This is a genomic window from Oceanobacillus longus, assembly GCF_042650085.1.
In the GTDB taxonomy this organism is placed as follows: domain Bacteria; phylum Bacillota; class Bacilli; order Bacillales; family Amphibacillaceae; genus Oceanobacillus; species Oceanobacillus longus.
In genome coordinates, this window is record NZ_JBHSAO010000011.1 from 213,318 (window position 1) to 270,988 (window position 57,671).

Sequence of the window (57,671 nt, forward strand, 5' to 3'; positions counted from 1 at the left end):
GTTTGTTAGAGCCTTAGCCGTTAAACATGTATGATTGCAACTCAGTCTTTGATCAGAAAGGGGCCAAGTCGTTATTTAATCTGGAGTTCAATATAAATCAACCTTATGAAAGTGGTGTAATAAATGAATCAAAAAAAATTCAAGAAATTTTTTTGGGTATTACTGGCCACCATGTTAGTACTTCTAAGTGTTAATACCGTACATGCTGAAAATCAATCACGAGAAAAAGTGCTAGAGAATTTGGTTGGAAATAAAAATATGAAAGCACGCATTTTATGGTACGACTTGAGTGCCAACATAGAGAATTTGAATTCAAAGGAAAAGGTAGCAGACATTGTCGGCAAGACAGCAAAGGCTAATTTCAACACCATTGTATTGGATGTAAAAAATTCAACTGGATTTGTAGCATATCCAAGTGAATATTCACCACATTTAAGTACGTCTACAATTCCTGGATATGACAAATTTCCTGAAGGTTATGATTTAATTGAAACGGTACTACAAGAAGCAAAAAAATATGATATGGAAGTACACTTGAACATTAACACCTTCTCAGCAGGAAGTGTTCCATATCACCAAGGGCCTTCCATCGATCATCCAGAATGGCAAACCGTTGTATACGATGTGAATCGGATCCTTGCAGATGAAGATGGAAACATCAATCGTATTGATGGATTTGATAGGGAACGTCGTACAAATCAATTAATTATTTATACACCAGAAGCAAATGAAGTATCTCCAGCAAATCGCTGGGGTCTTGATGTGAAAGTGGAGGATGGTATAGTAGTCGATATCATTGACCAGGTAATTGTAGGTGATCAAGAGGTAGTAGTGCCAGAAGATGGATATGTGGTATCTGCGCATGGTACTGCGCGTCAGTGGGTATTGGAAAATTTTGATATTGGCGAATCGCTTGATATTACACAAACAGAAACAGACTTAAAACCTGTTGAAGAAACAAATGCTACAGCAGCTTTCATGAATCCAATAAATCCCGAGGTAAAAGACTATAATTGGAACGTGATCACGGAACTTCTAACCAATTACGATATCGATGGAATCACGCTGGACAGGGCAAGATACAACAATATTTATACAGACTTTAGTGATTTGAGCAGAGAGAAGTTTGAAGCAGAAATTGGCCAACAAGTGGAAAATTGGCCGGAAGATATTTTTACAGTGGAATACAATGGGAATCAAAAGGTAAATGTTCCTGGACCGCACTATCAGGAATGGATTAAGTGGCGCGCAGAAAACATTCATGATTTCTTTGAGGAAACGAAGGATTTAGTGAAATCTAAGGATCAGGATGTATTATTTAATACGTATGTTGGTTCCTGGCATCCGCTCTATTACAGCGAGGGAGTTAACTGGGGAAGTAAAAAGTACACCCCTGAATATGACTGGGCTGCCCCTGATTATAATGAAACGGGTTATGCAGGACATTTGGATTTCTTGATGACGGGTCTATACTATGGTGACGTTACGATTGAAGAATCGGATGCAAAAGGGTTACCATATTGGTATAGTGTGGAAGGTGCAGCAGACCTAAGCATGGAAGTGACACAATACGATACGTTTACTTATGGAAGTCTCTTCCTGTTACAATATGAAAATCGACCAGAAGCATTCAAGAAGGCAATAGAAATGACAGAAGATAAGATGCACGGAATTATGCTGTTTGATTTAGTATATATTGAGATGTACGATTGGTGGCCATTGTTGGAAGAAGTATTTGATGAACAAACAAAAGCTCCGCATACGGTACCAGGTCTGTTGAAAAAATTAGAAGATTAAACGCGTAATCGGAGGCAAGATTTTTTGCCTCTTACATAGAATTTAGCAATACCAATTAATACGGATAAGGATGGTAGATACATGAAGATGCCTATGACAGAAATAATAAATAGTTACTATCCATCACTAACCAACTCAGAGCAAAAGGTAGCAACATTTGTACAGGAAAATTTGGATCAGGTTATATATTATTCGGTTACCGATTTGGCTGATGAAGCAGGCGTGGGAGAAACTACCGTACTTAGATTTTGCAGAAAGATAGGATTAAAAGGGTACCAGGAATTTAAATTAACGATTGCTCAAAATTTATCTGAAGGTGAAAAGGACAAAGATAACTCAGATGCAGCCAATTTTGTACAATCAATCAGCGGAAATACAATCAAGGCAATCGAAAATACAGCCTCCATGATTATTGAAAAAGATTTAGAAGCTGCTATCGACCTATTGAATAATGCACGAACGATTAACTTCTTTGGTGTAGGAACCTCGGGAATAACAGCATTGGATGCAAAAAGCAGGTTGTTACGAATTGGTAAATCGTCAGAAGCAATAACCGATTCACACTTACAAGCAATGTCCGCAGCAACACTCACAGAAGACGATGTTGTTGTCGGACTTAGTATATCGGGAAGTACGAGAGATTCATTGGAATCAATCGAAATAGCAAAAAAAGCGGGGGCCAAAATTATTGCTATAACGTATTACTCCCGTTCACCGATCACCCAATTTGCTGACATTGTTTTACTTGGTGGCGCTAAAGAATCCCCCCTTGAAGGTGGTTCATTGACAGCTAAAATTTCTCAGCTATTTGTTGTTGATCTTTTATGTACTGGTTTAGCACTGCAAACAAAAGATAAAGCACTAGAGATGAAACAGAAGACTGCAAAAGCGGTTGTGAATAAAATATATTAGTGATAACAAGGTGTTAGAGAATCAATAATAAAAAACTGGATATTCATCTGAATATCCAGTTCGTTTTTGAAAGGAATGATTACACTGGTTAATCCGACTCCAATCTTAATCAAAAATATAAAGATTTACTCCGAAAAGGAAATCATTTCACATGGCTCACTCCTATTGGAAAATGGAAAAATATCCACGATTACTTCAAGTGAACCGAGCCAAATCCCTGCAAATTGCCAAGTAATTGAGGCCTCCAACCTCATAGCGATTCCAGGATTTATCGACGGCCATATCCATGGTACGCATGGGGCAGACGTGATGGATGCCACCGAAGAAGCATTGGATACAATGGCGACTGCATTGCCACAGGAAGGTACGACGAGTTTTCTTGCAACAACCATAACAAACGCACCTGAAAACATTGAAAAAGCATTAATCAATGTTGCAAATTATAAAAATAAGCCCGGACAAGCTGAAATGTTTGGCATACACTTGGAAGGTCCTTTTATTGAAAAGACCAAGGCCGGAGCACAGCCGATGGAATATATAATCGAACCAAATAAGCAGCAATTTGACCAGTGGCAACACCTTTCTGGAAACAAAATTAAGACAATAACAATGGCGCCGGAACATGATAGCGATGGCTCCTTTATTACATATTTAAGAGAGTTGGGTGTCAATGTCTCTGCGGGACATACGGGAATAGATTTTGCAGGCATGAAGACGGCGGTTTCTTATGGCGTCCAACAGGTGACACATTTATGCAATGCCATGTCAGGGATTCATCACCGTGATATTGGTGTGGTTGGTGCTGCATTCCAGTTGAAAGAGCTGCGGGGGGAAGTTATTGCAGACGGCATTCATATATCAGCGGAGATGCTGCAGCTTATTTATAACAATATGGGCAGTGAGCGGCTCATACTGATTACTGATGCTATGCGTGCAAAAGGGTTAGCCGATGGTGATTACGAACTTGGCGGGCAGCCGGTTAAGGTAGAGAACGGCCAAGCTGTACTAAAAGATGGTACATTAGCAGGAAGTATCTTGAAAATGAATGAAGGAGCACAGCAAATGCTCAAGCTCGATGGCGTTTCGATCGAGAATATCATCGAAATGGCCTCGGTAAACCCAGCCAAACAGATTGGTGTCTACGATAGAAAAGGAAGTATTGAAGTAGGGAAAGATGCAGATATTTTACTAGTTGATGATCATTTAAATATAAAATACACCATCGCCCGTGGTATTATTGCATTTGAAGGAAAATAAAACAATTAATCAAACGTTTGATTAATGGAATGGCAGGTGACGGAGGTGCCTGTCACTCCCCGAATTATGTCGATAAATATTAGGAGGTAAAGGGATTTGGAAATAATGAAGGTAAAAGATTATGATGAAATGAGTTCTCAAGCGTGCTCTTTTATTATAAATAAGATTAAACAGGTGCAAAGTCCTGTGCTCGGATTGGCTACAGGCTCCACTCCAGAAGGTTTGTACAAACGTTTGATTGAAAAATATAACGCGCAGGAAGTAACCTTTAAGGACGTATTGACATTTAATTTAGATGAATATGTAGGATTGGAAAATGACGACCCGAATAGTTACCATCATTTTATGAATGAAAAGTTATTCAAACATATTGATATCGCAATTGAACGTGTTCATGTGCCAAATGGTGTAGCTGAGAATTTAGAAAAAGAATGTCAGGATTATGAGAAGAAAATTAAAGATGCGGAACAAGTTGATATTCAGGTTCTTGGACTTGGACTTAACGGACATATTGGTTTTAATGAACCTGGAACACCTTTCTCTAGCAGAACACATATCGTTGATTTGGACCAATCAACACGCCAGGCAAATGCTCGGTTTTTCGATTCTCTCGATGACGTCCCTGATAAAGCAATAACGATGGGGATTGAAACGATTATGGAAAGCAAAGAAATTCTGTTACTTGTTTCTGGTGCAAATAAGCGGGAAGCATTGGATCGACTTCTAAATGGTGAGATTTCAGAAGATTTCCCGGCATCCATCTTACAAAAACACAGCAATGTAACGATTATTGCTGACGAGGAAGCTTTGCAGGATTAAAGAATAGAGACAAGCAGTAGCCAAAATGTATCTTATTGCAGGAGGTAAATCCATGCATCATATAAAAGAAAAAATAAGCCAGCTGGAATCCTACGAGGCTGTTCGGTCCATGAAAGACGATCATGATACATTCTGGAAACGAACACTTAATGAAGCAAGAGATAAGCCACTTCATGAGAAGTTGACGGACCTTAATTATCCGATAAAAGAAATTCAAGCATACGAACTCACTTATCATGGTTTTGATCATACACCTTTACATGCACATTATATATTGCCAAAGAACCACGATGGAAAATTGCCATGTCTGATTATTTTTCATGGATATAGAGGGCATAAGCAGTCTGTGTCCAATTATATGAAATGGGTAATTCAGGGCTATGCAGTAATCGCGGTAGACTGCAGAGGGCAAGGGAGAAGCGGGGATTATTCAAGTTATTCTTCTGATGGTATGGGGACATGGGTGACAAAAGGAATTCTTGATAAAAATGAATATTATTATAGAAAGGTCTACGTAGATGGGGTTCGAGCAATAGACTTCGCCGCTTCCAGACCAGAGATTGACGAACAGCGAATTGGCCTTATGGGTGCCAGCATGGGTGGTGGTATTACCCTGGCTGTCGCAGCATTGGACAACCGTCCTAAATTAGCTATTGCGGATATGCCGAACATGTGTGACATCCCATTGGCAATGGAACAAAAGTTTGAAGGGTCGCTAACAGCAGTAGACGCTTACCTGCATAAATATCCCGAACACATTGAAAGTGTTTATGACAATCTTACTTATTTTGATAATCTAAACCTTTCGGAGCGGATAAGCTGTAAGACTAGAATGTCTGTTGGATTAAAAGACCTCATATGCCCGCCAATGCCAATCTATGGAGTGTACAATCAACTTCAGGCACCAAAATCAATGGAAATCTATCCATTCGCAGGCCACGACACGGATATCATCGAACACATAGACAAAACCATTCAATTCATCAACGAAAACCTTTAATGATAATTGGTACCGACAATTGGTGCCTGTCACTTCCCGAATTTTGTCGAATAATAGAAAGGGGGATGAGTGCTTACTCATCCCCCTTTCGTTAGTTATACCTTCTTCACAGCAATAGCTGGAGAGTAACTCGTTATTCTGCAATCTTCCAAATCCTCTTCAGCCAACAGTCCTAGCTCAATCGCTGCATTGATTTTACCATCATCCGGCTTTTCAACAACTTTAATTAAGTCATCCATCTGCAGTTTTTCCAATCGTGCCACCGTATCCTTCTCACTAAACTTCTCGGATTTTCGGATCTGCCTTAGTAATTTATATCTGCCTTCCGTGATTTCTCCCTTTTGATTAGCACCCGCATATTGATCCATGTAAGCATGGAAATTAGATTTCAACTGATTCATTTCAGCTTCTATTTCTTTCTTCATCTTATTAAGGTCATAATATCTCGCTAACATTTCCTCTGATATCACCAGATTTTCAACACTCATACATATCCCTCCAGATAAAGCTTGTTTTATAGAGTTTATTTTAGAGGGGGAGGGATTATTACAATATTGTTGATGGAGGTTGTTTAGATTGAAAGAGGTTTTCATTATATTGGCTTGGTGTAAGGGTGTTATTGCACAATTTTGATATGGGATTGCGCAAGAATTGAGGGTTATCGCACGACTTTGGTATTGGATTGCGCAAGAACTGAGGGTTATCGCGCAACTTTGATATGGAATTGCGCAAGAATTGAGGGTTATCGCGCAACTTTGGTATGGTATTGCGCAAGATTGTAGGGTTATCGCGCAACTTTGATATGGGATTGCGCAAGATTGGAAGGTTATCGCGCAACTTTGGTATGGGATCGCGCAAGAACTGAGGGTTATCGCGCAACTTTGGTATGGAATTGCGCAAGATTGTAGGGTTATCGCGCAACTTTGGTATGGGATCGCACAAAAAAGAATAGTTATCACACAGCTCCACCATTGCCCCGCCCCACATCAACCCCGCCCAAGTCACTTCATTTGCTAAATGCCCCACCATCAAATAAGATATACTATTGGTTGTATTACTTAGGAGATGACATCATGAATATGAATAATCTATTTCAAAATAAATGGTCCGTGATTGGCATTGCGATTTTCTGTTCCTTATTATGGGGAGCGCATTTCCAGTTCTGAAAATAAGTTATGAAGAGCTGCAAATGGCACCGGATGATACGATTGCGAAAGTCGTATTTGCGGGATTGCGTTTCCTTCTCGCCGGTTTGATTGTGCTGGTTGGATTATTGCTTACGAGTCCGCGGCATTTGCTGGTGACGCGTCGGCAGATCCTCGTCTTGGTAATTCTGGGCATTGTGCAAACGTCACTACAATACTTTTTCTTTTACAATGGATTAGCAAAAGTATCTGGAATGCAAGGTGCGATTCTGTCGTCCAGCGGAACTTTTTTCACCGTTCTTATCGCACATTATTTTTATAAAAATGACAAGATGAATTGGAATAAAACGATTGGACTGATTGCTGGATTTACAGGTATTATCGTAGCGAACTGGGGGCAGTCGTTTGAGTTAAGCTTTCAACTGACTGGTGAAGGTTATATGATTTTGGCTGCTTTGACAGGAGCGATGGGGACGATTATGGCGAAGGAACTTGCCACGGGAATCCATCCATTTGCGTTAACAGGCTGGCAGCTAACGATTGGTGCAGCAATCTTGCTTGTCATCGGTCTTCCTCAGTTGGAGGAGAATGCGATTATCTTCAATCCGCTTGGTACGGGCCTGTTCATCTATTCCGCAATCCTTTCCGCGGTCGCTTTTGCGCTCTGGTATTCGCTGCTCAAATACAACAAAGCTGGCGAAATCAGCATGTATAAATTTGTCGTACCGGTTGCCGGAACAGTTTTATCTGCACTGTTTATCCCTGGGGAAGAGATGAATTTATTTATCATCGGATCAATCGCGCTCGTAGCAGTCGGGATTGTAGCGATTAATTGGAAGCATGGGGACGGTACTTCTGCTTCCGTTTCAAAATAATGGAAGCAAGAGAACCGTCCCCGTGCTTCCGAAAAGTGAACCCGACTGGGATTGTGGTTTCCTGGTCGGGTTTGTTATGAGGTATTATAATTTTAGTAGACTTTTTCTTAGGAGGTAGGATATGGGGTTTATTTTTTATTTTATTCCCATTGTATTTTTAATCCGATGTATGTCTACTTTATTTGCCCACGTGTCTTCACGTATAAGCTCTTGATTCGTAGAGACAAGACTGATTTCCTCTTTTAATGCACCAAATTCTTTCGCGTTGCCAATCTTCATTCCATCGATCTCTGCTTTCAGATGTTCTTGTCCAGACCGAAGTGCTGTTAATAGTTGACCATGTTCTTTGAGTTGAGTTCCGTGTTCCTTAAACTGAGCACTGTGTTCATCATGCTTTTTACTATGCTCTTTAAGAATACGACCATGCTCATCCAAGGTACCCATAATCTTCTCAAGCATTCCAATAATCTGATCTTCCTTTTCCATGTCATTCACCTTCCTCTCCTGATATTTATAATATAGCATACATTCGTCCAAACATAAATTGACATATTTCCAGCAAAAAAGCCTAAAAATGTATGAAAACGGAATAAAGCTGCTTTCGATAAATTGAAATTTAATTTTCCAAACGCCCTGGGGAAATTTCGGCTTCGTGTAATTTAAGAAAATTGAATTTTAGCAAATTGATAATTCGAACCTATTGCATATAATATATATATAGAAAGAAAGGAGTGCGTGTAAAATGAGTAAACGTCCAAAACCTCTTATTCTTCAAAAATACGAAGCCCTCACACCGAGAATCCCACAAAACTTCCCACGTTTGAGCGAAATTCAATATGAGCTAGCAAAATCGCATAAAGGATATATCGGGGAAATAAAAGTTGATTATTACTTGTCCATGCTCGCCCAGAGATATACCATCCTTCCAGATGTTTGCTTAAAAGTAAACGGCCAAACGTTCCAGATAGACAATCTTCTAATCACAGACCACGCGATTTACCTCATCGAAGTGAAAAACTACAATGGAAAAATCATCTTCAACACCATCCTAAATCAATTCACTCGCGACGACGGTGAAAACGAAACAGGTTTTCATCACCCCATCACACAGGTCGAATTTCAACAGATTAAATTACAAAACTGGCTACAGGAAAGAAGCCTCCTCAACCGTCCAATCTACTATCTTATCGCAATCAGTAATCCGGAAACGATCATTGAAGTTATAGGTAATCAGGAAGCCATTGCTAAAGTGGTAGCGCGCGGAGAGCATATACCCAAAAAAATCATGGATATAGAGCAGAGTCTGACAGATCGCTCAACCTTGCCCCATCAAAAACTCGGATATGAAATCAAGAGAGAATGCATCAATTTTGATAAAGATATTATGGCCAAGCATGGGGTGAAGATGAGTGATTTGTTACCCGGGGTGCAGTGTCCGGAATGTGGAAGATTGGGGATGGAGCGAATATACGCAAACTGGCTATGTCCACGCTGTAATAAACATTCCAAACATGCACATAAAAGAGCAATATATGATTACCTATTATGTTCAGGAAATGCAATATCGAACAAAGAATGCATGCGCTTTTTGAAAATTAATTCAAGAAGCCTAGCTACACGATTACTGCAATCCAGTAACCTTGCCTATCAAAAGGAGCATAAAATATGGATTAAGCTGAAATAAAGAGGGGAGGAAGATGCGCGATTCTTGGGAGAAGTTGAGCAATAAAGCTGGGAAGTTGCGCGATTCTTGGGAGAAGTTGAGCAATAAAGCCTGGAAGATGCGCGATTCTTGGTTGAAGTTGAGCAATAAAGCTGGGAAGTTGCGCGAACCTTGGTTGAAGTTGAGCAATAAAGCCGGAAGTTGCGCGATTCTTGGTTGAAGTTGAGCAATAAAGCTGGGAAGTTGCGCGAACCTTGGTTGAAGTTGAGCAATAAAGCTGGGAAGTTGCGCGAACCTTGGTTGAAGTTGAGCAATAAAGCCGGAAATTCGCGCGATTCTCAGCTGAAGTTGAGCAATAACTTCCAGAAGTCGCGCAGTCCTCCGTCGAAGTTGAGCGACAAAGCTTGGGAGGTGTGCAATCTCCCCAAAGTAGCTGCAACAAGAAATTCATATTCACAAAAGGATGTGGTAAAATAATGGCAATAATTACTGTTCTTGAAGATGTTTCAGATTATAAAGCTATACAACCAGATCAGGATGGGCTATGGAAAAAACTAATTGGGGAATTATTCGAAGAGTTTATGCTGTTTTTCGCTCCGGATCTGTATGAAGAAATTGACTTTACGATAGAGCCGAACTTTCTGCAGCAGGAGCTTTTTAAAGAAGTAATAATTGAAAAGAAAGGGAGGGTTAATGCGGATCAAATTGTGAAGGTCTTTATGAAAAGTGGTAAGGAAAGGTGGATTTTGGTTCATGTGGAAGTCCAGGGAATAGCGGAGAAGGAATTTTCAGAGCGGATGTTCAAATACTTTTATAAAATTTACGATAAATTTAACCGGGAAATTTATGCTATTGCCTTAATAACAGATGCCGAACAGTCGAGTAAATCTAATCGGTTTAGTTATTCCGAACTTGAATATGCATATAATATGTACGAATTCCATGGGAAAGACATCGAACAATTGGAGCAATCATCGAACCCATTTGCTGCAGCAGTTTTAGCTGGCATTTATGCGAGTAAAACGAAAAATGAGTCACATAAACGTTACCTTTTTAAACGAAAACTAATGATTGAAATTCTACAAAAATTTAGTTCGCAACGTGAAGATACCCGCACATATCTTACTAGTTTATTCTACTTCATTGATTATCTACTCCGCGTTCCAGCCGAGTTAAAAAAGAAATTAAGTGAAGATATCAGACCATTAATAGGAAAGGAGACGTCGCACACGATGAGAGCTGAAAAAGAGAAACTACCACCCACAATAGCTGAGTTATTTGCTGATGCGAAAGATGAGGGCCGGGAAGAAACGAAAAAGATGCTTGCGCAAGAGTTAATGCGTGAAGGTTTCTCAGATGAGCACATTGCCAAATTAACGAAATTAGGAATAGAAGAAGTAGTGAAGCTGAGAAAATCACTACAGTGAGTAGTTCATTAATAGAAAAACAGCCTCCTACTAAGTAGTTTATTCCACACCATCGATTATCTACCCCAAGTTCCAGCCGAGTTAAAAAAGAAATTAAGTGAAGATATCAGACCATTAATAGGAAAGGAGGCGTCGCACACGATGAGAGCTGAAAAAGAGAAACTACCACCCACAATAGCTGAGTTATTTGCTGATGCGAAAGATGAGGGCCGGGAAGAAACGAAAAAGATGCTTGCGCAAGAGTTAATGCGTGAAGGTTTCTCAGATGAGCACATTGCGAAATTAACGAAATTAGGAATAGAAGAAGTAGTGAAGCTGAGAAAATCACTACAGTGAGTAGTTCATTAATAGAAAAACAGCCTCCTACTAAGTAGTTTATTCCACACTATTGATTATTTACTCCAAGTTCCAGACGAGCTAAAAAAGAAATTAAGTGAAGATATCAGACCATTAATACGAAAGGAGGCGTCGCACACGATGAGAGCTGAAAAAGAGAAACTACCACCCACAATAGCTGAGTTATTTGCTGATGCGAAAGATGAGGGAGTAGTAAAAGGAAGAGAAGAAACAAAAAAGATGCTTGCGCAAGAGTTAATACGCGAAGGTTTCTCGGATGAGCACATTGCAAAGCTGACAAAATTAGATCAAAAAGAAATTATTAAAATAAGGAAATCATTGCGTTAATGTAGAAAAGGAACTCCGACTTGTCGGAGTTCCTTTATTAAAGTAATCTTTTGCAGGAATTAAAAGATGCGCGGTCCCTGCCCGAAGTTGAGCAATAAAGGAGAAAGTAGAAAGCACGGGAACGGTTCTCCTGCTTCCGTTTCAAAAAAGAGGAAGAAAGAGAACCGTCCCCGTGCTTCTTTTCATGGATATAGCGAGAGTCCAAGATCTGGTGCCTGTCACTTCCCGGAATTTGTCATTTTATGTCGAGGGTTAGTAGGTTATAAGGCTATAAGAATATGTTAAAATGAAGGTGCAACTGAATATTGTGAGGGTGGTTGGTTGTCGCTCTTCTTTCCTTTTTAGGAAAGGAGGTGATAATCATGGAAACATTTCTTGAAGTCATTCGTGAAATTGTGAAGGGTATTGTTCGTGAAAGTGCGGCATATATTTTTCGGAAAAGCGTATTAGACCAAAAGAAAACCACCCCGCGCCGTCGCAAGCAAAAGGGTGGTTCTCAATACAAATAAAGTTGTTTGACAACCATCACCCTGACGGTAGAGGTTGCAGGAGAAGTGTTAGTTGCACTTCTCCTTTTATCTATATCCATTATACATGAAGTTATTCCAAGTTTCTAGTAGCGATAAGAATTTTTGAAAGTCTATTTTAATGTAGATAAGTTCGGCTTTTGCGTGGTCCTCCGCTGAAATTGAGCAATAAAGCCAGAAAGTCGCGCGCTTCCCGTCGGAAGTTGAGCGATAAAGCCCGGAAGTTGCGCAATCCCTCACCGAAGTCGCGCGATCCCCGCCCAAAGTTGAGCAATAAAGCCAGAAAGTCGCGCGATCCCTGCCCGAAGTTGCCGCAATAAACCCAGGAAGTCGTGCAATCCCTAATGTCTTTCCGATATAGCTAGAGTCAATCGATCAATAATAATCGCAATAAAAACAATACTGATTCCCGCTTCAAAGCCCTTCGCAACATCAATTTGGTTTAAAGCTGTCAATACTTCCAAGCCGAGGCCTTCCACACCGACCATGGATGCGACGACAACCATTGCAAGTGCCATCATCGTTGTTTGGTTGACGCCGAGCATGATGGTTGGCAATGCTTGTGGTAACTGTAGCTTTTTTAATAATTGCCATTTGGTCGAACCAAATGATAAACCGGCTTCTACCATTTCTTTTGGAACCCCGCGAATTCCCAGATTCGTCAGTCGGATAATCGGTGGCAATGCATAAATAATGGTGGATATGACACCTGGAACGAGACCTAGCCCGAAGAAAAAGATACCGGGAATAAGGTAAACAAACGTTGGCATGGTTTGCATGGCGTCAAGCACCGGTTTGATTAAGATTTCAAATCGTTTATTCAGTGCCATGACGATGCCGAGTGGTATCCCAATAATGACCGATATGAGCACACTCGCCATGACCATCGTTAATGTAAACATCGTCATATCCCATAAACCAAAAGTACAAATCAAAAGTAAAAATAGCGTATACAGAATACCTGAGGACACCGATTTATATTGCCAAGCCAATAAAAAGACGGTTAAAATAAAGTACCACCAAGGGACCCACGTTAGAAAGTCATTTAAATGAAGAAGCATCCATAAAAGCCCAGATGAAATCCCGTCAAAGAAGCCGCTCCAATGTACCGTCAGCCAATCAACAATATCGCTTATATAATTACCAAAAGGGTAGGTTAGATTTTCTGGGTATTCAAACATATGTAAAGGTTGCTAGGTACAACCTCTCACCTCACTTTCTATTCTGCTATTTATAGAGCTGAACTTACTTTCTCAGCGACATCACTTGGAACCCATTTACTCCACAAATCCTGATGTTCACTCAGCCACCATTCGGCAGCTTCCTTTGCGCTTGCATTATTTTCTTGCATATATAGCAGCGCTTCACCTGTTAATTCATTCGTTGTTTGATAGTTTTCGAGAAATTCAGTTATTTCTGGCGCCCGTTGGGGAAGATCTTTATGGGAAACAATATAGATTTGATTTTCCGGAAAGGCTGTTCCATAATTTTCATTCCAAGTCTCTAGCTCATACTCGGGCTCGATTAAAAGCGTCATATCATACTTACTCAAAATCCATGTTGGTGACCAGTAATACCCAACCCATGGCTCAAAATTCTTAAATGCCTTTTCAATGGATGCACTTGTTGCGCCTGCAGATCCCGGTGAAAAATAATTATAATATTCATCAAGACCATATGTTTGAACCTTTTGGCTCATAATTTCCTGTGCAACGGATCCACTATGTCCACCAACAATTCTTCCTTTCGATGGATCTGCCGGATCTTGAAACAGTTCCGGATATTTTTTTAAGTCTTCAGCGGTTTTTAAATCCGGTGCCATCGGTTCAATCCCATTTTCAGGGTCTCCTTCAATCACAAATGTTGGCACAAAAAAACCTTGCATGTCTGTCGTGAAATTAGTCCCAAGTTCGACCACTTCGCCAGCTTCTAGCGCTTCCAAATAGGGTTCTTTGAGGTTGTTAAACCAAAGCTCCATATAAACATCAATCTCACCTGTTCGAAGACCTGTAAATGTCGCAGCGGAAGAACCGTTCGTAACTTCAAAATTATAATGATAGCCGTTTTCAACAATGAATCCTGCTATTTCGTTATGTACAAGCAGACTATCCCACCCAGCATCCGCAAAGGTGATGGTTCCTTTACTCGGTTCACTCGTTTCCTTTGACGCTACACTGCTGTATATACCTAATCCAATTAAAAGGCATAACATAAATGACCAAATATACTTCCACTTACTTCTCATCTTCTCTCTCCTTTCTGTTAGTAATTATATATGTTTAATCGGTTTTATCAACCTGAAATATTCATAGAAAAGGAATGATAGACTACAATCGCCCCTCTCATAAGTTATTGATAAAAGGTAGTACACGAGTAAGCACATTGTCAAACTGATAAAATTAGATCTAGAAGAAATTATCAAGATAGGAAAACTTTGCTTTAATGTAGTAGAAGAAGGGACTCCGATTTGTTTAACGGGTTCCGTTTCCCATCGCAAAACTTGAAAACACACCCATAATTGTAAGATAAAAGAGACTGGGACAAAAGTGTTTTAACCAAAGTAAAATCTGAACATAGTTGGTGCATATATACCGCTACGGAAATACACTACGCTTTCCGCGGGCGCTGCTGAGCCTACTCCGAGCTATCGCTCTACGGAGTCTCACCTAGGCTTTTCATCCCGCAGGAGTCTCCGTGTATTTCCTTCGCTATTATGGCGAAATGTTCGGCTTTGAGTTAAACACTTTAGTTATGTCCCAGGCTCTTGTTTCCAATTAATCGCCCAATTCATATTGCACTAGACTATTTATTGAGTTGATTTTAAAATGTTTCTTTCACTAGACAACCAGTTTTGTTTAACAAGAAATTCATATTAACAAACCTTTTTATAAAAAAACAAGGGTTGCATTATCGTTTAACTTTTTGCTGACCCCTGTTCTGGTATAGCCCATCATTTCATATAAGTAACAATTTCGTTCTCCTTCATTATTTGTTGCTTTTTCTAACATAACTCCCATACTTCACCCATCCTATCAATCAAGGTTTTGATTCTTGAAATTCATCGCAATTACTTTATCCGAATAAAAAGATGTTAATTGTTCGCTCATAACACTTGTAGAGAAAATAAAATCCTTTTTAATCCAATACTTTATGACACCAATTGTAGCGTGGACTTGAAAGCTAAGAAAGACATCATACTTTGTTTCCTGAGCGTCAGTTTCTCGTTCAATATAAATTTCTTTACTAAATAAATTCCATAAAAACAGCTCGAACCGTTTATATATATCTGGATTCACCTCTATAAGATCTAGAGCTTTAAACAACTTTTTATGCTTTTCGATATGTTCAAATAGGAGATTATTAGAAGGAATAACCCCATTTAAAAACACCTTGCCCTTATTTCTGTATGGTTTTTTAATAGACTGATGTATGCCTTCGATAGCATCTTGGTATAACTCTTCCAAAAGATCGATTTTATCTTGGTAATGGATATAGAAAGTACCTCTATTAAAATCAGCTCGATCAGTAATTTCGCTAATTGTGATAGAATGCACATCATTATTTTCTAAAATAAGATCTATAAAAGCATTTTTTAGTAACTTCTTTGTTAATTGTTTCTTTCTCATTTGTCGATTTGGATTATTCAACATACATCATCCTTTTATCCCGTTTATCAAGCCTTATAATAAACAAACCTAGTCACTTTGTTGAGTATTTAACATATTCATTATACCTGCTTATTGAGTGTTAAGTCGAATAACTCTATCATATAAATGAAAGCGCTTTTAAAATTTAACTTCTTTAAAATGCGGAGTGACATATAGGAGGAATAATAATGGGACTATTAGATGGAAAAGTAGCGATTATTACTGGCGGGGCGAAAGGTATGGGGGAATTTCATACAAGAAAGCTTGTTGATGAAGGTGCAAAAGTTGTAATCGGAGATCTTGATGCCGAAAATGGAGAAAAAGTAGCAAGAGACATCGGGGAAGATAAAGCTATTTTTGTAGAGTTAGATGTTACAAATCCTAATAGTTGGGACACGGTAGTACAAAAGACTAAAGATACATTTGGTACTATTGATATTTTAGTGAATAATGCAGGACTTGCAGGTGCGATAACTGGACTTTTAGATATAGAAGAAGGCTTGTATAAAAAAATAATTGATATTAATCAGAACGGAATATTTTACGGCATGAGAGCCGTCTTGCCTACAATGGTTGAAAAAAATAATGGGTCCATTATCAATATTTCTTCGCTTGCTGGATTGAGACATGACATTACTGTGAATCCAGCTTATACGGCTTCAAAATTTGCAATTAGAGGCCTGACAAAACAGGCAGCATATGAGTTTGCGGATAAAAACATTCGCGTCAATGCTGTTCTTCCAGGAGCAATACTCACGCCTATGGCTGAAGCTACATTAACTAAAGAGCAAATTGATGATGTGTCTCAAAACCTGCTTCCAATGAAACGCTTTGCAGATCCAAAAGAAGTTTCCGAAGTCGTAGTGTTTTTAGCATCTGATAAAGCTAGTTATGTAAGTGGAGGAGACTATGTAGTTGATGGAGCAAGGGCGACTATAAATAAATAATTAACATTATGAATTCGAAAAAATGTAAATAAGATTTGCTTGGATTTAAGATGTCTTAAAGGAAGAGTATATCATTCTAAACGAATTAGAACTACTTTTATAGGAGGAAATAGAATGGCTAGATTAGATGGTAAAGTAGCAATTATTACAGGTGCTGCAGGTGGAATGGGGTTAACTATGGCCCAAACGTTTGCTGAAGAAGGAGCAAAGGTAGTAGCGGCAGACATACAATTTGAACTTCTACAAGAAGGAGTAAATGAAATTAATACTAAGGGCGGGGATGCACTTGCTTTAAAACTAGATGTGTCTTCTCCTGATGAATGGAAAAGTGCAATTGATGAGACTGTTAAAAAATACGGTAAGATCGATGTGTTAGTAAATAATGCTGCTATTCAGATAGGAAAAAGTGTTAAGGAAGCAACACTAGAAGAATGGAATAAAGTTTTGGCAATAAACGCAACTAGTGTATTTCTAGGTATGCAAACTGTTATTCCTAAAATGCAGGAAAACGGTAAGGGATCAATCATTAACATGTCATCAATCGGTGCTATTGTTGGTGGAGGTCCTGATGGGTATGATGTAGCCTACAGTGCTTCTAAAGGTGCTGTTCGATCGATGACAAAGCATGCTGCAAAAGTACTGGCAAAAGATAATATTCGTGTGAACTCTGTACATCCAGGTGTAATTAATACCCCGATGGTAGAAAGCTCGTTGAAAGATAATCCTGAATTGAGAGAAACAATAGAAGCCAATTTCCCGCTTCCACCGCATCTAGGTGATCCTAAAGACCTTGCATATATGGTGTTGTTTTTAGCATCTGATGAGTCTAAGTTTGCTACAGGAAGTGAATTTGTAGTAGATGGAGGCGCTACCTCAACAAAGTAATTAATTTAATTTGATTTTTTTAAGGCTGTTTTAGGTTTTCTTGTTCACTTAAGATTAACATTCCAATAAATAAATACATGCGGATGAGGGAAAAGAAATTCTCCTTTCCCGCATGTATTTGGTTTTTAAGACAGGAGATTGCTCTACAAAAAACCAGCCTGCTGGTATAATTTAAGTACTTAGTTTTTAATACATTGCACAAAATCGTCTGAATAGGCCCCTGTTAGATGTAAGCTAAATCTTCTATGCATTTAGTCATTGAATCTAAATTCATCAAAATTATATTTAGGAGGAAAAAATAATGAGATTTGGAATTATAGGCGCCGGACCAATAGGGACAATTATTTCTAAAAAATTAGTTAAAAATGGACACGATGTTAATATTGCAGATGCTCGAGAAATTGAACGTTTAGAAGGAAAAGAGATTGCTGGAACACCTGTGAGTGTAGAAGATGTAATAACAGATATTGATGTTCTAATCATATCTATCCCTCTTCATGTAATCCCAAGCATTCGCAATATTGTAGATAAAGCTCGAGAGGAAATTATCGTTGTAGACACTTCAAATTATTATCCTTTTAGAGACAATAAAATTGAAGAAATTGAAAACGGCATGGTTGAAAGCGTTTGGGTTTCAAATCAATTAAGCAGACCTATCATTAAAGCCTTCAGCAATCTATTAGCTTATACTTTAGAAAATAAAGGGGCCCCCGAAGGCAATAGTGGTCGTATTGCCATGGCGATTGCCGGTAATGACCTATCACAAAAGCAAATAATCATGGAACTAGTAAATGAGCTAGGCTTCGATGCAGTGGATAGTGGCTCTTTAACTGATTCGTGGAGACAACAGCCGGGTACTCCCGCATACTGCACAGAACTAACAAAAGAAGACTTATCGGAAGCATTGAAAAAGGCAGATAAAGAAAAAGCCCCATTCCTACGTGATAAAGTAATGAAGAAGTTTTCAGCTGGATTGTCACATATAGATATTGTGAATCTAAACAGAGAAACATATAATTCATAAATTTGGAAAACTATTGATAATGCTCTGGTATATAACTTAAATAGAATAGAAGATCAAGTTCACGTTTATGTTTAAGTTTGCGTTATTGCTTTGATTGTATATTTAACTAATTAACAAAAAAGAATCGCTGTCTAAAGCGATTCTTTTTATATCGAAAGTCGCGCGACCCACCGCCGAAGTTGCGCACTAAAGCCAGAAAGTCTCGCAATCCCGCTAGGAAGCACGGGACGGTTCTTTTGCTTCCTCTTTTTGATTCGGAAGCAGGAGAACCGTCCCCGTGCTTCCCCACCCCCACACTCAAAAAAAGAAACCCCAGCCTGCGCCAGAGTTCCTTCCCTTAATAATAGCTAACCTATCACAATACCCTTAATAAAACCTCTTAAAACTATCAAAATGCTTCTTCCAATAAGAATTATCTAAGCTTGTAATCTGTACGCCGCCACTAGATCCGGCTTGGATCATTTTATTGTCTCCGATATAGATTCCCATGTGAGAGATTCCTGCTTTATACGTACCTTCGAAGAATACGAGGTCTCCGACTTGTGGGGAGCCTACATAATAGGAACGATCAAAGTATCCTTGTGCGGATGTGCGGCTGATGTCCATGCCTGCTTGTTTGTATGCGTAATAGATAAATCCGCTGCAATCAAATCCGTTTGTTGTTGTGCCGCCCCATACATATGGTGTACCGATCTGGGCTTTTGCCACGCTGATTAATTTATTTACATTATAATCAACATCTGCTGCAGGTGCTTTGCTTGCGCTGCTGCTAGATACAGGTTTAGATGATGAAGCTTTACCACCGATATTCAATTTCTGTCCAATCAAGATTAAATCGGATTTCAAGCTGTTCCATGATTTCAAGTTAGAAACCGTTACGCCATTTTGTGATGCAATGCGAGATAATGTATCACCGGATTTTACCGTATAAACAGATGTAGAATCAACTTTACTTGAGGGCTTCGTAGTTGTCGTTGTAGGAGTGCTAGCAGTCGACCCGCCGCCATTCTTACTCACAACAAACTTATTCCCTGGATAAATCAAAGTCGTATTCAAGTTGTTCCATTTCATCAAGTTCGATAGAGAAATACTATGTTTTGAGGCGATGCCACTTAAGGTGTCCCCGCTTTTAACTGTATAGGAAGTAGATGTATTAGTAGATGTAGTAGTAGAATTAGATTTTGTTCCTGACGTTGACCCTGTGCTGCGGTCTGTTTCAATGACCTGATTCGGGAAAATGATGTCAGATGTTAGACTGTTTACCGATTTCAAAGCCGATACGCTTGTACCATGTTTCTGTGCGATAGACCAAAGTGAATCTCCGCTCTGAACTTTATATGATGCTGCTTCTGCTTCGTCTACCGCGAAGAATGCTGATGCGATAGCTGCTGAGGCAGTAACCGACATAAAAATTTTCTTATTAGCCAATTTCATATCCCCCTGTTGTCCAACTCCTGTAACCTAAGAAATTCGCGTCCCTAACAATAAGTGCGCATTCTCAAGCAGTTACCTTCCTTGGCAATGTATCTCTGTTTATCCAATATCTAACAGAAACTAACACTAGTATAGCTCCTCTATCAAAAAAATTATAGATTGATAGGACATTTGTAATCTTTTTGTAATATACCTATGAAAATCTTCTACAGCAACCCCTATAAAAATATAGAATACTTGTAAATATTTCAAAAAAATATACTCTCTCAAACTTTAATATGATATAATTCCATATTGTAATGTCAAAAAGTAGTGAAATGATATATATAATTCTACAATCTTAGACAAACAAAAATTTATTGGGGGTACCGAAATGGAAGAAACGATTTCCCTGAAAGAGATTTTCGGGGTTTTGAAAAAGCGCTTATTAATGATATTAGCATTTGTGTTTGGCGCTGCACTTGTCGCTGCAATTATAAGTTATTTTGTCTTAACACCTACCTATCAATCTAGCTCACAGTTTATTGTGAATCAAGAACTGCAGGATCCAACTCAATATAATACAAACAACATACAAACAAACGTTCAAATGATTAATACGTATAACATTATTATAAAAAGTCCTGCCATCTTAGATGATGTTGTTAATGAATTAAATCTACCATACTCATCCGCAGCCCTGGGAGAAAAGATTCAAGTTTCAAGTGCAGATAATTCTCAGGTCGTTACCGTAACAGCAACAGACGAAAATCCTGCAACAGCTGTAGATATTGCAAATGCTACGGTAGGAATCTTCCAAAACGAAATTCCTGAAATTATGAATGTAGACAACGTTAGTATTCTAAATGAAGCACAACTAAGCCCGAATCCATCCCCAGTTGCACCGAATCCTATCCTGAACATTGCGATTGCGATTGTTTTAGGTGCCATGGTTGGTGTGGGAATCGCATTCTTACTTGAATACCTGGATAATAGGATAACGACAGAAGATGATGTAGAGAATAAATTAGGATTGCCGATACTCGGTGTTATTTCATGGGTAGATGAAGAGGATATCAGAGGGAATCAATTCACTTTCCAATCAAGTCGTAAGCGAAGGAGTGGCTTTGATGGCGCGCAAGAAAAATCAATCTAGACCAGGCAATAAGATGAGAAATCTCATCACAAAGCTGAACCCGAAATCACCTGTTTCTGAACAATACCGTACGATTCGGACAAATATACAATATGCATCTGTCGATAATGAAATAAAATCTTTGCTTGTTACCTCTTCGGGACCAAGTGAAGGAAAATCAACGACGATTGCAAACTTAGCAGTTGTTTATGCGCAAACAGGTAAGAAAGTACTTCTCATTGATGCGGATCTTCGCAAACCAACGGTACATTACACATTCCGCCTTGATAACTTAAGAGGACTAAGTAATATACTCGTTGGACAAAATACGTTGGATGAAGCCGTTAATCGAACAGATGTTGACAATTTAGATGTCATCTCATGTGGGCCAATCCCACCGAATCCATCCGAGTTACTGGCATCAAGAAAGATGGCTGATTTCTTAAAGGAAGTAACCGCAGCTTATGATCTAGTTATTTTCGATACGCCACCAGTGTTAGCCGTGACGGATGCACAGATTCTAGCTAACATTGTAGATGGATCGCTACTTGTGGTTCGCAGCAAGCATACCGATTTGGAAGCAGCCAATAAGGCGAAGGAAATATTGGAGCCGGCTCAAGCAAAATTGTTGGGAACTGTTTTAAACGGGCGTGAGAAGAAAGCTTCGAATTATTATTACTATTATGGTACGAATTAGATAGAAGAGACTCTCTGTGAAAAAACGCAGAGAGTTTTTCCTTTTTAGGAATAATTAAAATGGTATAAACGTAAAATTTTATAAATATCCTACAAAATATGGAATATATTGTAGGAATCTATTATGTCAAGTATAATAGAATTTAACTATATAACTGTACTTTCAGAAATTAATTAATAGAGAGGTGTGATTGGCAATGATTGATATACATTCCCATATATTACCTGGGGTAGACGATGGTGCAAAAACAGAAGAAGACAGTCTTGCAATGGCAAAAGAAGCAGTATCGCAAGGGATAACTACCATTATTGCAACCCCTCACAATAAAAATGGCAAATACGATAATGAGCGCGCATCGATTAAGAATAACGTTCAAATATTAAGCGAATTATTGGTGAAAGAAGATATACCGCTTACTGTAATTTCCGGCCAAGAAACCCGAATCAATGGTGAAATGATAGAAGATATAAATAATGGGAAATTATTGCCATTAAATGATACGAAATATCTTTTTGTTGAATTTCCCTCCGCCAACGTACCAAGGTACTCCAGTCAGATGCTGTTTGATATACAGGTGGCAGGCTACACTCCTATCATTGTTCATCCCGAAAGAAATCAGGAATTAATCGAGCATCCTTCTAGGCTCTATGAATTTGTTAAAAAAGGTGCGCTCACACAAGTCACTGCAGCAAGCATTGTTGGTAAATTTGGAAAAAATATTCAAAAGTTCTCCCATCAGCTTGTCGAAGCTAATCTTACGCATTTTATTGCATCCGATGCACATAATACAACAACACGAGGATTTTGTATGGACGAAGCTTTTCATGAATTAAAAAACGAATATGGCAGTGACTATTTTTATATGTTTTTGGAAAACAGCCAGCTGCTATTGGATAATATGAATGTGAACCGAATGGAACCATCACAAGTTAAAAAGAAGAAGTTCCTCGGGCTTTTTTAGATGAGCACGGGTAATCAGTGAGGATGTACGTATTATTGTACATCCCTTTCTATAAAATAGAGATAAAGAGAATACGTTAGGGGAGAAGAGATAATACGATTAAAAGGGGAAATTTAGTTGATTAACGTTTTAGTAGTAGAGGATCAACGATTGTTTCGTGATGGGGTAGAAGCAATCATTGAGCGCACAGATGATATAAAAGTAATCGGTGCAGCTGATAATGGGAAAATGGCTATCCAACAGATGGAGCAACTTCGGCCTGATGTTGTGCTAATGGATATCCATATGCCGGATATGGATGGAATACAAACAACATACTATCTGAAGGAGAATTATCCCGAAGTAAAGGTCGTGTTGCTCACCACGAAGGCTGAAGAAGATCTGGTCATTTCAGGTATTAGTGTAGGGGCAGACGGTTTTTTAATCAAAGCACTTCATGCGGATCGACTGATTGAGACGATCCGAATGGCCTATGATGGGGAAATTGTGTTTTCTGGTGATGTTGCCAGAATACTAGCCAGACGTATACGTGAGCTAACGATGAGTAAAAAACAAATCTTTGCACTAGCAATGGAGAGAATTGGTTACAACTTCACGAAGCGTGAGATTGATATCGCATATTTATTAATGGGAAACTATTCAAATAACCAGATCGCCAATAAATTGTTTCTCGGTGAAGGCACGGTTAAAAACTATATTAGTGAAATTTATAATAAGCTGGATATCCATAACCGAGCAAAGGCTATAGCCTTTTTTAAACGGATAGCACATGCAAATAAGGACGATTGACGATTCATTACTTTTTTTGTCGAAAGTCACTAATAACATGACTGCCTCTATAGTACTATGTGAATATATCTTTTTCACAGAGACTTTAGACCCTCTTTAATGGAGATGGATTGGCGGGAAAGAAGCATGATTAAACTTGCGTATATAAGTAAGGTTCCTTTCTCCAGTATGCTAACACAGCGGATGGAGGGCGAATCAGGCATAGAAATAATGGGGCGTATTTATTTAACGGAAAATACTATTGAAATAACCAAGGATTTGAACCCACAAGTTGTTGCGTTGGACACAGACTCTATGTCTATAAATGAAACGGCACAAACGATTCTCCACTTGAAAGAGATGATGCCGGAAGTAAAAATCATCACACTGGTAAATACTTCAGAGCCTGTATATTGTTTCCATATCATAGAGGCAGGTGGAGATAGTATAATAGAAAAGCATTCGGAAATTCTTGCAGATGACGTGATGGATAATATCCAATCTGTACAGAATGCTCATTTTGCCATGCCGCAAACACTAATCGGAAAATTCATCGAACGACTGGATGAGTTGAAGCATGATAACTACGACTTCTTCCAGAAGCGGCTTACTGCAATTGGTGCGGAATTATCGGTAAAGGAAGCGGAAGTTGCCTATTACCTCAGGCAAAACTTAAAAAATAGGGAAATTGCGGTACATCTGGAAATTACCGAAGGAACGGTGAAAGTACATATTAGTAATATTTATCGAAAACTTAACATCAAAGGTAGGAAAAATGTGGTAGAATATCTTGAGAGAGTTATGTCGAATAGTAGCGGTTCTGATAGAATACTGGAACATGCTCACTTTTAAGAACAAGAACAACATGGAAAGGGGCTTTTGATACATGTCCTATCGTAAGAGACTTGCATCGCTGATCACACTGGATTCGATTATTGTCAGTACGGCGATATTTATTGCTTTCTGGGTAATCTATCCATCCTATCCCAACATCTTGCTTACAAATGAACTTTTTATCAGCGCAATTGCATTATTAATCTTTCATCATATCTTTGCGTTTATCTATAAGCTGTATAATAAAGTTTGGGCATATGCGAGTGTAGGCGAGCTCGTTACGATCGTAAAGGCGATCACCTTCTCGATCATCGCAGCCGGTGTGGTACAGTTGCTCACGAGCGGCGCGGTCTACAGAAGAGCATTGCTCATCACGTGGATGTTGCATATCATTTTAATTGGTGGTTCACGATTCATGTGGCGCATATTCCGAGATCGATATATCAATAAGGATCGTACACAAAAACGAACATTAATCGTCGGTGCCGGTTCTGCAGGTGCAATGATCGCTCGTCAACTCCGAAATGAAAATAGTAACACAGATTTACGTCCGGTTGGCTTTGTGGATGATGACATTAACAAACAAAAAATGCAAGTGTATAATCTACCTGTAGCTGGTACAACATCGGATATCGAAGAAGTAGCTGCAAAGCTTGACGTGGAGCATATAGTTATTGCTATTCCGTCCCTTCGTAATGGGCAACTGGAGAAAATTGTTGAACAATGTAATAAAACAAATGCCAAAGTACAAATGATTCCAAAAATCGAGGATCTCATGACAGGAAAAGTATCTGTCAGTCATCTGAAAAATGTGGAAGTAGAAGATCTGCTCGGTCGTGAGCCGGTCAAACTGGATATTGACATCATATCCGAGTATGTCACTGGGAATACTGTGATGGTAACTGGTGCAGGTGGATCAATCGGTTCAGAAATCTGCCGCCAGTTGATGCGCTTCACACCGAAGAAAATAGTACTTGTGGGACACGGGGAATACAGCATTTATAATATTGATATGGAACTCAAACGTGTCTATGGTGATACGGAAACAGAGATTATTCCAATTATTGGAGATGTGCAGGATCGCGAGCGGATCTTTGATGTTGTGGATCAACATCAACCGGAAATCATTTACCATGCAGCGGCACATAAGCATGTACCATTGATGGAATATAATCCGCATGAAGCGGTGAAAAACAATATCATCGGTACGAAAAATGTCGCAGAAGCAGCTGATGCGTTTGGTGTCAATAAATTTGTGATGGTATCGACCGATAAAGCAGTAAACCCAACGAATGTCATGGGTGCAACAAAACGTGTTGCGGAAATGGTTGTTCAGGACTTGGCAAGTCGCAGCAAAACGAAATTTGTCGCTGTCCGATTCGGGAATGTGCTTGGTAGCCGTGGTAGTGTTATTCCACTCTTTAAAAAGCAGATTGAAAGAGGCGGACCGGTTACGGTTACGCATCCGGATATGACCCGTTACTTTATGACGATTCCAGAAGCATCCAGATTGGTGATTCAGGCAGGGACACTTGCGAAGGGTGGAGAGATCTTCGTCCTGGATATGGGTGAGCCTGTGAAGATTGTTGAACTTGCGCGTAATCTGATTAAGCTTTCTGGCTATACGGAGGATGAGATTCCGATTGAATTCGCTGGGATCCGGCCTGGTGAGAAGATGTATGAGGAGCTGCTAGGGGAAGGTGAAGTTCACCCTGATGCTGTTTATGAGAAGATTTATGTTGGGCGGACGGTTGAGGTTGATTCGCAACTTTTGCTTGACCTTATTGATAAATTCGACTGCTATGACGCTGTAAAATTAAAAGATGAGTTGATGGGGATTGTTTATGCGGAGCGGAGATTGATGGCGAAAGCATAACTTAGCTTATTTATAATTTAGTACTTTAATCTTTATTATTTATGGGGGTATTTATATTGAAAACGATAAAAAAAGCAATCATTCCGGCGGCAGGTCTGGGTACTCGATTCTTGCCAGCTACAAAAGCAATGCCGAAAGAAATGTTGCCAATTGTGGATCGACCGACAATTGAGTATATTGTTGAGGAAGCGATTGAGTCTGGGATAGAAGATATTATTATTGTAACTGGTAAAGGGAAACGTGCGATTGAAGATCACTTTGATCATAACTTTGAATTAGAAGACAACCTTATAAAGAAGGAAAAATTTGACTTACTGGAAAAAGTAAATCAAGCATCCAATGTCGAAATACACTACATAAGACAAAAAGAACCTAAAGGATTAGGTCATGCCGTATGGTGTGCGCGTAAATTTATTGGTGATGAGCCGTTTGCGGTATTGTTGGGTGATGATATTGTAAGGGCGGAAACACCTTGTTTAAAACAATTAATTCAACAATATGAGGAAACACAAAGTTCCGTTGTTGGTGTTCAACAAGTACCTGATAGTGAAACACATCGTTATGGTATTGTGGATCCAAGTACAATTGAAGGAAGACGTTATCAAGTGAATAACTTTGTGGAAAAACCGAAGCAAGGAACTGCACCTTCTAATTTGGCTATTATGGGTCGTTATGTGTTTACTCCTGAGATTTTTGATTTTCTTGATAAGCAACAAGTTGGTGCAGGTGGAGAGATTCAGCTGACGGATGCGATTCAGATGTTGAATGAGATTCAGAAGGTGTATGCTTATGACTTTGAAGGAAAAAGATATGATGTTGGGGAGAAGTTGGGGTTTGTGAAGACGACGGTGGAGTTGGCGCTGGAGAATGAGGAGATTCGGGAAGAGTTAATGAAATTCCTTGTCCAAAAGGTAGATAAATCAAGCGTTAATAGTTAAAAAACTATGGGTATTATATATAACGGTTTATAGGCGGTGCCTCCTTACCTTTATTGAAGGAGGCATTTGGCTGTAAATTTAGATTTTTTGGAATGGTATATGTGATAGGATGAAATTTAGTGGATTAGTTGTTGGTTGGAAGTAGAATTCAAAATTGGAATTAAGAACTAATCTACTAAAATGTTAACTTAAAACAGGGAAGGAAGTCTTTAAATGGAGTCAACAAAAGTGAATGAAAGAATATTCCTCTCCTCACCACATATGAGTGATGAAGGCTATGAACAACAATTTGTGAAAGAAGCTTTTGATACAAACTGGATTGCCCCCCTTGGTGAAAACGTAAATGGTTTTGAAAGAGAGCTAGCCGTAAAGGTAGGTTCTAAGGCAGCTGCAGCACTTTCCTCAGGTACTGCTGCTATTCATTTGGCACTAAAAGCTGTTGAAGTAGGAGAAGGGGATATTGTTTTCTGTACATCACTTACTTTCTCAGCTACAGCAAATCCAATCATCTACCAAAATGCTATTCCTGTTTTTATAGATAGTGACTATGAAACGTGGAATATGAGTCCGAAAGCATTGGAAGAAGCATTTGAAAAATATCCAGAAGTCAAAGCAGTTATCATTGTACATTTATACGGTTTATCTGCAGATATGGATAAAATTATGGAGATTTGCAGGAAACATAATGTAGCGGTTATAGAAGATGCTGCAGAATCTTTAGGTACTTACTATAAAGGTAAGCATACGGGGACTTTCGGTGACTATGGCATCTTCTCTTTTAATGGAAATAAGATTATTACTACTTCAGGTGGTGGGATGCTTGTATCTAATAATGAAGAGCCAATTGCAAAGGCAAGATTTTGGGCTACCCAATCAAGAGATCAAGCAAGACATTATCAACATAGTGAATTAGGATTTAATTATCGAATGAGTAATGTCGTTGCTGGGATTGGTAGAGGGCAGCTTAAGGTACTAGATCAGAGAGTCGCCAAGAAGAGGTATATATTTGATTTTTATAATAAAGAACTTGGTAACCTTGAGGATGTTGAGTTTATGCCTACTAATGAGTGGGATGAACCGAATTATTGGTTAAGTTCGATGACGTTGACTGGTAAAGTAAGACCGATTGATATATTTGAAGCATTGGAAGCTGAAAATATCGAGTCGAGGCCCGTGTGGAAACCAATGCATATGCAGCCTTTTTTTGAGAAATATGATTTTGTTGGTGAAGGTGTATCGGAGAAGTTGTTTGAGAATGGGGTTTGTTTGCCGTCTGATACGAAGATGACGGAAAGGGATTTGGAGAGAGTATGTAAGATTATTAAAGGGTTGTGGTTAAAGTAATGGAAAATACATTAGGTGGAGTCTATAGAAGGTTTTTAAAAAGACCTATGGATTTTATACTATCTTTAATTGCTATCCTAATCCTTAGCCCAATTCTTTTACTTGTGGCTATCCTAGTAAGAACGAAGCTAGGCAGTCCTGTATTATTTAAACAAAAAAGACCAGGACTAAATGAGAACATTTTTATGATGTATAAGTTTAGAACGATGACGGATGAGAGAGATAAGGATGGGGGACTACTTCCCGATAGTGTTAGACTGACAAAGTTTGGAAGATTATTACGATCAACATCGCTCGATGAACTTCCGGAACTATTTAACATTCTTAAAGGAGATATGTCTATTGTTGGACCCAGACCATTATTAGTACAATATCTTCCTCTTTACAATATACATCAAAAACGACGTCACGAAGCAAGACCAGGTCTATCTGGATTGGCACAAATTAGTGGCAGAAATGCAATTAGCTGGGAAGATAAATTTAATTTGGATGTTGAATATGTTGATAATGTAAGTTTTACAGGTGACTGGAAAATAATCCTAATGACTATAAAGAAAGTCTTTGTTAGAGAAGGTATTAATTCTGAAACTGCAGCCACGATAGAACCTTTTAAGGGAAACAAAAAGGACCGAATAGAATCATGAAAAACAAACTTTTAATAATTGGTGCTAGTGGCCACGGAAAAGTGGTAGCTGATATTGCATTGAAAATGAATAAGTGGAAGACTATTGCTTTCCTAGATGATGATAAAAATATTAGGTCATCGATGGGATTAGAAGTTATTGGAACTTCAGATTACGTATTTAAGCATATAGATGATTATGAAGTATTTGTAGGTATAGGTAATAATGTTACTAGACAAAAAATTCATGAAATGTTGGAAAAAGCTGGCGCTAGTATTCCCGTATTAATTCATCCTAATACCGTTATTGGATCGCAAGTAGATTTAGAAACTGGGACAGTCGTCATGGCAGGGGCAGTTATTAACTGTTGTACAAAAGTAGGAAAAGGCTGCATCGTTAATACAGGTTCTACACTAGATCATGATAATAACATTGAAGATTTTGTTCATATTTCACCAGGAGCTCATTTAGCAGGAACCGTAAATGTTGGACAGGGATCGTGGTTAGGTATAGGTAGTGTTGTAAGTAATAATTTAAACATCACTAGTGGTTGCCAGGTGGGTGCTGGTTCTGTTGTTGTTAGGGATATAACTGAATCTGGTTTATATGTTGGTGTTCCAGTTAGGAGAATTTAGTATATGAATATTTTATTTTTAACACTTTTAGATTTTTCAACACTTGAAGAAACTGGTATATACACAGATTTAATGAGAGAGTTTGTAAAGGGAAACCATGAAGTGTACATGATTTCTCCAACTGAAAAGAGAAAACAACAACCCACAAGGTTAATTGAAAGTGAAAATTATAAAATACTTAAATTACAGATAGGTAATACTCAAAAAACTAATTTGGTAGAAAAGGGTATCTCAACTCTTACGTTGGAATCTAAATTCCAAAAAGGAATAAAAGATTATTTTTCGGATGTGAAATTTGACTTAGTTATTTATACAACACCTCCAATAACATTGCAGAAAGCTATCGAATATGTGAAAAAGAGAGACAATGCTACAACTTATTTATTGTTAAAAGACATCTTTCCACAGAATGCAGTAGACCTTCGCATAGTTAAAAAGACTGGAATCAGAGGACTCTTATATAATTATTTCAAATCTAAGGAAAAAAAATTGTATGAAATCTCGGATTATATTGGGTGTATGTCCCAAGCGAATGTAGACTTTTTATTAAATCAAAACCCAGAATTACCTTCTGATATTATAGAAGTATGCCCTAATAGTATAGAACCATTAACAATAGAGAAAGATAAACAAAAGATAAAAGAGATAAAGAAGAAATATAACATACCATTAGATTGTACAGTGTTTATTTATGGTGGAAATCTTGGTAAACCACAAGGTATTGACTTTTTAATTGAGTGTTTAAAAGCTAATAAAAATAACAAAGAGGTCTACTTTGTTATCGCAGGTTCAGGAACAGAGTTCAATAAACTAAGAAATTACTTTGAGACATCACAACCATCTAATGCTCAGCTATTTTCACTATTACCAAAAGAGGATTATGAAGTGTTGGCGAATTCAAGTGATGTGGGATTAATTTTCTTGGATGAACGCTTTACAATACCTAATTTTCCTTCAAGGCTTCTGTCTTACATGCAGGCTTCCATGCCAGTGTTAGCAGCAACTGATGTTAACACGGATATTGGACAAGTTATTGAACAAGGTGAATTTGGCCTATGGTGTGAAAGTAATAATGTTAAAGAATTTAATAAGAAAGTGAAAAAGTTATGTGATAAAGAATTGAGAGAACATATGGGTAAAAACGCTAGAAATTATTTAGAAGAAAATTACACTGCTAAACATTCCTATGAAATAATCATGAACCATTTTAACTAGAGGGAAAAGAGGTAAATACATGTTTAAAGATAAAACACTATTAATTACTGGCGGTACTGGATCTTTTGGTAATGCTGTAATGAATAGATTTCTAGATACAGATATAAAAGAAATTCGAATCTTTTCTCGTGATGAAAAGAAACAGGATGATATGAGGAAAAGATATAAAAATGATAAACTTAAATTTTACTTAGGTGATGTAAGAGACTTAGCGAGTGTTAAAAATGCAATGCACGGAGTTGACTACATATTTCATGCTGCTGCATTAAAACAAGTTCCATCATGTGAATTTTTCCCTCTTGAGGCAGTTAAAACGAATGTGAACGGCACAGACAATGTATTAACCGCTGCTATTGAGTATGGAGTTAAAAAAGTGATTTGCCTTTCTACAGATAAAGCTGCATATCCAATTAATGCAATGGGAATCTCAAAAGCTATGATGGAAAAGGTATTTGTCGCTAAATCAAAAACAGTTGATCCAGAAAGAACACTTATTTGTGGTACTCGATATGGCAATGTCATGGCGTCTCGAGGCTCAGTTATTCCGTTATTTATCGAACAAATAAAAAATGGACAGTCTTTAACAGTTACCGATCCTAATATGACAAGATTTCTAATGAGCTTAGAGGAAGCAGTAGAGTTAGTTGTATTTGCATTTGAGAATGCTGAAGCAGGAGATATTATGGTCCAGAAATCCCCGGCTAGTACAATTGGTGACCTAGCACAAGCTGTAAAGGAACTGTTTAATGCAGAGAATGAAATAAAAATCATTGGAACCCGCCACGGAGAAAAACGTTACGAAACACTTCTTACGAAAGAAGAGTATGTAAAAGCTGAAGATTTACCAGGTTTCTATAAAGTTCCTGCTGATCAAAGAGACCTTAACTATGATAAGTATTTTGCGGAGGGCGATCAGAAGCTTTCTACTGTTGAAGAATATAACTCGGATAATACAGATATCCTTAATGTTGAACAAATTAAAGAGAAATTATTACAGTTAGATTATGTGCATCACGAGCTTAAAAAGTGGAAGGAAATGGGCTATTAAAATAATCTAAAGGTGGAATTGACTTATGAAAATTCTTGTAACGGGAGCAAATGGCTTTGTAGGAAAAAACCTTTTAGCAGAATTAAATAATAAAGGATACAATGAAATATTAGAATACACTAGAGAAAGTGATCCTGCATCACTTGAAACATACACAAAAGAATGTGATTTTGTCTTTCACTTGGCTGGGGTAAATAGACCAAAAGACGAAGCTGAATTTATGAAAGGTAATTTTGGTTTAACTGCACACTTACTAGAGCTGTTAAAGAAACATAACAATAAAGCTCCCGTTCTTGTTACTTCTTCTATTCAAGCGAAAAAAGCTAATCCATATGGAAAAAGTAAGAAGGCTGGAGAGGATTTATTATTTGATTATCAGAAAGAAACAGATAGCAAAGTCTACGTATATCAACTACCGAACTTATTTGGCAAGTGGAGCAAGCCTAATTATAATACTGTAGTGGCTACTTATTGTCATAACATTGCTAGGAACTTAGATATACAAGTAAATAATCCAGATGCTGAACTTAATCTTTGTTACATAGATGATGTGATAGAGGAATTTGTAAGTGCCTTAGAAGGAAATCCGACAATAAAGAATGGTTTCTGTGTTGTTCCTATAACACATACTATCAAACTTGCAGGATTAGCAGACCTTATTAAGGGGTTTAAAGAAAGCAGAACAAATTTAAGTATTCCTAATATGGACGATGCTTTGACTAAGAAGTTATATAGTACTTATTTAAGTTTCTTGCCAGAGAATCAATTTTCATATGATCTTAAAATGAATGTTGATCAAAGAGGTTCTTTTACAGAATTTATGAGAACTCCTGAACGAGGTCAGGTTTCTGTAAATGTATCGAAACCAGGAATTACTAAAGGAAATCACTGGCATCATACTAAAAATGAAAAATTTCTAGTTGTTAGTGGTGAAGGTCTTATTCGATTTAGAAAGATAGATTCAGATGAAATTATCGAATATAGAGTAAGAGGTGAAAAGTTACAGGTTGTTGACATTCCTACTGGATATACACACTCTATTGTAAATATAGGGGAAAGTGATCTCGTAACAGTAATGTGGGCAAATGAATGCTTTGATCCAGATAATCCTGATACTTATTTCGTGGAGGTATAATGATGAAGAAGTTAAAAGTTATGACAGTCGTTGGTACAAGACCGGAAATTATAAGATTGTCAGCTGTTATTAATAAATTAGAAGAATCAAATGCTATTGATCACATTCTTGTACATACAGGACAGAATTATGATTATGAACTGAATGAAGTTTTCTTTAAAGATTTTAATCTTAAAAAACCAGATTATTTTCTTAATTCAGCTACTGGAACTGCAGTTGAAACAATAGGGAATATATTAATTAAAATTGACCCTATTTTGGAGGAAGTAAAACCAGATTCCTTCTTAGTATTAGGAGATACTAATAGTTGTTTATGTGCTATTGCTGCGAAAAGAAAGCAGATTCCTATATTCCATATGGAAGCAGGAAACCGATGCTTTGACCAAAGAGTTCCTGAAGAGACCAATAGAAAAATTGTTGATCATACAGCAGATATTAATTTAACTTATAGTGATATTGCAAGAGAGTATTTACTTAGAGAAGGCCTACCTGCAGATAGAATTATTAAGACTGGAAGCCCTATGTTTGAAGTTCTCAAGGCGAAAGAGGATGACATAGCGAATTCTGATATATTAGAAAGGTTGAACCTAGAGGAAGAAAAATATTTTGTAGTATCAGCTCACAGGGAAGAAAATATTAATTCGAAGGAAAATTTCAGTGATTTAGTAGATAGCTTAGATGGAATAGCAGAAAAGTATAATCTTCCAGTGGTCGTAAGTACTCATCCTAGAACTAGAAATATGATAAATACACAAGGAATTGAGTTTAATCCGTTAGTTCAAATAATGAAACCTCTAGGCTTTAATGATTATATACGGCTTCAAGTTAATGCAAAATCAGTACTTAGTGATAGCGGAACTATTAGTGAGGAATCATCCATTTTAGGCTTTAAAGCACTTAATATTAGACAAACACATGAGAGACCAGAGGCAATGGAAGAGGCGTCGGTAATTATGGTTGGCTTAAAAAGAAATAGAATTTTACAAGGACTTGAATTATTAGAGACTCAAAAGAAAAATACATTAAGACTTGTTAGTGATTATAGTATGCCTAACGTATCAGAAAAGGTCTTAAGAATAATTTTGTCCTATACCGATTATGTTAATAGGGTTGTCTGGGGGAAATAAACATGAAACTTTTGGTTGCAGCTGATTCTTTGTTTTTAAGGACATCGGATGGGAAATACTGGTGTAAAACTATTTATGGCTATAATTTTTGGTCGCGTTACTTATCGGTATTTGAGGAGATTGTTATAGTTTCTAGAACTAAGCCTGCTGATTCTAAAGAAGTACTTGGGTATCTTAGAGTTGATGGACAGAATATAAATGTTGTTGAATTACCATACATGAGGGGAATGAAACAATATATTAAACATTATTTTACCTTTATTAGGGCGGTCAAAAAGGCAGTCAAAAATGCAGAATGCGCATTAATTAGATTGCCCTCGGTTTCTGCTTTTATGGTGCTGAAATATTTCAAACTTAAAGGTAAACCTTATGCGTTAGAAGTAGTTGCAGACCCATTTGATGCGTATGCTTCTAACAAAATAGCTCAATATTATTATACTAAAAAACTAAAAGAAGCAACATTGCAAGCAAATGGAGTCTCATATGTTACAAGTAATTACTTACAGGAAAGGTATCCTTCGACCGCAAGAATTAGTAACTATAAAGAAGATAACTTTTTTGAGTCTTATTATTCAACTATTGATCTCAAAGAGGATTTTTTCAGCCAACCTAGAGCCTATGATATTGGAAATAGTCCATTTAAAATAGTCCATACTGCAAACAGTATTAATACGGACAATAAAGGACATGCTACCATTTTAAATATAGTAAAGAAATTAAGAGACCAAAATTTTAATATTGAAGTAACATTTATTGGAGATGGCAGTAAAAAGGCTTATTATCAACAACTATCAAGACAATTGGACATTGATGAATATGTAAATTTTACTGGGTTGTTGTCATCACCTCAAGAAGTTAGAGAAGAGCTTTTAAATGGAGATATATTTGTATTTCCAACAAAAGCTGAGGGGTTGCCGAGAGCAGTAATAGAGGCAATGGCTGTTGGTTTGCCTTGCTTGTCTACCCCAGTAAATGGAATTCCTGAGTTATTAAAGGATGAATATTTATTTGATCCTCTAGATGTAAATAGTTTTTCGAACAAAATTATAGAATTGATTAATAACCCTAAAGAGTTGGAAAAGATGAGTAACGAAAATGTAGAAAAAGCTTTAGAATATATTGATATTAAGCTTATTAAAAAAAGAGAAGATTTCTACATGAAATTAAAAAAACTATGCATCTAGGGAAATAACGGAATGAAAAAGGTTATTTATAGGGAGCAAAATTTAAATAAAAGGGAGATATATAAGAGTGGATTTAATTCCATATTTTATCGTACTAATTAGCTTAACATTATTTTTAACACTAGCTAGACGGAATGTAATTACTAACAATAATATTCAGGGTATTGTCTTAAAAAAATACTCACTTGTAGGTATGATAAGTATAATAATATCCTATTTGATATTTACTTCCTTTTCAGTATTTAGAGTGATTGAATTTGGCTTAGGAGGTAATGATGCACATAATTACAAGTTAATATTTAACAATGCAAATGGCAATGTTATAGAATCACTCAGTATTCAGCCTTACGAGCCTGGATATGCTCTAATTATTTGGTTATCTCGAGCAATTAGTGAAGATTATAGAGTAGCACTTTTTATTATTTATTCTATTATGTTCATTTTTCTTATAAATTTTATTAAATATATTAGTTGGAGTAAATATGTACCCATTTCTATTTTTCTACTACTCACGATGTGGCTTAGTAGTTTTAATACTTTAAGAGTCATTTTAGCAATTTTCATTGGTACATATGTATACTCGTTACTTTTTAAAAAGAAGTATAACTATGCATTATTGGTAGCAATAATTGCAACAACAATTCATACTGCGGCAATTGTTTTATTTCCAGTAATAGCGATTGTTAAGATTATTGAGAATAGAGCTAAATTCAGGCCTAGTAAATTAATATTTTTTATAATAATCTTATCTGGTATTTTTTTATTGTCTATTAACATAATTGAAGTATTTATAAGTGGAACAAGTTATGAATTATACATAGAGTATAAGGAAGGTGCAGTTGCTCTAGGGACATATATAGTTATAATTATATCTTTTGTTTTGTCTCTAATTAAATTTAATGATCTAGTAGAGATAAATCCATATAACAAAATTTTAGTAGTTATATTGCCTATTGGTCTGTCTTTATATGTACTACAAGCTAATTTTTCTATTGTATATAGAATGGTGCTATTCTTTTTACCTATACTATATGTTTTAATACCTGATTTAATAAGAACGTTTCGAATAAATAGAACCAAAGAACTTATAAAATTGCCAATAAAAATAGGATTGTTTTCGTATTTGATATATAGAATTTATAGTTTTTGGGCAATTGAAATTGATAGCGTCGGGGTTCCGTATATTATTGATTTTTAATATTATAGTATGATTTTGGAGGTGCTATTTGTGGATACAATTAGAGAAAAGTTTGTTTTTGTTATCGGAGCCGTTAGTTTTGGGGGGGCAGAAAGAGTAATTTGCAATCTTGCTAATAAATTTGTTGAAAATGGTGATGAAGTTATATTAGTAGCAGTTCATGATAAGGGAACTGCATATCAAATAGATGAAAGGGTTAGAATAGTTAACGGAATTAAAGGCGATCATCCACTTTCTAAAATGATGAGTTTTAGAAAATTAATTAAGAAGGAAAAACCAAAATCCATATTATCATTTTTAACACATATTAATATTTTTGTGATCTTATCAACAATAGGGTTGCAATCAAAAATAGTCATTTCGGAGAGAAATGATCCTTATCGAGAGCCCTCTCAGCTTATAAGGAGGATACTGAGAAGATTAGTATATCCGCTAACTGACGGAATAGTGCTTCAAACAGAGCAAGCAAGGGATTATTTTCCTGATAAAGTTAAAAAAAAGTCTACTGTAATTCCAAATCCTGTATTTACAAAAAATGGTAAGGCTTATGAGCATAGAAAAAATAGAATAATTAATGTTGGACGATTAGTACCACAAAAAAGGCAGGATATCCTAATAAAAGCATTTAAAAAAATCAATGAAAATTTTTCATACAGATTGGATATATATGGAGAAGGTCCTGAGTGGGATAATTTAAATTGTTTAATATCCCAACTAAACTTACAAGAAAGCGTAACTCTTCATGGGACAGTCAGTGATTTACAAAACGAAATTAAGGACGCAAACATCTTTGTATTATCCTCCGATTTTGAAGGTATGCCTAATGCCTTGATAGAAGCAATGTCTTTAGGAATACCAAGTATTAGTACAGATTGCCCAATTGGTGGACCAAAAGAGCTTATAACCCATCAAATCAATGGCCTGTTAATTCCTACTTCAAACGAGAAAGAATTAGTGAAATCTATTGAGCTGCTAATTGAGGATAAGCAACTTTGGGAAAAGATATCAAAAGAAAGCATAAAAATTAATGAAAAACTATCTTTGGATAAAATTTCCTATAGGTGGAGAAAGTACTTACTTAAATAAATTTAAATTAAAATGAATCGTTAATATAGATTGATTTAGACAAAATTGCTATGTATTAAGTAATTAGCAAATTATTATGTGAGAATATTAGATAGTAAAAATAATTTTACTAGTAAGGTGGCTGGGATGAGTAAAGAAAAAGTTGCAATTTTCACCATGAATAATTCATTATCTGGTGCTGAAAAAAGGTTTATCAGAATAGCAAGTGAACTTAGTGTAGTCCGAGAAGATATTCTGCTAATTATTAACAAAGAACTTCTTGAACTAGCAATAAATGATACAGAAATCAGCACAAAAGTTAAATTTTTGTTGAATAAAGGATGCTTGATAACATTAAATAAAACTAATTCTAATAATAGAGTGAAGAGAATTACAACAAACTTTTATAGTCTATTTAGAATAATAAAAAATTACAACATAAAAATTATTCATTGTTCATTGGGTGCACTAAAATATACTTTGTTGAAAAAATTTGTCGATATAAAAGTAATTGCTGAAATTACTAGTCCTGATGTAGCCTTTGAGATTACACAGAGAAAAAAATATAAATACATGGTTCCTAATTTTGATAAGATAATAGCAGTGAGTCAAGGAGTTGAAGAAAAAACAATTAAAAGTTTAGAGACTCTTGGTTATAAGAGTTTATCTAGAAATGTCCACTGTTCCTCAATCCCATTTTTTCTACCTAAGGTAGGTGCTAATGAATTTGATAAGTTTGAAAAAGAAAATTTAATTGTATTTGCATCGCGATTTGTGGATCGAAAAAATCCTGTCTTATTCGCCCAGGCGGTAAATAAATTTTTGAATGAAAACGGTATTTGGAAAGTTGCAATTCTAGGTAAAGGCCCATTAGAGGATGAAGTGAAGTTAGAGTTGAAAAAGCATATCGCAAGTGAAAGAGTAATTGTCGAACATACCAAAGATATTTACGGGTATTTAAAAAGAAGTAAACTATTTGTTTCTCTGATCTACCCCGATAATTATCCTTCACAAAGTATTTTAGAGGCCATGTTTATGAAAAACGCAATATTAGCTACAAGTATTGGAAATACAAATAAACTAGTTACTGAGAAAAATGGATACCTGGTTGACTATGATATAGAAAGCATTTTGAAAGGATTGAAAGATGCGGTCCTTGATGATAATAGTTTATTAGAGATGGGAGAGCAATCTTTAAATCTTATTAAAGAAAAGTTCTCGAAGGATATTTATATAGATGAACTTCAAAATATATATGAAAGTCTAAAATAATATAATTTTAGGCGGAAATGGAGGAATATTAATGACATCATTAAATTTAAAAGCACAATCAATTCAAGAATATGTTGTTCAGGGAGGCAATGAATTATTCGGTGAGGTACTTTTGTCTGGGGCTAAGAATGCTGCTCTACCAATGATCGCAGCTGCTTGTATGGGTGAAGAGTATACAACATTAAAAAATGTTCCTATGAAACTGCGTGATATAAATATTCTAATAGGAATTTTAAGAGAATTGGGTGCTGATATCCATATTGATGAAACATCAGTTTCTTGCAGAAGAGGAAATTTTCCCAATCAAAAGGTTGCTCCACAAATAGCAAGTGAAATTCGATATTCTTTGTTATTATTAGGTCTCACAGCAGCTCTTAGAGAAGAATTAGAATTACCACTTCCTGGTGGTTGTAAGATTGGAAATCGAAAATATGATTTACACGTTCTTGGTATGAAAAAGTTGGGGGCAAAAGTAGAAGAAAATGATCGAGGTATATACCTTCAGTCTGACACATTAAAAGGGAGTAACATTGAATTCTACCTTCCAACCACATCAGGTACAGAAAATGTTATGATAGCTTCCGTATTAGCAGAAGGGAAAACAACTATATTAAATGCAAATACAAGACCAGAAGTAATTCAATTAGCAGATTTACTTAATGCGATGGGAGCTAAGGTTACTTGTAGTAACAGAGTAGTTAAAGTTGAAGGGCAGTCTAGAATACGTGGAGGAGTTGAAGTTTCAGTTATGCCAGGTTGGGACGAGGCAGTAACATATGCTGTCGCTGCCGGTGTTACTGGTGGGGAGATATATATACCAAATTTTAATACCACGTTTATTAAAGAGGATGTACGCTACCTTAATATGGCTGGTGTAAAGGTATTTGAATGGGGAACGTCACTTTATGTTTCGGGAAAAGATAAAAAAAATAAGTTTGACTTATTTACAGCTCCATATCCTGGAATTAATTCGGATATGCAACCAATCTTTGCAACTTTAGCGCTTGCAGCTAATGGTATTAGTACGATAGCTGACTTAAGATTCACCGATAGGTTCCAGTACGTTGAGGAGCTGAAAAAATTTGATGCAAATATTTCTGCATTCGGTAATACTGCTATTATAAGTGGTGGTAAACAGCTTAAAGGAGCGAGTGTAAAAGCAACGGACTTGCGAGGTGGAGCTGCTTGCATTTTAACAGGATTATTTGCAGAAGGTGAGACAATTATATCTAATATTGATCAAATAAATAGAGGCTATGAAAATATTCACGAGAAATTGTCAAGCATTGGTGCAAATATTAAGCTAAAATAAACTTAATATTATGTAGTAACTAATATATGTTTTATTGCTGATAATCTATGGTAAGATAATTGTTGAAAAAGTTGTATATCCAGTAGTCGTTAAGAGGATTCCAATAGGACTTCTGCTATGGACTTTAACATATTTAATCTAACTTTTAGCATAAAATTTGAACCCCTCAGTAAATAAATATGAAAATAGATTTATTCGCATATTTTCATAAGGATAAACAAGTTTAAACTGATATTTGTAAATATATATTTTATAATTTACAGCATAAAAGAGGTGCGGTGGTGAAAAAAAATAGCACTGCTTTCCAACTAATTACTTCGATTGGAACAAAAGTATTTGTTTTGTTTGGGAGTTTTATTATATCAATTATTACAGCAAGGTTTTTAGGCCCGGAAGGGAAGGGAATCGTTACAGCGATATTTGTAATACCTAATTTACTTGTTAGTATCGCCGACTTGGGGATCAGGCAAGCTACTGCTTACTATGTAGGTAAAAAAATATACAATCCAACCAAAGTCTATTCGTCCATTTTATTAATGTGGGTTGCAACTTCAATAACATCTATTTTAATTGCTGTAATATATTATCTTACAGGTCCTAGCGAACAATATGGGTGGCTATTGTTAACTATTCCTATAGCTACTATACCTTTTATGTTACTAAATAAGTATATAGAAGGGTTATTTTCTGGTCTTCAGCAAGTAAACGCAATTAATATTAAAAATTTAATAGGTTTTTTTGTGAATTTAATTACGATATGTATACTTGTAGTTTTCTTAGGACTAGGGATTTACGGAGCTTCAATAGCAACAATGCTAACGGCATTAATAACAATGTTATTTTCAGTAATTATTATAAAAAGGTTTGTAATAATTGAATTTAAATATGAGAAAGGGATTGCTAAATCACTTGTAAGTAAAGGCATAATATATGCAATAGCATTATTCGTTCTAAATTTAAATTATAAAATCGATATTATATTTCTGGAACGATTAACAACTCCAACTGATGTAGGTATTTATTCAATAGGGGTATCTCTATCGGAATTGATATGGCAAATCCCTGCAGCGATGGGAATGGTATTATTTTCAAAAAGTGCTAATAGTAAACTTGAAAATGAAGCTGTTAATCGTTCAACAAAGTTATTAAGAATTTCTTGGATTCCTGTAATCACTCTTTCATTGTGTTTTTGGTTTCTAGCACCACACATAATTGAAATGTTATACGGAAATGATTTTATTCAATCTGTTTCAGTAATACGCTTATTATTACCAGGGGTAATTGCAATGGTAGTTTTTAAAATACTAAATGCTGATTTGGCTGGAAGAGGGTATCCATTATTTGCGTTAAGGGTTTACTTATTTGCGTTAGTGATAAATATGATATTAAATTTTACTCTTATACCAAATTTTGGAATTGAAGGAGCTGCAGTAGCATCTACAATTAGCTATACTATAGGTGCTTTATTATTTAGTCTTGAATATACCAAACAAAGTAATATTAAATATTCGGACCTATTTATTATGAAAAATTCCGATATTAAGTTAATTATGTCTTCCTTATATAAGATTTTGGATAAACTCAAAAGGAGGAGATGAATTTGAGCATAAGAAAAATAATAAAAGAAGAGTTAAGCAATGACGGAAAGAAAAATATCTTAAAAATTATTTTCACTTTATACATTTCACCTAAGAAAAGAGCCATATTTATGTATAGAGTGTCCAAAATGCTTTATGATAGGGGGTACAAATACTTACCTATAATAATTAACAATAAATTAATAACTTCATTTGGAACATATTTAAGTTTAAAAGCGGAGATCGGACAAAATTTAGAGTTTCGACACTTGACTGGGGTAGTAATTGGTGAAGGTGTAAAGATAGGTAATAATGTGATTATTTATCAACAAGTTACACTCGGAGGACAAAATTTAGGGGATGGAAAAAAAGCAAAATATCCTGTTATTGAAGATAATGTAACTTTATTTTCTGGAGCTAAAATTTTAGGTGCTGTAAAAGTTGGAGAGAACTCAATTGTAGGAGCTAACAGCGTAGTGATTAAAGATGTTCCAAAGAATTCTATAGTTGCTGGTGTTCCTGGAAGAATTATAAAAGAAAATATATTATAGAGTATTATAGCAAGTATGAATAGAGGGTTAGTCTTCCCAATTTATAAAAAATGAATTTGGACAATTTAAAAAGTGGAGGATAGTTATGAATTATGTAGAAATAAACAACTTTTCGTTAAAGCAATATAATACTCTGCGAATAGAATCTAATGCGAAAATCATAGTCTTTCCACTTAATAATAACGGTGTACGGGAAATATATCAAAAATACTCTGATAGTAAAATTATTATTTTAGGGAATGGATCTAATATATTGCTATCTAAAGATTATTATGATGATAGTTATACCTTCTTAAGTTTTAAAATGATGGATAATATTAATTATTATGATTCCCAAATATATTGTGAAGCTGGAACCCCCTTATCTAAATTAAGCTGGTTTGCTTTAGAACATGGTTTTAAAGGATATGAATTTCTGGAAGATGTTCCTGGAAGTATGGGGGGGGCAATTATTATGAATGCAGGAACATATAAAGACAATATTGGACAATTGGTGGAGTGCATTAACTATTATGATATTACACAAGATGAGATAATAATTGAAAGAGTTAGTTCACAAGATTTTGAAAGGAGAAAATCCAAATGGACAGACAGTAATAGTATAATTCTTTCTTCGCAATTAAGTGCCTCGGAAGGACAGAAAGTTAGTAATTATGAAGATATAATAGACAACCTTTTTTTGATAAAGAAGAAAAGGTATCTAAAACAACCTAGAAATTATCCTAATGCTGGAAGTGTATTTAAACGTCCCTCATTAAATGGTGAGGATTTTTACATTTGGAAGTTATTTGAAGAGTTAGGACTGAGAGGTTACCAAAAAAATGGAGCAATGATTTCAGATAAACACCCTGGTTTTATAGTAAATGTGAATAATGCAAAGTCTGAAGATGTACTTTTCTTAATTAATTTAGCAAGAGAAAAAGTAAAGAAAAGGTTTGGTATCGAATTGGAATTAGAATGGAAGATTATTTAAGTATATAAATGAATTTTAGTAGCTAATACTAGGTTAATATCTTTTAACTTGAAATTCTTTAATTTTCAGACGAAAGTAAGAAAGGATAATTACTATGGACAAAATAGCAGTAGCTGGAACTGGATACGTAGGCCTAGTAGCCGGAGCATGTTTCGCAGAAGTTGGTCACCAAGTAACATGTGTAGATATAGATGAAAATAAAGTAAATACAATGAAACAAGGAATTTCCCCAATATATGAAGATGGATTGGAAGAATTAATGCAAAAGAATTATGCAGCTGGAAGAATTGATTATACAACCGACTATAAATCGGCATACAAAGATGCAGATGCAATTTTTATTGGTGTAGGAACACCAGAACAACCAGATGGCTCTGCTAATCTTTCCTATATTGCAACAGTTGCAAGACAAATTGCTGAATCTATCGAGAAAGATTGTCTAGTCGTTGTTAAATCTACTGTACCTGTTGGAACAAACGATAAGGTCGAGCAGTTTATTAATGACTTCTTAACTAATGATGTAAAAGTAGAAGTAGCTTCAAACCCAGAATTTTTAGCACAAGGATCAGCTGTTCATGATAATCTACATGCTGATAGAGTTATTATCGGTACTGAAAGTAAATGGGCTGAAGAATTATTAAAAGGAATTTATGCTCCTTTTAATTTACCTATTGTTTCTGTAAATAGACGGTCTGCAGAAATGATTAAATATGCATCTAATGATTTTCTCGCTCTTAAAATATCCTACATGAATGATATTGCAAATCTTTGTGAACTAATCGGTGCGGATGTTCAGGATGTTGCTAGAGGAATGAGCTTCGATGAACGTATTGGAAATAAATTCTTAAACGCTGGTATCGGTTACGGTGGTTCATGTTTCCCTAAGGATACAAAAGCATTAGAAAATATTGCAACGCAGAATGGCTATGAGCTTAAAACCGTTAAGGCTGCAATTGATATTAATGAAGATCAAAAGACAAAATTATATAAAAAGGCCAGTAAGAGACTTATAACATTTAGTGGTCTTAAGGTAGCTGTACTTGGTTTAACTTTCAAACCAGGAACAGATGATTTAAGAGAAGCACCTTCTCTTGAAAATGTTCCACTATTATTAGAACAGGGTGCAGATATTTATGCATACGACCCTGTTGGTGCTGAAAACTTTGCTAAAGTATATCCAGAAGGAAAGAATGGCAGAGGTAGTATCACGTATGTATCAAATATAGAACATGCAATTGAAGATGCTAATGTATGCTTTATCTTCACAGAATGGGGAGAAGTGAAAGCAGTAACTCCAAAGAGATATAAAGAGTTAATGAGAACTCCTTTAGTATACGACGGTAGAAATATACACGATATCAAAGATATGGAAAAGGCAGAGGTAGAGTATTACTCTGTAGGAAGAAAACCAGTAACTAGAGAAGCTATAAAGGAGTCGAAAAGCGTTGAGTTATAAACAGTTGGATTCAAATAAAGTATACTTAATTACAGGAGCAGCTGGCTTTATTGGCACCTTTTTATCACAGAAATTATTAGAACAAGGCTGTAGTGTAATCGGCGTTGATAATATTAATGATTACTATGATGTGAATCTTAAGCGTACACGCCTAGAGCAACTTAAACTTTATGAGAAGTTTACCTTTATTAAAGGTGATATCTCCGACAAAGCAATGGTTACAAATATCTTTGAAGAGTACAAGCCAAATATTGTCGTAAATCTAGCAGCACAGGCTGGAGTTAGATATTCCATAGAGAATCCAGATGTTTATATTCAAAGCAACGTCATTGGCTTTTATAACATTCTTGAGGCTTGTAGACACAATCCTGTGGACCATCTTGTTTATGCCTCTTCTAGTTCTGTTTATGGGGCTAATAAGAAGGTACCGTTTGAGGAATCAGATTTCGTGGATAATCCCGTGTCTTTATATGCATCTACTAAAAAGTCCAATGAATTAATGGCACATACATATAGCCATTTATATGACATCCCAGCGACAGGTCTACGTTTCTTTACGGTTTATGGACCAATGGGAAGACCTGATATGGCTTATTTTGGATTTGCTAATAAATACTTCAATGGTGAACCAATAAAGATATTTAACAACGGTGACTTTGAGAAGGATCTCTATCGTGATTTCACTTATATCGATGACATTGTTGAGGGTATTGAACGCCTGTTAAGTAACCCTCCAGAGGGAGAGGTTGAGCATAAAGTATTTAATATAGGTAATAACAATCCTGAGAGGCTAATGGTCTTTATAGAGACATTGGAGAAATGTTTGGGTAATGCTTTAGGTAAAGAAGTAACCTTTGATAAAGTATTTGAGCCTATTAAGCCAGGAGATGTTCCAGCTACTTATGCTTCTACGAAGTTGTTGCAGGAGGCTGTTGGATTTAAGCCGGAGACTTCTATTGAGAAAGGCTTGCAGAAGTTTGCCGATTGGTATGTGGAGTATTATAAGAAGAAATAATAGATTGGTATAAGTGACTTAATCCCCTCTCCTGGACGGCTGTTTTGGAGGGGGGATTTTTACTTATCTTTATTAACGAGTGATAAAGGTCTGCATTCTTTTTACTCCCATGGTTAAGTTAATAATGGAAATTAATAGAATTGCTGATTGTAATCACACTGGCTCTGTTTCCTTTCAAATCTTCATTTTTGGTAGATTGGTGGATGTTTGTAACTGCTAGACTTGAATGAATAGATTCTGCCAAACAGTGTTTTTTTCGATTAATGAGGAGGTGTTAAATGAAAAAATACCAACCGAACATTTGAGTTTGGGCTATCTGGCACTAAGTATAGAAATTCAACAAACTAATGATTTGACCCGATTTTAGATACTTATGGTAGCAAAAACAACGTTCAAAGGTACACGGGGACAGGCACCGCGTCCCAGAATACTTCCAAGGATTAGACTGAGTTTTAGAGACGCTTGGTCCTTTTTTCTAAAAAATATCAAAAATGAACTATAGCATAATTGACACCTGTAAAATACAATTTCTGCCTAGATAAAATTAAAAATTGCTCACCAGGAATGCAGGTGCCTGACCCCCGCCGCTTAAAGGTTAGTATATAGTAAGGCTGAAGGAATATGATAAAATGAAATAGTAACTGAATATTGTGCAAGGCCAGGGGTGAGACCCCTAGGACTTTTCAAATCCTGCGAGACCAGAGTTGATGAAATACCAAAAGTTTAATAATGCTTGGTTTAGAATGATTGGTGTTAAGCAATAAGCCCCGTTTTTTAAAAATTAGATTTAATGTAACAAGTCATGGAAAAAATGATTGTTTGTAATAATTTGCTTGTATGTTCCCAAGTCTTTAATAGGTAAGTTTGTATCTAAACTGTAGCAGCTTTGGTGTGTCACTGTATTAAATTCATCCATGAAAACAGCATCATTATCTTTTAATTGTTCGTGACACACTCCACAATGAATCTGTCTTTTTTGATTTTCCATTCTATCTCTCCTAGGATTTTGGGGTTAGACCACTACCGCTTTAAAGCGCTAAAGTGAACTATTTAGAAGCTGCAAGAATCGATGAGAGTTAATTGATTCTTGCAGCCTCTATTTTTATAAAATTGATATATCCATATATTCGATACATCAAGATTTTTTGGGGATAAGCTTGTCCCATTTAAATTTATTTATAGAAAGGCCTATAATCGAGAAATTAACGATACTCTCTCTGTCAAATAAACTACTATTCTACGGTAAATTGTTCGTTCTACAGCATGAACAAGGGCAATATAATATAAGTCCTATTAAATAGGGTATTAAATATATACGTAAAACCTATTCACATCCAATCCCATCTCCGTCCCTGTCTAAATGACTAGCATAACCAGGGTCACCACTCCGAACAGGAGCTGCTCCAGCATTCCTTGCAGCTGTGCAATTTTCAAAATATACATTCGAGCTTGATGAAGTCGGTTCACTTGAACCTGAACGAGAATTTGAGTTACTACTAGTAGAACTGCTGGCGCTCGCACGTTGAGCATCTGACTCTGCGCTTGCTAATTTTGATTCCGTACTTTCTAGTTTTGATTCTAGACTAGCAACTTCATCTTTTAAATTGGTATTTGTATCATTTAAATCAGTAATTTCTTCGTTCAACAATTCCTTTTCCGTGTTAAATACAGCTTTTTCTTCCTCTATATTGCTTTCGTATTCCGTAACATTTGAGGTCATTTCTTCTATATCAGACTCAAGAGTGGAAACTTTTTGTATGAGAACGTTGTTTTCTGATGTTAACGTATAATAATCAGTGGTCAGACTTTCATTTTGTTCTAAAGCGTTATGAAGTTGCGCCTCATAACTTTTATCGTGTAAAATCGATCCAATAATGAACATGGCGAAACCACCGATTAAAGTAGAATAAAAAAATTTCTTGGAAAGCTTCCTTTCTTTGTCTTTTCCTTTTTTAATAAAGTGAAATGAGAGATAGAAAATTGAAAAAATAATAGCAATAAATCCTAATAATGAGATTAAAATCATTTGTTATTCCCCCCCTTATATTTTAAAACAGGCTGATACTTTATATGTTTGATCATTGATTCCTTTCAAATAGTATTCTGTTCCTCCTGAGAATCTGGAAATACATTCATACGTACGGATCATTTGTGTTTCTAAGTTGCTTGTAGAGCTGTTTATAGGAATCTGTAAACTGTTCTTGAAAGTAATGATAGATGATTTTCTGGAATTCATCTTAACTTGATTTTTCCGGATATGGAGCGTGGTGATAGAATATCCAGGAGCAATCAAAATCAGCTGTGGAGTGAGTTAGACATAAATGTTGGTGGCTGGATCTATTGGGAGTGGAATCTTCCGTTTGAATCCGAAATGGTGCTTAACTGCAGTAGTTCTACCTTCATAGGTGGAACAGTTGTCCAAAAAATGCAGGTGCCTGACCCCCACTGCTTTAAAGTGTTAAAGTGTTTTGTTGTGAAGGGATTTATGTAAGTTGGGATAAGGATATTGGTAACGTTGAATTATAGTATTGCTAGGGTGTTAGCTCAATGGGTTAAAATAGCTAGCAGCTTTAGTTTTAAAAAGATTATGGTTTTCTATATTTAACATTTGCTATCTTTTTACTCACTTATATTTATATTTTATATTTCGCAGTGAACCTGAATCTCAAAATTATCGTTTTTATAGTGATAAAACGATAATTTCACCAATTCCTGAAACGAACAAACGTTCTTGACTAAGTTGCGAAAATAGCTTATCTTTAACCTAACTCATCATCAAACTTTCATTAAAGGATGTGAAAAGATGGCAACCGTAATAACAAGTATCGGTTTGAAAGGGATGGAAGGCTACCGTGTTCAAGTGGAGGTCCAACTCATACCAGGAGTAGAGGGAGTTAGTATTGTTGGATTGCCGGATGCATCAGTTAAGGAGTCAAAGGATCGGGTCATGGCAGCTTTATATGCGAATGATTGTCAGGTTCCAGATAAAAAGATTATTATTAATTTGTCTCCTGCAGAACAAAAGAAAAACAGTCCGATATTTGACTTAGCGATGGCAATCGGCGTCATGAAAGAAGCAGGAGAAATACGGTATCCAATCCCAGATAACGCTGCATTTTTAGGCGTGTTGTCACTGGATGGATCAGTTAAGCCGGTAGATGGGATGCTGCCTGCGATTGTTGCTGCGAAGAAAGAAAACATACAGATTTTATACTTACCCCCGATGGATGACTTTCCTCTTCAGTCTATAGAAGGTATCGAATTTCGCTTTGCAGAAACACTTCAGGAAGTTATCGAATCCTTTTCAGGTCAGTTAACCACTTTCTCCACAGCATTACCTTCATCGATAGAGCCCACAGAGGATATCACCCTAACGTATGACAGAGACTTCCAACATGTACTTGGACATAAACAAGCGAAGCGAGCACTCGAGATTTCTGCAGCTGGTGGTCATAATGTGTTAATGACTGGTCCACCAGGGTGTGGTAAAAGTCTGCTTGCGGAAACCTTTTCGTCGATCCTACCTCCATTAAAACAAGAGAGCCGATTTGACGTGATGAGTATTTACCAATTGGCTGGCATGTCAAAAGAGAATTTCCATACGCCACCATTCCGTGATCCACATCATTCCGCATCTGCTGTTTCATTAATTGGTGGTGGGGCCAACCCAAAACCTGGTGAAGTGTCGCTTGCACATCGTGGGGTACTTTTTCTTGATGAAATGGCAGAATTTCCAAAACGAACTTTGGACATGCTCAGGCAACCAATGGAAACGGGGGTCGTTACAATTAGTCGTGCAGCCTCAACTGTCACGTATCCAGCACAGTTTTTAATGCTAGGAGCGATGAATCCCTGCCCATGTGGTTATTTAGGCTCTCGGCATTTTTATTGTACGTGCACAGCCAAACAAATTACAGCATACAGCAATCGGGTATCCGGTCCCATTCAGGATCGCATGGATATTTTACTACGATTGGAAGCTATTTCACTAGATAGGGAGTCAGCTGAAACAAATGAAACATCACAAACTATTCGTGAACGTGTTATTACTGCAAGAGAAAGACAATATAAGCGATTTGGAAGTGAAGTTACAAATGCTATCGTGGCAAATGAAATGTTACTGGCTTGTACCACTTTAAATGAAGAGCAGGAGAAAATGATGCAACAATGGACGAGCAAATATAACTGGAGTACAAGAGTACAAATGAAAATTCTCCGCTTGGCACGAACCATCTCTGATTTAAGCGGGGAAGAAGCGATAACGAATGAAGCCATCTGGGAAGCGGTAACGATGAGACGTGGACAACCTGGAAAAACAAAGAAAGGAATGGTGAGATGATTGTCTAGGAAACATCGCATCTGGTACCCGGGTGCTATGTATCATATTACAAGTCGTGGCAACCGAAGATCCGCACTTTTCTATGATGAAATGGACCGAAAAGCGTATTTAGAATTACTGGAAGAGGTCCGCTTCTATCATCCATTCCACCTTCATGCCTACTGCCTCATGACAAATCATATCCATCTTCAACTAGAAACGACCACACATCATATAAAACACATCATGAAAATGTTGAACTCTAGATATGCCCTTCATTTTAATAAACGCCACCATCTCGTCGGACATGTTTTCCAAGGACGATACGGAGCAGAGCTCATCGAAACAAAAGACTATCAATTGGAAGTGAGCAGGTATATTCATTTGAACCCGGTCGAAGCGGAAATGGTGAGCCTTCCTGAAGACTATCGTTGGAGCAGTTACCGAGCCTATGTGATAGGGGAAGGTAATCCACATGTGAGAACAAAGAAGATATTAGCTTATTTTTCGGCGCCGGAGAGGGAGAATTATCAGATGTTTGTGGAAGAGGGTATGGCGATATCGAAGATAAGTATGATTTATGAATAATTTAGCATCATAAATAGTGATGAGGGAGTGACTTTCAGAAGCAGACAAGAGAATGAGTACCAGCTATGTATATTGGTACACCATGAATTCCCGGGTCAGACCAATGTCACAGACCCCCGCCACGTTAATGTGCTAAAGTGCACAATTTTAAAAAGCAGAAGGTACATTAGTCAGTGATCTATTCTTCAATATATTTATAGATAATGGTTCCGAATATTGCTATAATTATAAGGTAGCAACTACATAAAGCGGATGGACGGTTGACCATCTCCCATGAAGGGAGGTGGTATAAAAATGACGGCATATGAAGCAATCATCATTGCATTGACATCGAGTATAGTCCTAGTAAATGTACTAGCACTAGTTGTGCAGATCGTCAAAGAAACAAGAAAAAAGTAACCGTCCTTCGCCTGATCAAAGTTTAGGATAGGTTACTTTTTAAAACTTAACCAAATATTCTGGTCAGCCGCTCTTCATGCGGCATGTAGTTGCTTTGGCTGAGTGTTAGTAGCACTCAGTCTATTTTATTCTATGTTGTTTCTAATCTTATTATACATGAATGCATTACGTTTATGCAATAATTCGTATAATTGGGGAAATCAGGGTTAGAACCATTGACCTCAAAATGCAGGTGCCTGGCCCCCCGCTTTGGGGTGATTAATAGGAGATCCTGGAATAACAACTGGCATCCTGGATAGACTTTTAAAATTGGGTGCCTGTCACTTGTCGATATTCAGAATTTCCGCGGAAGATTTTTCTGTTTCTTCAATAAAATCAGTTAGAAATCTTCTATGATATTCTGCTTCTTCCTTATAGGATTTGGCTACCTCGTAATACTGTAATTTCTCTGTTGAATCGTTTGTAGATTCAGCTGCACGTTCTGTGTTTCTAGTATTTTTTAGAGCTTCCTCCACCTTATCATTACTTCTCTGCTTTTTCCGTCAATAATTTGAGCCGAAGTCCGTAATCTCTCGACCGAAGTTTATTATTACAAATTTAACAACAGGCCAGCCGATTTTAATTAAACCGTTCAATTACCTTCTTTTTCATAAATATCCCCTCCGACTTAACCATTTCGACAAATGAGGGTATATCCTTCTTTTTGGTAATCGATCTTTTCTTTTGGCTTAGTACAGTCAACACGTGAAACATGCTAATTCATCCCTATATTATATGTTAAAAGGACTGATTACCAGATTTTACAACTCTCTTAATTACCAAATAAGTCGAGGGTTCAAGATATATCTTTTCAAAAAAACGATTCGGAATCTGTAATCTGTCCCATACTAAGACTAACGTTTCTGTAATTTATCAAAAGTGGCTTTATGAAAAATTACACTTTCCGTTTTCTTCAGAGTCCGGATTCCCATATATAAATGTAGCATTACTAAAATATCGAGTTCGTATGATGGGCTTAGCTAGAAAAGAAATATTGATGTAAAACCATTTTTTTATTATTGAAGGCTAATTTGTGCTTCGCTCGATTGTCAATTAGAGGAAAAACGAGAGATTAACGAATTAGTATTTGCCCTCATGGCAGTAAAACTGATAAAATATAAAAGGTGTGCTTGTTAATAACGACCATTATCTTACAATGATCGTAGCTTTTTTAAGTAGTTTTTGGCTAGCTATATCTCAGTCTTTTAAATTTTAAGGCATATTTTATAGGCACAGAGTACACTTGTGATCACAATTTCAGAAGAATTTTAGAAAGAGGAATGTGAATGAAAAACTTCATGAATCATGAACTATTTGGCGAATCCTTAAAGTTCGTCATTGTTGGAGTGTTTAATACAGTCCATTACTATCTATGGTATTTATTGTTTACTGAGATATTCGGAATTTATTATTTAATTGGACATATTACTGCCTTTTTAATCAGTATGGTTGGGTCTTTTTATTTAAATTCCTACTTTACATATCGCACGAAACCTAGTTGGAGAAAGTTCTTTCGCTTTCCATTGACGTATTTAGTGAACATTACTGTATCCACTTCTGCGTTATATGTTCTCCGAGAGTTCTTTCACTTAGACAATAAAATTGCACCCTTACTCGCTGCCGGACTGGCAATTCCTTTTACATTTATAATATCCAGAAAGATTCTTAAATCATCATAGAAGCGAGGTAGATCAACAATGGAAAAATTGAGTATTGTTGTACCTTGTTACAACGAAGAAGACAACGTTATTCCTTTTTATCATGAATCCAAATCATTTATCGAAAAGATGGATATAGAAGTCGAATACGTCTTTGTCGACGATGGAAGCAGAGACCAAACGCTTAAGGTATTGCGACAATTATCCAATCAACAAAGCAATGTAAGATTCATTTCCTTCAGTCGTAATTTCGGAAAAGAGGCCGGCATATTAGCGGGATTAACCTATGCTTCGGGTACGGCAGTCATTCTAATGGATGCGGATTTACAGCACCCTCCTTCCCTTATCCCGGAAATGTGGAAATATTATAAAGAAGGATACGATCAGGTAATTGCAAAAAGAAATCGAAAGGGCGAAAACTTTACCAGACGTAAAATCTCGAACTTATTCTACAAATTGGCAAATAAGTTTGTAGATGAAGTGGAAATGATAGATGGAATAGGCGATTTTCGACTTCTGAGCCGGCCAGCCCTTGACGCGTTATTGGAACTAAAAGAATACAATCGTTTTTCAAAAGGATTATTTTCGTGGATTGGCTATAGTGAAAAAATTATCGAGTTTGAAAATGTTCAGCGAGCAAATGGTGAAGGAAAATGGAGCTTTAATGGATTGTTGAATTATGCGATTGATGGCATTCTTTCTTTCAATAATCGTCCTTTAAGAATCGCAATTTATGGAGGATTATTTATCACGTTCTTCGGCTTTATCTATATTTTAATGACTTTAATCAACTACTTTATCAATGGAATAGAAACGCCGGGATATTTTACGACAATCTCTGCAATCATCCTATTAGGTGGTGTACAACTCACCTTTTTAGGGATCATCGGGGAATACATCGGTCGAATTTATTATGAAGCTAAAAAAAGACCACATTATTTAATTAAAGAGAAAAGTTTAGAGGAGTAAGCTATATGCCTGAAGATTTACTGGAAAATATTTATTTGAAAATCAAAAAACGGTGGAAAATTGCTTTTTTTAGTGCGGTCATTATTGGATTTTTAACCCACCTATTTGTGATGACAAATTCACTGCCAAACCATGATGGAGTAAATAACTATTATGATCCGCAAATGAAATTCTCGTCTGGAAGATTCTTTTTAAATCCATTCGCGGGTATTAGTTCTTATTTTGACTTACCACTGATCAATGGATTGCTAGGGATTTTGTATTTATCATTATTGAGTGTTGTTCTTGTTGAAATTTTTAAGTTAAGAAAAACATTATCTATTGTACTGATGGCCGGGTTGATAGTGACTTTCCCTACAATTGCTTCTACTTTTTCATATATGTTTACCGCTGATGGTTACATGTTTAGTTTTTTCACAACAGCATTAGCAGTATTGCTAACCATTCGGTTCAAATATGGATTTCTGCCTGGCGCGATTCTATTTTATTTAAGTGTTGGGGTTTACCAAGCAAATTTACCCTTGGCAGTGTCAGTCGTTGCTTTATGGTTTATGAAAGAATTACTATATGGCGATGAAAAATTAAAGTCACAAATAATTTCATTAGGTAAACAAGTCGTTATGGTCGTTTTAGGAATGATTGCATATGTAGTAACCTATAAACTATATCAAGGAATGAGGGGGATTACTGGCTATCAGGGGCTAGACAGCGCCGGGTCGGTATCTTTGCAAGATATTCCTGGACAACTATATCTCTTAATTAGAGAGTTTATCAAGTTCTTTATCGATGATAATCCTAATTTATTTGAGCTGTTGAACGTAGGGGTGATCGGTCTCATTTTAATTGGTGGAATACTGATATTAATGAATCGATATAAGGCAATCGGTTATATGAAAACATTATTTATCATTATTAGTGCACTTCTATTACCAGTTTTCTCACTATTGCTTTATTTTATCTCACCCGATGTAAAGTACCATATGTTAATGGTAATGAGTTTGGTTGTGTTTTATTTTATTCCACTAATTGTGTATGACTCAATTCGTGTAAACAATTTAATGACTAGTGCCTATTCATGGTCGACAGTAATCATTCTAGCATTGACTGTTTTCAATTTTACTCTCATCAGTAACATTTCATATCTTAATATGAATTTAAAGTATGAAAGAACTTACGCTTTAGCGAACAGAGTGTTGGATCGCATTGAGCAGACGGAAAATATTGAAGATGTTAATAAGATTGCCATTCTTGGCAAGCCACAAAACTATGCATACTCTCCCTTTTCGTCAACGTTAGCACGCAGCGTACCTCCAATGACAGGGGCTTTAGGGAGTATATTTATCCACGATTCAAATCGATTTAGCAATATGTTCGACCAATACTTGGGGATTGAGTTAGACGGTGTAACTAATCGTCAAATAAGGGAATTAGAGAATAATTCGACAGTAAATGATATGGGGAGTTGGCCAGCAGCTGACTCAGTCGTTATTATCGACGATATGGTAATTGTTAAGTTCCAGGAAGATTAGATGAGGCTGGGATAAATCTTGATTAAAAATCATGGAGTTTACCTTAAACTCCATGATTTTTTATGGTTAATTGATGGATTTTCCCCTTTAGATCTAAATTTTTAGGGCTGTCCCTCTGTCTCTTTTTTCTAAAAAATAAGCCCTTCGATTGTTCCTGCACTCAAAGGGCTTTACCATTAATGAAAAGCTAGTTGCAATTTAAATTTAATTCATCACGTTTTCTAATGCTTTCTTCGTAGCAGGGCCGTAAATTTCGTCTGCCGCTAGTCCATGAGTTAACTGGAATCTTCTAACCGCATCAGCCGTCTTGGGACCGTAAACGCCATCAACCCCATTATTCTTGGCATCTTTATCCGGGTAGTAATAAACGCTTGCTAGTGCCTCTTGCACAGCCCTAACACCACTGCCGCTAGGATAAGGTCTAATTGCACGATAAACAGTGTTGGGTAGAGACGTTCCACTATTTGTAGGCGTTTTATTGCTATTTAGTTTATTATACACTTGTTTACCTGCTAATCCATCTACAGATAGACCGTAATAACTTTGGAAACGCCGTACAGCATCTTCCGTATCGTCACCATAATAGGAATCAATTCCATTGTTAGTTGCTTGTTTATTCGGATAAAATTGTGGATTGTTGTTCGAAAGTTTCGTCTGTAATTGTCTTACAGGTTCGCCATATTCACCCTTGCCAAGCGTTTGACCACTCCACTTACCGGTTACTTTTGTCCATCTAGGCTTCGGTGCACTAGGGGTCGTAACTGGCTGCTTCGGTTGACCTTCAGAAGTATCTCCACGGGCACTACTGATCATCCTATTGAAGTCCGCCCAATCAATTCCTTTACTCCCATTTCGTAAGTTAGTCGGACAGTTCTTACTACTCCAGCGGTGATGCTGGACCACATTCGTTTGTGGAATACCCTCATCTTTCATGATTTTCTTAACTAATTCCGCTGCATTCTCAACCGCCTTTTTGAAATCTCCGTCCCTGTTAACACAAATTTCAATGCCGATGGAATTCATGTTACCATCACCTCGACCATCTCCTGCATGCCAGAGCCTAGCCGTGTGTTCAAACGATTGGATCGCTTCTTTATCGTCCACTTGCCAATGCCAGGATGCGGTAAAGCCATTCGACTGTAAATTGGCATGGGTTTGTGCATCAGCGCCAGGGCTTGTATTGGCGGTCTCATGAATGGTGATAAACTTTCTGCCGTTGATTCCGGGGTACCCACTTCGGGTTGAGTTGACGAGTTGCTTTTTTATAAGCACCATGTTAACACCTCCTTATTAGCTAATTTGAAAAACGATCCGCCCGATTGGACTAGTTGTTTGTACGAGATAAGCAGCTGACTGGATTCCTTATTTCAAGCCTTTTCTATGCGATTCTTCATTTTGCTTCTGTGCACTTTTCTCATTGAATTGGTTTCTGGAGGTTATGAAGAATTAAAATGGAATTCTATAACTACAATCGAAATGAGATTGAAAGAAGGGGTGTTTTTTATAAAATGGGTTCTAAAAAGATTAAAAGTAATTAAAGTTAAAATTTACAGGGGGATTCTGACTGTACATGCACAGCCAAACAGATTACTGCTTACAGTAATCGCGTATCCGTCACATTTATCGCTTTTTACAGGGGACAGTTTTCGTTACAAAGAATCTTTATTACATGGATAATCGGGGCTGGCAAGTGGCAGAAAATTTTAAATGCCATTTCATACATTTTTTACTTGCCAAATATAATAGTGACATAGTACTATAGAACTGTATTAGAAATCAGAATATTTACCTATTTCTTTTAAAATGGAGAAATGAGCCACATATCGTTAACAAAAATGAAAAATAGCTAGATAAGCGTAACACAAAACACTACAAGCTACGACAAACCTCCTAGACGTCCAGCACCGAACTTTTTCAACTTCAGCTGTCAAATGGAACAATTGAAAGCGTTATTTTACAGATGGCTACTAATTTCATTTATACAGAACTATTGTTCTTGTATACATATAATTATGAGGCATTTTCTTTAATGAATGAAGCTTCAAAAATAAAATAGGAGGAAAGTAAACGATGAAGAATGCAAGAAGAATCGAGTGTCCTGCATGTGGGCACAGGCTAATGGACAAAAAGGAAGGAGCATTTGGTGCGGTTCAGGTAAAGTGTATGAAAAGTAAACATGTATGGGAAATTGAACTAAGTAAACTCAGTTT

Annotated in this window: 57 protein-coding genes and 1 pseudogene (2 of these 58 cut by a window edge); 46 read left to right on the top strand and 12 right to left on the bottom strand. The window is 36.6% G+C overall.

Features of this window, described 5'->3' with window-relative positions; all coding sequences use genetic code 11:
• The 6 genes from ACFOUV_RS14980 to ACFOUV_RS15005 all read left to right on the top strand — a co-directional run.
• A protein-coding gene (locus tag ACFOUV_RS14980) for an N-acetylmannosamine-6-phosphate 2-epimerase (protein WP_379497590.1) crosses the window boundary here: on the top strand, positions 1-34 show its final stretch. It extends 662 nt beyond the left edge of the window; 34 of the gene's 696 nt are visible here — the last part of the coding sequence; its start codon lies off the left edge, out of view; it ends in the stop codon at positions 32-34.
• A gap of 89 nt (positions 35-123) precedes the next feature.
• The gene (locus ACFOUV_RS14985; protein WP_379497591.1) at positions 124-1,797 is read left to right on the top strand and encodes an alpha amylase family protein; all 1,674 of its coding nucleotides are present in this window, start codon (positions 124-126) and stop codon (positions 1,795-1,797) included.
• Between the two features lie 81 nt (positions 1,798-1,878).
• Entirely contained in the window at positions 1,879-2,709 is an 831-nt protein-coding gene (locus tag ACFOUV_RS14990) for a MurR/RpiR family transcriptional regulator (RefSeq protein ID WP_379497592.1), read from the top strand.
• Positions 2,710-2,784: 75 nt separating this feature from the next.
• Positions 2,785-3,966, top strand: a complete 1,182-nt coding sequence (gene nagA, locus ACFOUV_RS14995) for an N-acetylglucosamine-6-phosphate deacetylase (protein ID WP_379497593.1) — start codon at positions 2,785-2,787, stop codon at positions 3,964-3,966.
• A 96-nt stretch (positions 3,967-4,062) separates the two neighbouring features.
• Positions 4,063-4,785 (top strand): glucosamine-6-phosphate deaminase, encoded by a 723-nt coding sequence (gene nagB / locus ACFOUV_RS15000; protein WP_379497594.1) that lies wholly within the window; start codon positions 4,063-4,065, stop codon positions 4,783-4,785.
• Between the two features lie 52 nt (positions 4,786-4,837).
• Complete coding sequence (locus ACFOUV_RS15005; protein WP_379497595.1) at positions 4,838-5,785, top strand: acetylxylan esterase; 948 nt, start codon at positions 4,838-4,840, stop codon at positions 5,783-5,785.
• A 95-nt stretch (positions 5,786-5,880) separates the two neighbouring features.
• Here the strand turns inward: ACFOUV_RS15005 and ACFOUV_RS15010 are convergent, their stop codons facing one another.
• Complete coding sequence (locus tag ACFOUV_RS15010) at positions 5,881-6,273, bottom strand: hypothetical protein (protein WP_379497596.1); 393 nt, start codon at positions 6,271-6,273, stop codon at positions 5,881-5,883.
• Between the two features lie 701 nt (positions 6,274-6,974).
• Between ACFOUV_RS15010 and ACFOUV_RS15015 the strand changes: the two genes are divergently transcribed.
• Positions 6,975-7,805 carry a DMT family transporter gene (locus ACFOUV_RS15015; protein WP_379497597.1) on the top strand — a complete coding sequence of 277 codons (831 nt, stop codon included), beginning with the start codon at positions 6,975-6,977 and terminating at the stop codon, positions 7,803-7,805.
• A gap of 135 nt (positions 7,806-7,940) precedes the next feature.
• On the opposite strand, the gene ACFOUV_RS15020 is transcribed toward ACFOUV_RS15015, so the two are convergent.
• A complete protein-coding gene (locus ACFOUV_RS15020; RefSeq protein ID WP_379497598.1) occupies positions 7,941-8,291 on the bottom strand; it encodes a hypothetical protein in 351 nt (116 codons plus the stop codon).
• Positions 8,292-8,547: 256 nt separating this feature from the next.
• Here ACFOUV_RS15020 and ACFOUV_RS15025 point away from each other — a divergent pair, with 256 nt between their 5' ends.
• The 5 genes from ACFOUV_RS15025 (at position 8,548) to ACFOUV_RS15045 (ending at position 12,088) form a co-directional block, all read left to right on the top strand.
• Entirely contained in the window at positions 8,548-9,489 is a 942-nt protein-coding gene (locus ACFOUV_RS15025; protein ID WP_379497599.1) for a nuclease-related domain-containing protein, read from the top strand.
• Between the two features lie 455 nt (positions 9,490-9,944).
• Positions 9,945-10,895, top strand: a complete 951-nt coding sequence (locus tag ACFOUV_RS15030) for a hypothetical protein (RefSeq protein WP_379497600.1) — start codon at positions 9,945-9,947, stop codon at positions 10,893-10,895.
• Between the two features lie 141 nt (positions 10,896-11,036).
• Positions 11,037-11,231 carry a hypothetical protein gene (locus ACFOUV_RS15035; protein ID WP_379497601.1) on the top strand — a complete coding sequence of 65 codons (195 nt, stop codon included), beginning with the start codon at positions 11,037-11,039 and terminating at the stop codon, positions 11,229-11,231.
• A 141-nt stretch (positions 11,232-11,372) separates the two neighbouring features.
• Positions 11,373-11,579 carry a hypothetical protein gene (locus tag ACFOUV_RS15040; protein WP_379497602.1) on the top strand — a complete coding sequence of 69 codons (207 nt, stop codon included), beginning with the start codon at positions 11,373-11,375 and terminating at the stop codon, positions 11,577-11,579.
• A gap of 362 nt (positions 11,580-11,941) precedes the next feature.
• A complete protein-coding gene (locus tag ACFOUV_RS15045) occupies positions 11,942-12,088 on the top strand; it encodes a hypothetical protein (RefSeq protein WP_379497603.1) in 147 nt (48 codons plus the stop codon).
• Between the two features lie 359 nt (positions 12,089-12,447).
• Here ACFOUV_RS15045 and ACFOUV_RS15050 read toward each other — a convergent pair whose 3' ends face one another.
• From ACFOUV_RS15050 to ACFOUV_RS15065, 4 genes and pseudogenes are all read right to left on the bottom strand, one after another.
• The gene (locus tag ACFOUV_RS15050) at positions 12,448-13,287 is read right to left on the bottom strand and encodes an ABC transporter permease (RefSeq protein WP_379497604.1); all 840 of its coding nucleotides are present in this window, start codon (positions 13,285-13,287) and stop codon (positions 12,448-12,450) included.
• A gap of 50 nt (positions 13,288-13,337) precedes the next feature.
• Positions 13,338-14,351: an ABC transporter substrate-binding protein gene (locus ACFOUV_RS15055; protein ID WP_379497605.1), complete on the bottom strand. Its 1,014-nt coding sequence runs from the start codon at positions 14,349-14,351 to the stop codon at positions 13,338-13,340.
• A 640-nt stretch (positions 14,352-14,991) separates the two neighbouring features.
• A pseudogene (locus ACFOUV_RS15060) lies at positions 14,992-15,108 on the bottom strand (GNAT family N-acetyltransferase); the annotation flags it as partial.
• A 30-nt stretch (positions 15,109-15,138) separates the two neighbouring features.
• Positions 15,139-15,753 carry a TetR/AcrR family transcriptional regulator gene (locus tag ACFOUV_RS15065; RefSeq protein WP_379497606.1) on the bottom strand — a complete coding sequence of 205 codons (615 nt, stop codon included), beginning with the start codon at positions 15,751-15,753 and terminating at the stop codon, positions 15,139-15,141.
• 188 nt (positions 15,754-15,941) lie between these two features.
• Here ACFOUV_RS15065 and ACFOUV_RS15070 point away from each other — a divergent pair, with 188 nt between their 5' ends.
• The 3 genes from ACFOUV_RS15070 (at position 15,942) to ACFOUV_RS15080 (ending at position 18,609) form a co-directional block, all read left to right on the top strand.
• Positions 15,942-16,700: an SDR family NAD(P)-dependent oxidoreductase gene (locus tag ACFOUV_RS15070; RefSeq protein ID WP_379497607.1), complete on the top strand. Its 759-nt coding sequence runs from the start codon at positions 15,942-15,944 to the stop codon at positions 16,698-16,700.
• Between the two features lie 114 nt (positions 16,701-16,814).
• Complete coding sequence (locus tag ACFOUV_RS15075; RefSeq protein ID WP_379497608.1) at positions 16,815-17,585, top strand: SDR family NAD(P)-dependent oxidoreductase; 771 nt, start codon at positions 16,815-16,817, stop codon at positions 17,583-17,585.
• 301 nt (positions 17,586-17,886) lie between these two features.
• Positions 17,887-18,609, top strand: coding sequence for an NADPH-dependent F420 reductase (locus tag ACFOUV_RS15080; protein WP_379497609.1), 723 nt, complete (start codon positions 17,887-17,889; stop codon positions 18,607-18,609).
• 366 nt (positions 18,610-18,975) lie between these two features.
• Here the strand turns inward: ACFOUV_RS15080 and ACFOUV_RS15085 are convergent, their stop codons facing one another.
• The gene (locus ACFOUV_RS15085) at positions 18,976-20,037 is read right to left on the bottom strand and encodes a C40 family peptidase (RefSeq protein WP_379497610.1); all 1,062 of its coding nucleotides are present in this window, start codon (positions 20,035-20,037) and stop codon (positions 18,976-18,978) included.
• Between the two features lie 379 nt (positions 20,038-20,416).
• Here ACFOUV_RS15085 and ACFOUV_RS15090 point away from each other — a divergent pair, with 379 nt between their 5' ends.
• From ACFOUV_RS15090 to ACFOUV_RS15205, 24 genes are all read left to right on the top strand, one after another.
• Positions 20,417-21,178 (top strand): YveK family protein, encoded by a 762-nt coding sequence (locus ACFOUV_RS15090; RefSeq protein WP_379497611.1) that lies wholly within the window; start codon positions 20,417-20,419, stop codon positions 21,176-21,178.
• Positions 21,153-21,854, top strand: coding sequence for a CpsD/CapB family tyrosine-protein kinase (locus ACFOUV_RS15095; RefSeq protein WP_379497612.1), 702 nt, complete (start codon positions 21,153-21,155; stop codon positions 21,852-21,854). Before ACFOUV_RS15090 ends, ACFOUV_RS15095 begins: the two co-directional genes overlap by 26 nt.
• Positions 21,855-22,050: 196 nt before the next feature.
• Positions 22,051-22,815: a tyrosine-protein phosphatase gene (locus ACFOUV_RS15100; protein WP_379497613.1), complete on the top strand. Its 765-nt coding sequence runs from the start codon at positions 22,051-22,053 to the stop codon at positions 22,813-22,815.
• A gap of 117 nt (positions 22,816-22,932) precedes the next feature.
• Positions 22,933-23,604 (top strand): response regulator, encoded by a 672-nt coding sequence (locus tag ACFOUV_RS15105; protein ID WP_379497614.1) that lies wholly within the window; start codon positions 22,933-22,935, stop codon positions 23,602-23,604.
• Between the two features lie 126 nt (positions 23,605-23,730).
• Positions 23,731-24,435 carry a helix-turn-helix transcriptional regulator gene (locus ACFOUV_RS15110; RefSeq protein ID WP_379497615.1) on the top strand — a complete coding sequence of 235 codons (705 nt, stop codon included), beginning with the start codon at positions 23,731-23,733 and terminating at the stop codon, positions 24,433-24,435.
• A gap of 34 nt (positions 24,436-24,469) precedes the next feature.
• The gene (locus ACFOUV_RS15115) at positions 24,470-26,293 is read left to right on the top strand and encodes a polysaccharide biosynthesis protein (RefSeq protein WP_379497616.1); all 1,824 of its coding nucleotides are present in this window, start codon (positions 24,470-24,472) and stop codon (positions 26,291-26,293) included.
• Positions 26,294-26,349: 56 nt separating this feature from the next.
• Positions 26,350-27,231 (top strand): UTP--glucose-1-phosphate uridylyltransferase GalU, encoded by an 882-nt coding sequence (gene galU / locus ACFOUV_RS15120; protein ID WP_379497617.1) that lies wholly within the window; start codon positions 26,350-26,352, stop codon positions 27,229-27,231.
• A 228-nt stretch (positions 27,232-27,459) separates the two neighbouring features.
• Positions 27,460-28,575 carry a DegT/DnrJ/EryC1/StrS family aminotransferase gene (locus ACFOUV_RS15125; protein ID WP_379497807.1) on the top strand — a complete coding sequence of 372 codons (1,116 nt, stop codon included), beginning with the start codon at positions 27,460-27,462 and terminating at the stop codon, positions 28,573-28,575.
• Positions 28,575-29,219, top strand: coding sequence for a sugar transferase (locus ACFOUV_RS15130; protein WP_379497618.1), 645 nt, complete (start codon positions 28,575-28,577; stop codon positions 29,217-29,219). The genes ACFOUV_RS15125 and ACFOUV_RS15130 overlap by 1 nt, the downstream gene beginning before the upstream one ends.
• Positions 29,216-29,833: an acetyltransferase gene (locus tag ACFOUV_RS15135; RefSeq protein WP_379497619.1), complete on the top strand. Its 618-nt coding sequence runs from the start codon at positions 29,216-29,218 to the stop codon at positions 29,831-29,833. The genes ACFOUV_RS15130 and ACFOUV_RS15135 overlap by 4 nt, the downstream gene beginning before the upstream one ends.
• Positions 29,834-29,836: 3 nt before the next feature.
• Entirely contained in the window at positions 29,837-31,048 is a 1,212-nt protein-coding gene (locus ACFOUV_RS15140; protein WP_379497620.1) for a glycosyltransferase family 4 protein, read from the top strand.
• Between the two features lie 19 nt (positions 31,049-31,067).
• Positions 31,068-32,096 (top strand): polysaccharide biosynthesis protein, encoded by a 1,029-nt coding sequence (locus tag ACFOUV_RS15145; RefSeq protein WP_379497621.1) that lies wholly within the window; start codon positions 31,068-31,070, stop codon positions 32,094-32,096.
• A gap of 25 nt (positions 32,097-32,121) precedes the next feature.
• The gene (locus tag ACFOUV_RS15150; protein ID WP_379497622.1) at positions 32,122-33,231 is read left to right on the top strand and encodes a capsular polysaccharide biosynthesis protein CapF; all 1,110 of its coding nucleotides are present in this window, start codon (positions 32,122-32,124) and stop codon (positions 33,229-33,231) included.
• A gap of 2 nt (positions 33,232-33,233) precedes the next feature.
• Positions 33,234-34,358: a non-hydrolyzing UDP-N-acetylglucosamine 2-epimerase gene (gene wecB, locus ACFOUV_RS15155; RefSeq protein ID WP_379497623.1), complete on the top strand. Its 1,125-nt coding sequence runs from the start codon at positions 33,234-33,236 to the stop codon at positions 34,356-34,358.
• A 2-nt stretch (positions 34,359-34,360) separates the two neighbouring features.
• Positions 34,361-35,542 carry a glycosyltransferase family 4 protein gene (locus ACFOUV_RS15160; RefSeq protein ID WP_379497624.1) on the top strand — a complete coding sequence of 394 codons (1,182 nt, stop codon included), beginning with the start codon at positions 34,361-34,363 and terminating at the stop codon, positions 35,540-35,542.
• Positions 35,543-35,609: 67 nt separating this feature from the next.
• The gene (locus ACFOUV_RS15165; protein ID WP_379497625.1) at positions 35,610-36,740 is read left to right on the top strand and encodes an EpsG family protein; all 1,131 of its coding nucleotides are present in this window, start codon (positions 35,610-35,612) and stop codon (positions 36,738-36,740) included.
• A gap of 30 nt (positions 36,741-36,770) precedes the next feature.
• Positions 36,771-37,826 (top strand): glycosyltransferase family 4 protein, encoded by a 1,056-nt coding sequence (locus tag ACFOUV_RS15170; RefSeq protein ID WP_379497626.1) that lies wholly within the window; start codon positions 36,771-36,773, stop codon positions 37,824-37,826.
• 126 nt (positions 37,827-37,952) lie between these two features.
• Complete coding sequence (locus tag ACFOUV_RS15175; RefSeq protein WP_379497627.1) at positions 37,953-39,077, top strand: glycosyltransferase; 1,125 nt, start codon at positions 37,953-37,955, stop codon at positions 39,075-39,077.
• Positions 39,078-39,108: 31 nt separating this feature from the next.
• The gene (locus ACFOUV_RS15180; RefSeq protein ID WP_379497628.1) at positions 39,109-40,389 is read left to right on the top strand and encodes a UDP-N-acetylglucosamine 1-carboxyvinyltransferase; all 1,281 of its coding nucleotides are present in this window, start codon (positions 39,109-39,111) and stop codon (positions 40,387-40,389) included.
• A 281-nt stretch (positions 40,390-40,670) separates the two neighbouring features.
• Entirely contained in the window at positions 40,671-41,987 is a 1,317-nt protein-coding gene (locus tag ACFOUV_RS15185) for a flippase (protein WP_379497629.1), read from the top strand.
• Positions 41,988-41,989: 2 nt separating this feature from the next.
• Positions 41,990-42,517 carry a serine O-acetyltransferase gene (locus tag ACFOUV_RS15190; protein ID WP_379497630.1) on the top strand — a complete coding sequence of 176 codons (528 nt, stop codon included), beginning with the start codon at positions 41,990-41,992 and terminating at the stop codon, positions 42,515-42,517.
• Between the two features lie 85 nt (positions 42,518-42,602).
• Complete coding sequence (murB, locus tag ACFOUV_RS15195; protein ID WP_379497631.1) at positions 42,603-43,490, top strand: UDP-N-acetylmuramate dehydrogenase; 888 nt, start codon at positions 42,603-42,605, stop codon at positions 43,488-43,490.
• 94 nt (positions 43,491-43,584) lie between these two features.
• Positions 43,585-44,946 carry a UDP-glucose dehydrogenase family protein gene (locus ACFOUV_RS15200; protein WP_379497632.1) on the top strand — a complete coding sequence of 454 codons (1,362 nt, stop codon included), beginning with the start codon at positions 43,585-43,587 and terminating at the stop codon, positions 44,944-44,946.
• A complete protein-coding gene (locus tag ACFOUV_RS15205; protein WP_379497633.1) occupies positions 44,936-45,961 on the top strand; it encodes an SDR family NAD(P)-dependent oxidoreductase in 1,026 nt (341 codons plus the stop codon). Before ACFOUV_RS15200 ends, ACFOUV_RS15205 begins: the two co-directional genes overlap by 11 nt.
• 787 nt (positions 45,962-46,748) lie before the next feature.
• Here the strand turns inward: ACFOUV_RS15205 and ACFOUV_RS15210 are convergent.
• The 3 genes from ACFOUV_RS15210 to ACFOUV_RS15220 form a co-directional block, all read right to left on the bottom strand.
• Positions 46,749-46,949: a hypothetical protein gene (locus ACFOUV_RS15210; protein ID WP_379497634.1), complete on the bottom strand. Its 201-nt coding sequence runs from the start codon at positions 46,947-46,949 to the stop codon at positions 46,749-46,751.
• A 336-nt stretch (positions 46,950-47,285) separates the two neighbouring features.
• Positions 47,286-47,987, bottom strand: a complete 702-nt coding sequence (locus ACFOUV_RS15215) for an excalibur calcium-binding domain-containing protein (RefSeq protein ID WP_379497635.1) — start codon at positions 47,985-47,987, stop codon at positions 47,286-47,288.
• Between the two features lie 285 nt (positions 47,988-48,272).
• Complete coding sequence (locus ACFOUV_RS15220) at positions 48,273-48,407, bottom strand: competence protein ComK (protein ID WP_379497636.1); 135 nt, start codon at positions 48,405-48,407, stop codon at positions 48,273-48,275.
• Positions 48,408-48,764: 357 nt separating this feature from the next.
• Here ACFOUV_RS15220 and ACFOUV_RS15225 point away from each other — a divergent pair, with 357 nt between their 5' ends.
• The 3 genes from ACFOUV_RS15225 to ACFOUV_RS15235 all read left to right on the top strand — a co-directional run bounded on the left by ACFOUV_RS15225 (position 48,765) and on the right by ACFOUV_RS15235 (position 51,266).
• Complete coding sequence (locus ACFOUV_RS15225; protein WP_379497637.1) at positions 48,765-50,300, top strand: YifB family Mg chelatase-like AAA ATPase; 1,536 nt, start codon at positions 48,765-48,767, stop codon at positions 50,298-50,300.
• Positions 50,301-50,867 (top strand): transposase, encoded by a 567-nt coding sequence (locus ACFOUV_RS15230; protein WP_379497638.1) that lies wholly within the window; start codon positions 50,301-50,303, stop codon positions 50,865-50,867.
• Between the two features lie 294 nt (positions 50,868-51,161).
• Positions 51,162-51,266, top strand: a complete 105-nt coding sequence (locus ACFOUV_RS15235) for a putative holin-like toxin (protein ID WP_222863058.1) — start codon at positions 51,162-51,164, stop codon at positions 51,264-51,266.
• A 320-nt stretch (positions 51,267-51,586) separates the two neighbouring features.
• Here the strand turns inward: ACFOUV_RS15235 and ACFOUV_RS15240 are convergent, their stop codons facing one another.
• A complete protein-coding gene (locus tag ACFOUV_RS15240) occupies positions 51,587-51,781 on the bottom strand; it encodes a hypothetical protein (RefSeq protein ID WP_379497639.1) in 195 nt (64 codons plus the stop codon).
• Positions 51,782-52,591: 810 nt separating this feature from the next.
• On the opposite strand from ACFOUV_RS15240, the gene ACFOUV_RS15245 reads away from it, so the two are divergent.
• Genes ACFOUV_RS15245 through ACFOUV_RS15255 form a run of 3 tightly spaced genes read left to right on the top strand, consistent with a single transcriptional unit; the run spans position 52,592 to position 55,461 of the window.
• Complete coding sequence (locus ACFOUV_RS15245; RefSeq protein ID WP_379497640.1) at positions 52,592-52,984, top strand: GtrA family protein; 393 nt, start codon at positions 52,592-52,594, stop codon at positions 52,982-52,984.
• An 18-nt stretch (positions 52,985-53,002) separates the two neighbouring features.
• Positions 53,003-53,932 carry a glycosyltransferase family 2 protein gene (locus ACFOUV_RS15250; RefSeq protein ID WP_379497641.1) on the top strand — a complete coding sequence of 310 codons (930 nt, stop codon included), beginning with the start codon at positions 53,003-53,005 and terminating at the stop codon, positions 53,930-53,932.
• 5 nt (positions 53,933-53,937) lie between these two features.
• On the top strand, positions 53,938-55,461 hold the full coding sequence (locus ACFOUV_RS15255; protein WP_379497642.1) for a glucosyltransferase domain-containing protein: 1,524 nt from the start codon (positions 53,938-53,940) through the stop codon (positions 55,459-55,461).
• Between the two features lie 204 nt (positions 55,462-55,665).
• On the opposite strand, the gene ACFOUV_RS15260 is transcribed toward ACFOUV_RS15255, so the two are convergent.
• Positions 55,666-56,736, bottom strand: a complete 1,071-nt coding sequence (locus ACFOUV_RS15260; RefSeq protein WP_379497643.1) for a peptidoglycan recognition protein family protein — start codon at positions 56,734-56,736, stop codon at positions 55,666-55,668.
• Between the two features lie 795 nt (positions 56,737-57,531).
• Between ACFOUV_RS15260 and ACFOUV_RS15265 the strand changes: the two genes are divergently transcribed.
• Positions 57,532-57,671, top strand: partial view of a hypothetical protein gene (locus ACFOUV_RS15265; RefSeq protein WP_379497644.1) — the 5' portion only. It continues 52 nt past the right edge of the window; only the first 140 of its 192 coding nucleotides appear in the window; its start codon is at positions 57,532-57,534; its stop codon lies beyond the right edge, outside the window.

Excerpts from the sequence above, each read along its gene's own strand:
- ACFOUV_RS15090 (WP_379497611.1), top strand. The coding sequence starts at position 20,417 with ATGGAAGAAACGATTTCCCTGAAAGAGATTTTCGGGGTTTTGAAAAAG.
- ACFOUV_RS15140 (WP_379497620.1), top strand. The coding sequence starts at position 29,837 with ATGAATATTTTATTTTTAACACTTTTAGATTTTTCAACACTTGAAGAA.
- ACFOUV_RS15135 (WP_379497619.1), top strand. The coding sequence starts at position 29,216 with ATGAAAAACAAACTTTTAATAATTGGTGCTAGTGGCCACGGAAAAGTG.
- ACFOUV_RS15100 (WP_379497613.1), top strand. The coding sequence starts at position 22,051 with ATGATTGATATACATTCCCATATATTACCTGGGGTAGACGATGGTGCA.
- ACFOUV_RS15020 (WP_379497598.1), bottom strand. The coding sequence starts at position 8,291 with ATGGAAAAGGAAGATCAGATTATTGGAATGCTTGAGAAGATTATGGGT.
- ACFOUV_RS15095 (WP_379497612.1), top strand. The coding sequence starts at position 21,153 with ATGGCGCGCAAGAAAAATCAATCTAGACCAGGCAATAAGATGAGAAAT.
- ACFOUV_RS15040 (WP_379497602.1), top strand. The coding sequence starts at position 11,373 with ATGAGAGCTGAAAAAGAGAAACTACCACCCACAATAGCTGAGTTATTT.
- ACFOUV_RS15200 (WP_379497632.1), top strand. The coding sequence starts at position 43,585 with ATGGACAAAATAGCAGTAGCTGGAACTGGATACGTAGGCCTAGTAGCC.
- ACFOUV_RS15075 (WP_379497608.1), top strand. The coding sequence starts at position 16,815 with ATGGCTAGATTAGATGGTAAAGTAGCAATTATTACAGGTGCTGCAGGT.
- ACFOUV_RS15080 (WP_379497609.1), top strand. The coding sequence starts at position 17,887 with ATGAGATTTGGAATTATAGGCGCCGGACCAATAGGGACAATTATTTCT.
- ACFOUV_RS15070 (WP_379497607.1), top strand. The coding sequence starts at position 15,942 with ATGGGACTATTAGATGGAAAAGTAGCGATTATTACTGGCGGGGCGAAA.
- ACFOUV_RS15210 (WP_379497634.1), bottom strand. The coding sequence starts at position 46,949 with ATGGAAAATCAAAAAAGACAGATTCATTGTGGAGTGTGTCACGAACAA.
- ACFOUV_RS15235 (WP_222863058.1), top strand. The coding sequence starts at position 51,162 with ATGACGGCATATGAAGCAATCATCATTGCATTGACATCGAGTATAGTC.
- ACFOUV_RS15160 (WP_379497624.1), top strand. The coding sequence starts at position 34,361 with ATGAAACTTTTGGTTGCAGCTGATTCTTTGTTTTTAAGGACATCGGAT.
- wecB (WP_379497623.1), top strand. The coding sequence starts at position 33,234 with ATGAAGAAGTTAAAAGTTATGACAGTCGTTGGTACAAGACCGGAAATT.
- ACFOUV_RS15130 (WP_379497618.1), top strand. The coding sequence starts at position 28,575 with ATGGAAAATACATTAGGTGGAGTCTATAGAAGGTTTTTAAAAAGACCT.
- ACFOUV_RS15150 (WP_379497622.1), top strand. The coding sequence starts at position 32,122 with ATGAAAATTCTTGTAACGGGAGCAAATGGCTTTGTAGGAAAAAACCTT.
- ACFOUV_RS15115 (WP_379497616.1), top strand. The coding sequence starts at position 24,470 with ATGTCCTATCGTAAGAGACTTGCATCGCTGATCACACTGGATTCGATT.
- ACFOUV_RS15250 (WP_379497641.1), top strand. The coding sequence starts at position 53,003 with ATGGAAAAATTGAGTATTGTTGTACCTTGTTACAACGAAGAAGACAAC.
- ACFOUV_RS15255 (WP_379497642.1), top strand. The coding sequence starts at position 53,938 with ATGCCTGAAGATTTACTGGAAAATATTTATTTGAAAATCAAAAAACGG.
- ACFOUV_RS15030 (WP_379497600.1), top strand. The coding sequence starts at position 9,945 with ATGGCAATAATTACTGTTCTTGAAGATGTTTCAGATTATAAAGCTATA.
- ACFOUV_RS15175 (WP_379497627.1), top strand. The coding sequence starts at position 37,953 with ATGAGTAAAGAAAAAGTTGCAATTTTCACCATGAATAATTCATTATCT.
- ACFOUV_RS14985 (WP_379497591.1), top strand. The coding sequence starts at position 124 with ATGAATCAAAAAAAATTCAAGAAATTTTTTTGGGTATTACTGGCCACC.
- nagA (WP_379497593.1), top strand. The coding sequence starts at position 2,785 with ATGATTACACTGGTTAATCCGACTCCAATCTTAATCAAAAATATAAAG.
- ACFOUV_RS15035 (WP_379497601.1), top strand. The coding sequence starts at position 11,037 with ATGAGAGCTGAAAAAGAGAAACTACCACCCACAATAGCTGAGTTATTT.
- ACFOUV_RS15145 (WP_379497621.1), top strand. The coding sequence starts at position 31,068 with ATGTTTAAAGATAAAACACTATTAATTACTGGCGGTACTGGATCTTTT.
- ACFOUV_RS15010 (WP_379497596.1), bottom strand. The coding sequence starts at position 6,273 with ATGAGTGTTGAAAATCTGGTGATATCAGAGGAAATGTTAGCGAGATAT.
- ACFOUV_RS15260 (WP_379497643.1), bottom strand. The coding sequence starts at position 56,736 with ATGGTGCTTATAAAAAAGCAACTCGTCAACTCAACCCGAAGTGGGTAC.
- ACFOUV_RS15225 (WP_379497637.1), top strand. The coding sequence starts at position 48,765 with ATGGCAACCGTAATAACAAGTATCGGTTTGAAAGGGATGGAAGGCTAC.
- ACFOUV_RS14990 (WP_379497592.1), top strand. The coding sequence starts at position 1,879 with ATGAAGATGCCTATGACAGAAATAATAAATAGTTACTATCCATCACTA.
- ACFOUV_RS15180 (WP_379497628.1), top strand. The coding sequence starts at position 39,109 with ATGACATCATTAAATTTAAAAGCACAATCAATTCAAGAATATGTTGTT.
- murB (WP_379497631.1), top strand. The coding sequence starts at position 42,603 with ATGAATTATGTAGAAATAAACAACTTTTCGTTAAAGCAATATAATACT.
- ACFOUV_RS15050 (WP_379497604.1), bottom strand. The coding sequence starts at position 13,287 with ATGTTTGAATACCCAGAAAATCTAACCTACCCTTTTGGTAATTATATA.
- ACFOUV_RS15045 (WP_379497603.1), top strand. The coding sequence starts at position 11,942 with ATGGAAACATTTCTTGAAGTCATTCGTGAAATTGTGAAGGGTATTGTT.
- ACFOUV_RS15025 (WP_379497599.1), top strand. The coding sequence starts at position 8,548 with ATGAGTAAACGTCCAAAACCTCTTATTCTTCAAAAATACGAAGCCCTC.
- ACFOUV_RS15015 (WP_379497597.1), top strand. The coding sequence starts at position 6,975 with ATGGCACCGGATGATACGATTGCGAAAGTCGTATTTGCGGGATTGCGT.
- ACFOUV_RS15215 (WP_379497635.1), bottom strand. The coding sequence starts at position 47,987 with ATGATTTTAATCTCATTATTAGGATTTATTGCTATTATTTTTTCAATT.
- ACFOUV_RS15055 (WP_379497605.1), bottom strand. The coding sequence starts at position 14,351 with ATGAGAAGTAAGTGGAAGTATATTTGGTCATTTATGTTATGCCTTTTA.
- ACFOUV_RS15110 (WP_379497615.1), top strand. The coding sequence starts at position 23,731 with ATGATTAAACTTGCGTATATAAGTAAGGTTCCTTTCTCCAGTATGCTA.
- ACFOUV_RS15245 (WP_379497640.1), top strand. The coding sequence starts at position 52,592 with ATGAAAAACTTCATGAATCATGAACTATTTGGCGAATCCTTAAAGTTC.
- ACFOUV_RS15005 (WP_379497595.1), top strand. The coding sequence starts at position 4,838 with ATGCATCATATAAAAGAAAAAATAAGCCAGCTGGAATCCTACGAGGCT.